Below are 41,681 nucleotides of genomic sequence, written 5' to 3' on the forward strand. Positions count from 1 at the left end.
CCCCGCCGCCCCGGCCACCACCCCACCGGATGATGATTTCGGCTTGGGCGCTCTGGACTTGCCCACCGCAGAGGCGGCCACTGCGCCCCCAGCGGTGACCGATGCCCTGCCAGACTTTGCCGCAGACTTTGGCCTGGATGGCTTGGATCTGGACCTGCCCTCCAGCCCATCGACCGAGGCCGAGACCACCGACAGCAACGACCCCCTCAACACCAAACTCGATCTGGCCCAAGAGTTCTCCATGATTGGCGACTCTGAAGGCGCGCGCACCCTCATCGAAGAAGTGCTGAGTGAGGCCCAAGGCACCTTGAAAACCCGGGCCCAAAAAATGCTCAACGAGCTTGAATAATGACTACCCTTCTCCCTGCTCTGCAAGGCCTACTATGCGCATCGCCTTAGGGGTCAGCTACAACGGCAGCCGCTACCAGGGCTGGCAAAGCCAGCCCAGCGGCAACACCGTACAAGACCAACTCGAAGCGGCCCTGGGCCGCTTTGCTGCTGAAAAAATCAGCACAACCTGTGCGGGCCGCACCGATGCTGGGGTTCACGGCCTGATGCAGGTGGTGCATTTCGACACCCGATTGCAGCGCTCGCCCAACTCCTGGGTGCGCGGCACCAATGCCTTTTTACCCCGTGACATTGCCGTACACTGGGCCCGCGAAATGCCCAACAGCGCCGACGGCCGCCCCAGCTTTCACTGCCGCGCCCATGCAACGGCCCGCCGCTATGCCTATGTGCTGCTGCAATCGCCCGTGCGCCCCAGCATTGAGGCCGAACGCGTTGGCTGGGTCTTTTTGCCACTGCAGGCGCACGCCATGCAGCAAGCGGCGCAAGCCCTGCTGGGGGAGCATGATTTCTCCTCCTTTCGGGCCTCGGGGTGCCAGGCCAAAACCCCCATCAAAACCCTGCACCGCATTGACATCTCCTTCACCCCAGCCGGCCACGCGGCAATGCGCGAAGACCACGCCATGCCCTGCGGTTACTGGCGGTTTGAATTTGAGGGCAGCGCTTTTTTGCACCACATGATCCGCAACATCATGGGCTGCCTGATCTACATCGGCCAAGGCAAGCAACCGGCGGCTTGGATGCAGCAGGTGCTGCAGGCCCGCTCACGCGATGCGGCCGCCCCCACCTTCAGCCCCGATGGGCTGTACTTCCTCGGCCCGGTGTACGACGCGCATTGGAATCTGCCCAGCAGCACCCCCGCTTTTGCCTGGTTGCCGGGCAGCCCCTTATGAAGAATGGTTCTGAGCCCATGCCACCCCGCACCCGTATCAAAATTTGTGGACTGACGCGCGAGGAAGATGTCGATGCCGCCGTCGCCGCCGGGGTCGATGCCCTGGGTTTTGTGCTCTACGCGCCCAGCCCACGTGCCGTCACCGCCCTGCGGGCCGCCCAATTGGCACGGCGCTTGCCGCCCTTTGTCACGCCGGTATTGCTGTTTGTCAATGCAAGCCCTTTAGATGTTATAGCTGCTTGCGCTTTGGTGCCGGGCGCTACAGCACAATTCCATGGCGATGAGTCCCCTGAGCAATGCTGGGCAGCTAGCGATTTTGGAAGAATCCCCTATCTGCGCGCCGCCCGCATTCCGCTGGGCCCCAACGCCCGTGCGTTTGACCTCGTAGAATACGCATCTCGTTACTCTCAAGCCCAAGCCATCTTGCTCGATGCCCACGTAGAGGGCTACGGCGGCGGCGGGCACGCTTTCAATTGGTCACTGCTACCACCAAACGTCGCTGCTCACCTCGTTTTATCTGGTGGACTCACACCTGCAAACGTGACCGATGGCGTGCGCTTGCTGCGCCCGCGCTGCCGCTCGCTGGCCGTTGATGTCAGCTCCGGCGTGGAAGCCTCCGCGCCCAATGGCAGCCCTCTTAAAGGCATCAAAGATGCCGCCAAAATGAAGCAATTTATCGCCGCCGTACGGGCGGCCGATGTCCCCCTTTAGAGTACTGATCGCATGTTTAACTACCACTACCCCGACGCTGCCGGCCACTTTGGCCCCTACGGCGGCAGCTTTGCCAGCGAAACCCTGACCTTTGCCCTCCAAGAGCTGCGCGATGCCTGGGCCCGTTACCAGAACGATCCCGAATTTCAGGCCGAATACCAGCGCGAGCTGGCGCATTTTGTCGGCCGCCCCTCCCCCGTGTACCACGCCCAACGCCTGAGCGAAGAAATCGGCGGCGCACAAATCTTCTTGAAGCGCGAAGACCTCAACCACACCGGCGCGCACAAGATCAACAACGTCATCGGCCAGGCCATGCTGGCACGGCGCATGGGCAAGCCGCGCATCATTGCCGAAACCGGCGCTGGCCAGCACGGCGTGGCCACGGCCACCATCTGCGCGCGCTACGGGCTGGAATGCATCGTGTACATGGGTGCTGAAGATGTGAAGCGCCAAAGCCCCAACGTCTTTCGCATGAAGCTGCTGGGCGCCACCGTGGTACCCGTCGAATCGGGCAGCAAAACCCTGAAAGACGCGCTCAACGAAGCCATGCGCGACTGGGTGGCGAATGTGGACAACACCTTCTACATCATCGGCACCGTGGCGGGCCCTGCCCCCTACCCAGCCATGGTGCGCGACTTTCAGCGCGTAATTGGCGAAGAGTGCCTGACGCAAATGCCCGAGCTGCTGCGCAGCCTGCAGCTGGCGGGCGAACAGCCCGATGCCGTGGTCGCCTGCGTGGGCGGCGGCAGCAACGCCATGGGCATCTTCCACCCCTACATCCCCCTGGAAAAAACCCGCCTGATTGGCGTAGAAGCGGCGGGCGAGGGGCTGGATACCGACAAGCACGCCGCCTCGCTGCAAAAAGGCACGCGCGGGGTGCTGCACGGCAACCGCACGCTGATCCTGCAAGACCAAGACGGCCAGATCACCGAAACGCACAGCATCAGCGCCGGCCTGGATTACCCCGGTGTCGGCCCCGAGCACGCCTGGCTGCAAGAGCTGGGCCGCGCCCAGTACGTGGGCTGCACCGACAGCGACGCGCTGGCCGCCTTCCACCGCCTGTGCCGCACCGAAGGCATCATCCCCGCGCTGGAATCGAGCCACGCCGTGGCCTATGCCATCCAACTGGCCCAAACGATGCGCCCCGATCAATCCATCCTGGTCAATCTCTCGGGCCGGGGTGACAAAGACATTGGCACCGTGGCCGACTTCTCGGGCGAAGATTTTTACGACCGCCCCTCCATGCGGGGACTGAAGGTCAAAGGAAGCGACAAACTATGAGCAACCGCCGCATCACTGCAACATTCGACAAACTGCGCAGCGAAGGCCGCCAGGCGCTGATCCCGTTTGTCACCGCCGGCTACCCCTTTGCCGCCATCACCCCGGGGTTGATGCACGGCATGGTCGAGGCAGGCGTGGACATCATCGAGCTGGGCGTGCCCTTCTCCGACCCCATGGCCGATGGCCCCGTCATCCAAAAAGCGGGAGAACGCGCCATTGCCAACGGCGTGAATCTGGCCAAAGTGCTGGGCTACGTGCGCGAGTTCCGTCAGAAAAACCAGCACACCCCCGTGGTGCTGATGGGCTACGCCAACCCCGTCGAGCGCTACGACCTGCAGCATGGCGAGGGGGCCTTTGTGCGCGATGCCGCAGCTGCCGGCCTGGATGGCATGCTGGTGGTCGATTACCCGCCCGAAGAATGCCAAGACTTTGCCGCCGCCCTCAAAGCCCACGGCATGGACATGATCTTTCTGCTGGCACCCACCAGCAGCGACGCACGCATCCAGGAAATTGCCCAAATCGCCAGCGGTTACGTTTACTACGTCTCGCTCAAAGGCGTGACCGGCTCGGCCGCGCTGGATACCGACGATGTCGCCCGCATGCTGGCGCGCATCCAACAACACGTCCACATCCCTGTGGGCGTGGGCTTTGGCATCCGCGATGGCCAAACTGCCCACACCGTGGCCCAAATGGCCGATGCGGTCATCATTGGCAGCCGCATCATCCAGCTGCTGGAAGACCAGCCGCACGAAAAAGTCATCCCCCTGGCGATCGACTTTCTGCGTGGCATCCGCAAAGCAATGGACGCATAATGCCGCCCTTGGCCAGCACCAGAACTGTTCTGGGCGCTGGCCACTCTCGCTAGATTGAAGGAGGAGCCATGTCCTGGCTTGAAAAGCTGCTGCCCACCAAGGCCCAAGCAACCGAACCCAAGGAACGCCACCAGCAAATTCCTGAAGGCCTGTGGGTGAAATGTCCCTGCTGCGAAGCGGTGCTGTACAAAACCGATTTGCAAAAAAATCAGAACGTCTGCCCCACCTGCAGTCACCACCACCGCATCAACGCCCGCGATCGCCTGAACCACTTCATGGACGGCGAAGGCCGCTACGAAATCGGCCAAGAAGTCATCCCCGTCGATGCCCTCAAATTCAAAGACAGCCGCAAATACCCCGAGCGCCTCAAAGAAGCGCTGGAAAACACCGGCGAAACCGATGCCCTGGTCGTCATGGGTGGCACCGTCAAAGGCATCGAGCTGGTCGCCGCGTGCTTTGAGTTCGACTTCATGGGCGGCTCCATGGGCTCCGTGGTGGGCGAGCGCTTTTGCCGGGGCGTGGAAACCGCCATCGAGCAAAAAGTCCCCTTCATCTGCTTTACCGCCACCGGCGGCGCACGCATGCAAGAAGGCCTGCTCTCGCTCATGCAAATGGCCAAAACCAACGCTGCACTCACGCGCCTGGCACAAAAAGGCCTGCCCTACATCAGCGTGCTTACCGACCCCACCATGGGCGGTGTCTCGGCCGGTTTTGCCTTTGTGGGCGACATCGTCATGGCCGAACCCAACGCCCTGATCGGCTTTGCCGGCCCGCGCGTGATTGAAACCACCGTGCGCGTCAAACTGCCCGAAGGCTTTCAGCGTGCTGAATTCCTGCAAGAAAAAGGCGCCGTGGACATGATCGTCGATCGCCGCGAACTACGCGAGCGCATCGCCAGCAGCCTGGCCATGCTGCAGCGCCTGCCCGCTGACGCCATCATCTGATTATTTTCATAGCTACCAGCGCCCGCCAGGCCTAGCTTTGCGGGCGTTTTTTTATATTTTTCACACCGCTGCCCGCCTATGTCCGACCGCCTTGCTGTTTTGCCCCAATACCTGCTGCCCAAACAGGCACTTACCCAACTCATGGGCAAACTCGCCGGCCTGGAAGGCGGCAGCGCCACCACCGCCGTCATCCGCTGGTTCATCCAGCGCTACAAGGTCAATATGAGCGAAGCGCTGGAGGCCGACCCCGCCGCCTACAAAAGCTTCAACCAATTCTTCACCCGGCCCCTGCGCCCCGGCGTGCGCCCCCTGGCCGATGCAGACTGGGTCTGCCCCGTCGATGGCGCCATCAGCCAGCTGGGCCGCATCACCGGCGCTGCGGGCGACCAGATTTTTCAGGCCAAAGGCCACCACTACAGCACCCAGGCCCTGGTCGGCGGCAATGCCGCCCTGGCCGCGCAATTTGCCCACGGGCACTTTGCCACCATCTACTTAAGCCCGCGCGACTACCACCGCATCCACATGCCCTGCGCCGGGCGGCTGCTGCGCATGATTTACGTGCCCGGTGAGCTGTTTTCGGTCAATCCCACCACCGCCCGGGGCGTTCCCGGCCTGTTCGCCCGCAACGAGCGCGTAGTCTGCGTGTTTGAGGGCGAATTTGGCCCCTTTGTGCTGGTGCTGGTCGGTGCCACTATCGTCGGCAGCATGGCCACCGTCTGGCACGGCGTGGTCAATCCCCCGCGCCCCGGCACCTTGCGCGACTGGGATTACCAGGCGCAAAACATCCACCTCCACCGTGGCGATGAAATGGGCCGCTTTCTGCTGGGCTCCACCGTCGTACTGCTCATGCCCCAAGGCGATTTGCACTTCACTGCCGACTGGCAGGCCACCCGCCCCGTGCGCCTGGGCGAAGCCATGGCGCAGCAGGGCTAGCGCCCCTGCTGCAGCGCACGCGCAGATTTCCAACCCCAAGTGCCGCCCAGCCCACGCTGCGGCGGCACTTTTTATGCCTTGGACAGGCTCTCGACACAACGTGTCGCTGCGGCTGCTTACATTGGCTTGCACGGCCCGGCGCTCAGCGCCAAGCCCACCCCCCAAGCCAACAACGGAAAGAAGCCCATGTCCTCTTTTTGCTCTCAATGCGGCAAACCCTACCCTGAACACGACCCATCCTGCCTGGTACATCGGCTCGCGCAGCAAGCTTTGCCACCCCTGGCGAAAAAAACGCCCTTTTCCAATGCCGCCCCAAAGCCAGCGAATAACGAACCCCATGCGGCCCAACCATGCACACCCGTGAACAAAGCGGCCCCGCATGCTTTCGGCCCTCTGAATAAATTTATTTGGATATTGGCCTTTGCGCCGCTCATTGGCATGGTGCTTGAATACGCTATTGCCCATATTTTTTACAGCAGCAGTTACGCCGCCAATGCCGCTGTGGGTAATGGATATTTTTTCTGGGTCACGCTCTTATTGAATATTGGACTGTGTACGCTGGATGAAAAACATTTAAGAAACCACAGCATTAACACCCAACCCATTGGGGCAGCTTGGCTGGTGCCGGTGTATATCTTTAAAAGAAGCAAACACCTGCAAGACGGCCCGGTGTATTTTTACCTCTGGATCGGCACTTTGGTAACTGCCGCTATTTTCAGCATTTAATCGAACGGAGATTCAAAATGTCGCACCTCTTTTGCACCCACTGCGGCCAACAGATTGCCGCCACCGACCGGCATTGCCCCCACTGCGGCACCATGCAAACTGCCGTCATCCCCCCTCTTGCTGTGCCTGGGAAAAAAGCCGTACCAGACGGCATTCGTGGCTGGTCTTGGGGGGCGTTTCTGCTCAGTTGGGTCTGGGCCATTGGCAACAAAACCTGGATTGGCCTGCTCGCCCTCATTCCCTACGTTGGTCTGATCATGGCCATCATCCTGGGCATCAAAGGCCGGGAATGGGCCTGGCAAAACAAAGAATGGGACAGCATCGAACACTTCCAGCGCGTGCAAAAACAATGGAACCGCTGGGCCTTCATCATCGTAGGTGCCCTGCTGGTCATCGGCCTGCTCGCCGGCATCGGCATCGCAATGTACGAAGAACATGCCCCATCCACCCACACCTCCCAAGCGCAAGACATCCCACCCCCAGCACCCACTGCAGCCAGTGCCCCAGCAAGCACCCCATTTGCGCAGGCATTCGATGAACCCCTAACGCACTCGGCCAGTGCGCAGAAATATGAGCCTGTTTTTCTCTCTGAGAATGATGACGGGCATCTGTTCAAAATATCCAGCTACCCCAAAAAAATCATCTACAAGAATACCAATCTTCTGGATTATTTATTTGAAGATACTGACATGATCGGTTATCTGGCATTTGAAAAAACTTACCAATTTGGCGAAAACTATATTTTCATCATATCTACCGGAGAGAATGGAAACTCCTGCCCCGCCACCACTTACGCCTTTCAGGTAGATACAGCCGCCAACCGCATCTCTGACAAGCACGAAATCGACGGCTGCTCAGAAAACGTAGAAACTTTTTCCGAAGGCAACACGCTGATGGTCAAAAAAGAAGGCAATGCCAGCATTTTCTACAACGGCGAAGTTCAGTAATCTGATCATCCGATCATCCGATCATCCGGTCATCCCCCAAAATTCAGAAAGCCCCACCATGAGTTTTTGCCGAGGCTGCGGCACCGCGCTGCACGAAACTGCCCCCACCTGCCCGCACTGCGGTGCGCCCCAAAACCTACCGTCGGCCGAGCCCCCCGGCACGCTCTGGCTGCCCGTACCGGCGCTGATCGTGGGCATCCTGGCGCTGCTGGCGGCCATCGGTTTGGCCGACTCCGCACTGATCGACCCAGATGAATACGTGGGCACCCTGCTGTTCGCCGGCATCGCCATCATCCTGGGGGCCATTGGCACCTACCAGCAGAAAAAAGGCCGGGGCCTGTCTATTGCGGGATTGGTACTGGGCGGCCTGGCCTTGCTCATCAGCCTAGGTGTTTAAAACAAGAGCTTATAGCGCTTATTTTTAATAGCTTTTTATGGTTTAAAGCCAATAAATCCATTAAACACAAGCGCCACAAGCTTCTTTTTTTGCGCTAACTCCTGGCATAGGCATGCAGCCGCTGGTATCGCAAAACACCGCAATAAGTGCGGCAGAATGCATCTAACAAATATTTACATCAAGGCGGAAAAATTACTCAGCATGCGGCACACCCTGTCGCACCCCATTTTTACAGTACGCCACACTGCGGCCCCTTGTTATGGACGGACCCTGACCATGCCCAACCACGCCCTTGTCACTGCAACGACTGCCGATACCAAAAGCGAAAAACTCGCACAACGTCTGTCGCGCATCATTGCCCGTCTGCACCAGGGCGAGCACATCGACAAACACCAGCTGGCGGCTGAATTTGGCACCACCATCCGCACCATCGAGCGCGACCTGCACCAGCGCCTGCACGGCATCGCCGAGCGCAACGCCCAAGGTCAATGGCAACTGACCCTGACCGCCCGCAGCACCATCCCGGCGCGACACCTGCACGGCTACGCCCGCATGGCCGGCACCGAGCGCCTATTCCCCGATGCCAGCCTGCCCTACCTGCTGGGCCAGCTCAACACCCCCGAACCGCACCGCGCCACCCACGTGCAGCCCGTACCGCACGAAGACCTGGGCGGAGGCACCCGCACCTTCGCGGCGCTGCAAGCGGCCATCGAGCAGCAGCACACCTGCCACTTCACCTACAAAACCAAACCGCGCCACGCCCACCCCTACCGCCTGATCCACAAAAACGGTGTCTGGTACCTGGCCGCCGAAGAAGCAGGCCGCCTGAAAAACTTCAGCGTCGCACTCATCGAACAACTGCAGGTGGACAGCAGCGCCCCCTTCACCCCCAAACGCACGCACCTGGACTACATCGCCAACAAAGACGACGTGTGGTTTACCGAACAAACCACCGAAGTGCTACTGCGCATCGCCCCCGACATCGCCCACTACTTCGCCCGCCGCCAGCTGCTGCCCCAACAGCAACACCGCCAAGACAGCGATGGCTCTTTGCTGGTCACCACCCAGATCAACCACATCAACCAGCTACTACCCGTGGTACGCTATTGGCTACCGCATGTGCGGATTATTCAGCCAACAGATTGGAGAAAGCGATTGATTCAAGATCTTAAGGAGGGAATTAATTTATTAAAAATATAAAGACTTTAAAATTAATTAAATTATCTTTTATAAAAGATATAATTTTCAAACAAATTAAACAGGGGTTAATTAATGAAAAAAATCTACATCAAAAATCCAGAAAAATTTTTACCTACTGGTGACACAAATTGCAATTTATTTTGCTGGTAAATAAGTTTACAAATATGAAAAGAATAAGTTTCCAAAATAGTCATCAATTCTCTTTGATTGATTTTGTTTGCAACGTTAACATACCATGCTCATGAAAAAAATTACCTTTCTAAAACAATCAACTCCATCTTCCATTGATTTCTTCTGCAATTCAAATTTCACTAGCTGCAGCGGTTAAACAAAATTAAATAAATTTATTAAAAGAGAGTCCTCCTCTCTTTTAATACAAATAATATGACATCAATATATAAAATACCATACTGGGTAACAAAAACAAAAACAAAAAATCAATTGTTTTTGTTTAATTGGAAAAACAATAAATCAGTAATTATTTATGATGAAAATCATCCAGCAAACACTCTAAGCGAGCAAAAAATAATTCAGAGAGAAAATTTTTACTCGGAAGAGTATTTATCAGATATAGACTGGCTAATTGAGAGCTCATTCTTACAACTAGAATCTGAGAAAAAAGAAGAAAATTTCACGCCAAAGAAAAAAATTAGCCAACAAGAACTACATCTAATCATTCTTCCCGCAGGAGAAGCTTGCAACTTAAATTGTGTTTATTGCTACGAAAATCATAACTACAAGAAACGAATGAATGACTCTGACTCAGACAGGTTAATTTCATTTATAAAAAAACAAGGCTCAGAACTAGTAAATATTGAGTATTTTGGCGGTGAACCGATGCTAAACATGAAATTCATTGAGGATTTCTCCAAAAAGCTCACTAAAAATAAAATAAAATATCATGCCGGCATTACTACAAACGGCACATTACTATCAAAACAAAATTTAGAAAAACTCCACAAATCTGGCGTAAAATCTTTCCAAATAACTATTGATGGAGCCCGGAATTTACACAATAAACTAAGAATTTCAAATAGCAAAAATCTTAACTCTTATGAGTCTGTATGCAATGCATTAAAAAATATTCAACAATCCTGCCATTCAGATATAAATTGCGTTGTTAGAATAAATTCAAACAAAGAAACGATACAAAAAGAAAATCTCTCAACTTTCATCAAAGATATAAAAAATATCATACCACCAGATGACCATAGATTTCTTATTTTTCCAAAGCCTATAGGCGATTATCTCAGCGCAAACTTGAAGGATAATTCAAAAGCACAAAGTACATATTGTGATAAATCTAGCGCGAACGAGGTCACAGAAATCTTAGAGAAAGCCTTTTTCAACCAAGGTTACTTATTGGCAGATCCTATTATGCTGACAAAAAATAAAGGATATGCCTGCTATGCAGGAAATGAAAATAGCTTTATCATAAACCCTGATTTTTATATTTACAAATGCACTGTAGCTCTCGACGACCCAATTAATAATGTCGGAAAAATTCTAGAAGATGGAAGTTTATCAATAAATGAAAATTTTCATTTATGGACAAAAGACTATTCAAATGAATCTTGCGGAGATTGCTTTGCAAATAAAACATGCACCGGAAATTCTTGTCCGTTAATCAATATAAAACTTAATGAAAAAAAATGCCCTCCATTTAAAAACCAAATAGACAGTACTACATTTAAATTAGTCAAATTTTACGAAAGAGTATCAAATGCCTAAATTTTCCCAATCAATCAACCTGTCAAACCAAATAACCATAGTATTAAATGGCGATTTTTCACTAAAAATAAGTCCTTCCCCAGACAACTCCGATCATATAAATTTAATCAATTACAAAAAAGACAACTTCTCTAGAAAAATAACCTCAGACCTAATAGAAATCAACGTATCAGAAGTAGAGTTGGAAGGTCAAAAACACTTTGATAAGTTTAATTCTTCCATAGAAAAAAAACAGGGCGTATTATCCAGCATCAGTTCTTTTATATCAGATGCTATTGAATACAAAAATTTTGTAGAGGAGAAAAAAAATAATATTGTATTAGAAATTTTATTAAATAAAAAAAATGAAAAAGAAATATTAATAATATCAAAAAATCTTTCTGTAACATTCGGAGAAATTCATACAGAATCAATAAAAATTAAATCTGGAAATCTTAACTTCCAACATGGGAAACTAATCTCAAGATCTATTGAAATAAATTCCGGGAATATTAAAGGTATGACTATATTCAATCCAGGAAACAAAAATATAAAAATTACCTCCTCTAATGGAAGTTTGACAGTAAATAAAAATCCCGAATTCAATGGACTGATTGAATATTATGGAAATAATCTAAAAACAATTAATGCCCCAAAAAATGGAGATATAAATTCTGGGCATTTTTATACAAAACTAAATAATGGAAAAATAATTTTCAATGAAAATTAATTCAAGGCATAGTACACACCAATACTATCCCCTGAAATAAAAATAAATATGCACTGCTTAATCAATCGCATTACCAACTGCTTTGTAGTAAATTGATTTATTAGGTATTAGGCTTCGAGTGCACTAATTAATCATACGAAACAATCGTGCAATCACCTCTTGAAAGAAGTAAAAAACTCCACATCGACTCCGTTCGCTTACTTATAAAAATAAAAACGTTACAGAGATATAGGTAGTGCAATTTTTTTATTCCAATGGCTCCACCGAAATCACTAAATACTTTTTTGACAATGTAATTTCATAATGGACTAAACCATGCCCATCCCCCCACCCCCACGCCAATACCACTGCCCTGCCTGCCACTGGAGTAAGACCGTCGCCCCGCGAAGCGATGTACTGATGCCGGGCCACGACACCTTTCATAGCTGCCCCAAGTGTGGGCACGCACCGCTGGATTCCCAAGCGGCGGATGGCTGGGCAGCGGGTGTGGGGCAGGCGCTGGACGTATTGACCCAATGGCTCAAACGCTGAACTGACCATGAACACCAAAGCCACCCCAATTGCCCCCACCCCTACGCTGGCCACCCTCAGCGCCCGCCACCAAGCCCAAATTGCCCAGCAGCGCACGCCTTTCACCCTGCGCATACACCGTGCCTTGAGCTGGCTTAAGCGGGCTGAGGCGGCAGGGGAAGATGACGATGTGGCCTTTATCTGCCTGTGGATTGGCTTCAATGCGGCTTATGCACAGGATTTGGGTGAAGGTGGCGGTACGGCGGCCTCTGAGCGGCAGACGTTTCGCAACTTCATGGCCGATTTGTGTGCGCTGGATGGCGACAAGGCACTGGCCAAGCTGGTGTGGCAAGTGTTCCCCGGCCCAATCCGCGTGCTGCTGAACAATCAATATGTGTTTCAGCCGTTTTGGGATGCGCACAGCAACCCGCGCAGCGATGGCAGCATTCCCGACCATTGGCGCGAGGCGTTTGATGAGGCGCGCCAGCGCGTGCATCGGGCGTTGGCGCAGGAGGATACCGAGCGGGTGCTGTACGAGGTGTTTGTGCGCCTGTACACGCTGCGCAACCAGCTGATGCACGGCGGCGCGACGTGGAACAGCACCGTGAACCGCGCCCAGGTACGCGATGGCCGGGCGCTGCTGGCGCGGGTGTTGCCCGCCATGCTGGGCGTGATGATGAACCACCCCGCGCGCTTTGAGGGCCGGCCGTTTTATCCGGTGGTGCCAGACGCACCCTCTCCCACCAAACGCAGCCCCCTGCAATCACCCCCTTTCAAAAGCACTGCCGCAGACCGCTGAGGCCGCCTTTGTCACCTTAAATGCTAATATTTTTACTTTTAAAAGTAAAAAATGACAAAATATTAGCACTATGGCCAAAAAAACCGCTCCTCTGCTGCCGACCACCAACAAGCTCCTTGTCGAGTTTGGGGAGCGGCTCAAGCTTGCGCGGCTGCGCAGAAAGCTGACAGCCAAGCAGGTTGCCGAGCGTGCAGGCATGTCTGCCATGACACTGCGCTCGTTGGAGGCCGGTGGGGCCGGCGTAACAATGGGGGCCTACCTTTCTGTCATGCAGGTACTTGGGCTGGCAAATGATCTGGCCAAGCTAGCCACTGAGGACGAGCTTGGACGCCAGCTCCAAGATGCACGGCTGAGAAAAAACGCAACAACACCCCCTGTATTAGCCCGGCAAACGGGTGACACCCAGGTGAAGAGCGTGCCGCGCAATCTACCGCCCGTAGATATGGGGATGGCGGACAGCTCCAGCGCGGGACGCGCTTTGGATGACGCAAAAAGCACATCGGCTCTGAGTGCGTTGCTCAAAAAGCCCCAACGCAAGGGGAGCGCCGAATCATGAGCAAGATTGCCGTCTATGCGGACTGGGAAGGGCTGCACGGGCCACAGCGGCTTGGTTTTCTGCACAGAAGGACTCGCGCGAGCGAACTGTTTGACACAGCAGCGCGTGCTCTTTTGCCTGGCGTGACCATGCTGCGCTGTGGTTCAGCCTGGGCGCGGGTGTTGCCCGCCATGCCGGGCGTGATGATGAACCACCCCGCGCGCTTTGAGGGGCGGACGTTTTATCCGGTGGTGCCAGACGGGGGGCGACGCTGACAGAACGTATCCGTGGGCACCGAGAACTGAATATTCTTAAAAAGTGGGCCAAAGAACTACGAATGCACGCTACGCAGCGATGTGATTCGCATCATCTCGGCCCGCAAGGCCAATCAACGGGAGATTCAGCGCCATGAAAACAGTACGCCACAAGATTGATTTGCCCCGTCCCGCAACGGTACCTGCGGGGCGCGTGGATATAGCCCGTGTGGATGCCACGACAGAGGCGGACATCGCTCGGCATATTGCCGAGGACGAGGCCCAGTCAAGGCAGGATGCCGCCCTTTTTGCGCAACGGGTGCGCAAGCGCCTGGGGTTGAGCCAGGCGGAGTTCTCTGCCCGCATCCACGTTTCGCTGGACACCATTCGCAATTGGGAGCAAGGCAAGCCCGCCCCCACCGGGGCGGCCAAGGCGTTGCTGCGGATTCTGGACAAAGCACCCGAAATGGCTCTGGCGGTGTTGTAAGAGCGTGTTCAGCGCACCCCCCTACTCCCCCAAATACGCCGCGCGCACTTTGGGGTCGTGCAGCAGGTCGCGGGCGGGGCCTTGCAGGGTGAGTTCGCCCGATTCGAGCACGTAGCCGCGCTGGCTCACTTCCAGGGCGAGGCGGGCGTTTTGCTCGATGAGCAAGATCGTCACGCCTTGCTGGGCGATGTCTTCGATGACTTCAAAGATTTTGTCCACCATGATGGGGGCCAGGCCCATGGTGGGCTCGTCCAGCAGCAGCAGTTTGGGCTTGGACAAAATCGCCCGGCCCATGGCCAGCAGTTGCTGTTCGCCGCCGGACAAGGTGCCCGCCGTTTGCAGGCGGCGCTCGGCCAGGCGCGGAAAGCGCTGGTACACCTGTTGCAGCTCTTGGGCAAAGTTGATTTTGTCTTGGCGGCTGTACGCGCCCATGTGCAGGTTTTCTTCAATGGTCAGCTGCGGGAAAATGCCGCGCCCCTCGGGCACCATGACCAGGCCCTGGCGCACCATGGCGTGTACGGGTTGGCCCGCCAGGCTGCGGCCCTGGTAGTCGATGCTGCCAGCGGCCAGGGGCACCAGGCCGCAGATGGCCCGCAGCGTGGTGCTTTTGCCGGCACCGTTGGCCCCGATCAGCGCCACCCGCTCGCCGGGGTGGACGTGCAGGTTGAGCTGGCGCACGGCGCGGATGCCGCCATAGGCCACGTCCATGTTGCGGATGTCCAGCAAGGGCGTAGAAGCGGTGGGATGGCTCATGGTTGGGCGCTTTCTGCTGCAGAAGGATTGGACAAATTATTAGGAGCACTATCCGCTTGCTGTGCAAGGTCTTGCGCAGCTCCTTTACCTAAATATGCTTCAATCACGCGCGGGTCACGCTGCACTTCTTGAGGCAGACCATAGGACAGCACCTGGCCGTATTCAAGCACCAGCACGCGGTCGCACATGTTCATGACCAGTTTCATGTCATGCTCAATCAGCAGCACGGTGATGCCGTCGGCGCGGATTTTTTCAATCAGGGCGCGCAGCACCACCGTCTCGGACGGGTTCATGCCAGCGGCCGGTTCGTCCAGCGCCAGCAGGGCCGGGCTGGTGGCCAGGGCGCGGGCAATTTCCAGGCGGCGCTGGTCACCATAAGACAGGGACGAGGCCACCTCGTTGGCCACATGGCCGATGCCCACGTAGTCAAGCAGCTCCAGCGCCCGCGCTTGCACGCGGGCCTCTTCGTCGCGGGTGGCTTTGTTGCGCACCACCGCGCCCCACAGGCCCGCCTTGGTGCGCAGGTGCTGGCCGATCATGACGTTCTCCAGCGCCGTCAGCGCGGAGAACAGGCGAATGTTTTGAAATGTTCGCGCCAGGCCTTTATCGGCAATCTGGTGGGGTTTGAGCCGGGTCAGCTCCACGCCCTGAAAGTTGCAGCTGCCCGATTCGGGGATGTACAGCGCGGTCATGACGTTGAACAGCGTGGTTTTGCCCGCACCGTTGGGGCCGATCAGGCCGAAGATTTCGCCTTTGCGGATCTCAAAGCTCACGTCTTTCAAAGCCTGCAGGCCGCCAAAGCGCTTGCTCAGGCCCTGGGCCACCAACAGCGGCTCGCCGGTTTGGAGGGAGGATGCGGGGGCGCTCATGCGGGCTGCTCCTTACCACGGTTGAGTTCGCGCTTGCGCACTTGCGAGGGCCACAGCCCCTCGGGCCGGAAGATCATGATGGCCACCATGGCCACGCCAAACAGCAGCATGCGGATGCCGTCGGGGTCAATCACCACTTCGCCAAACAGCGTTTCTTGCAGCGGCACGACGATGCTGCGCAGCACCTCCGGAAAGATCGAGAGCAAGATGGCCCCGGCCACCACGCCCGGCACATGGCCCATGCCGCCCAGCACCACCATGCACAGGATGGCGATGGATTCGGTCAGGCCAAAGCTTTCGGGGCTGACAAAGCCTTGCATCGAGGCAAACAAACACCCCGCCACGCCGCCAAAGCTGGCCCCCATGCCAAAGGCCATCAGCTTGATGCTGCGGGTGTTGATGCCCATGGCCTTGGCGGCCACTTCGTCCTCGCGCACGGCTTCCCAGGCGCGGCCCACGCGCGAGTTTTGCAGGCGAATGCAGACAAAGATGATGAGGATGACCAGCGCCAGCAGCAGGTAGTAGTACTTTTCTGGGCCGGTGATGCGAAAGCCCAAAATCGTCTCAGGGCGGCCCAGCGCCCATTCACCGATTTTGAAGGTATCGACCCGATTGATGCCCTGGGGGCCGTTGGTGATGTTCACCGGCGCATCCAGGTTGTTCATGAAGATGCGGATGATCTCGCCAAAGCCCAGCGTCACAATCGCCAGGTAATCGCCGCGCAGCTTGAGCACCGGAAAGCCCAGCGCAATCCCCGCCGCCGCCGCCAGCGCCACACCGATGGGCAGCACCATCCAAAACGGCAGGTGCAGATCAAAATGCGGCGAAGCCAGCAGCGCCCAGGCATAGGCCCCCACGGCATAAAAGGCGATGTAACCCAAATCCAGCAGCCCGGCAAAGCCAACCACAATGTTCAGCCCCAGAGCCAGCATCACGTACAGCAGGGCAAAGTTCAGGATGCGAATCCAGCCCTGCCCGGCCGTGGCCCCCAGCAAAAAGGGCAGCACCAACAGCACCGCGCCAATGGCAAAGGCCCCCAGCCAAACTTTGGCCGGTGTGCGGTCTTGGGAAGTGGAAAGTGTGTGCTTCATGCGCGGTCTCCCGAACGTTCACCCAGCAGGCCCGAGGGGCGAAAAATCAACACCACCACCAGCACGATGAAGCTAAACACGTCTTGGTAATGGCTGCCAAACACGCCATTGGTCAGGTTGCCGACATAGCCCGAGCCCAGCGCCTCGATCAGCCCCAGCAGCAAGCCGCCCAGCATGGCACCGCCCAGGTTGCCAATGCCGCCCAGCACGGCAGCGGTAAAGGCTTTCAGGCCCAGCATGAAGCCCATGGTGTACTGGGCCACGCCGTAGTAGCTGGTAATCATCACCCCGGCCACCGCGGCCAGGGCCGAGCCAATCAAAAACGCTGCCGAAATCACGGTGTTGATGTTCACCCCCATCAGCCCGGCCACTTCGCGGTTTTGCGCTGTGGCGCGCATGGCCATGCCCAGGCGGGTTTTGTGAACCAGCAGCAGCAAGGCGGCCATGATCAGCGCCGAGCCCAGCATGATCACAATCTGCAGCAGGCTCAGGCGGGCATCGCCCAGCTGGAACACGCTGGGCTGCGCCAGCTGGGGAAAGTTCAAGTAGTTGCGGCCCCAGAACATCATGGCCACGTTCTGAATGATGATGGACACGCCAATGGCCGTAATCAGCGCCGCCAGCCGGGGCGCACGGCGCAGGGGACGGTAGGCGATGCGCTCGGCCGTCCAGCCCAGCGCCATGCACACGGGAATCGACACCACCAGCGCTGCGCCAATGGCCACAATGGCCGACACATCGCCGTAGTGGCCCACCAGCGCCAGCACGATGCTGGTGGCCACCATCGCACCCACCATCACCACGTCGCCGTGGGCAAAGTTGATCAGCCCGATGATGCCGTACACCATGGTGTAGCCCAGCGCCACCAGCGCGTACACGCTGCCGGCGGTCAGGCCATTAATAATTTGTTGGAGAAAAATATCCATGACAGTCGCGCCGCACGGCGGGGTCAGGCCAAGGGAAACAGGCTGGGGGTGAGAGCCACAACAGCACACCCACCCCCAGCCCGAAGAACCTGCGGCAGCGTCAGCACCGCAGGCAAATGTCAAGGGGAATTACTTGGCCGAATCGACGATGGTTTTCACCTCTTCCCACTTGCCACCTTTCACGGTGTAGATGGTTACGGCCACTTCGTTCAAATCACCGTTTTTGTCGTAGGCGATGTGGGCACTGGTGGCACCGCTGCGCTTGAGGTTGGCCAGCTTGGGCAGGTATTTGTCCGCCTTGGCCGAACCGGCCTGCTCCATGGCAGCGATCATGTTCCACGCGCCGTCATAAGCGTAGGGGGCATACACGCCGGGATCGACCTTGAAACGGGCTTTGTAGGCGGCGGCAAACTGCTCGCCCTGGGCCATGGTTTTCAGTGGCACACCGGCCAGCGAGGCGTAGGTGCCGTTGGCCGCTTCACCGGCCAGTTTCAAGAAGGTGTCGCTGCGCGTCATCTCGCCCGACACCAGCGGCTGGGTAATGCCCAGGGTCTGCATCTGGCGGCGCATGGGGCCGGACTGCGCATCCAGGCCGCCAAAGAAAATCGCCTCAGCGCCCTTGGCCTTGATGCTGGTCAGGATGGCGGTGAAGTCGGTCGCTTTGTCGGTGGTGTACTCGCGCGCCACAATCTCGCCACCGGCGCGTTTCACGGCGGCAATCACCTGGTCGGTCAGGCCCTGGCCGTAGGCGGTGCGGTCGTCAATCACGGCCACTTTCTTGGCTTTCAAGTCTTTCACAATGAACACCCCCACGGCCGCGCCCTGCTGGGTGTCGCTGGTCATCATGCGGAAGGTGGTGTCATAGCCTTGCAAGGTGTACTCCGGCGAGGTGGCCATGGCGATTTGGGGGATGCCCGCATCGTTGTACACGCGCGAGGCGGGAATGGTGGTGCCCGAGTTGAAGTGCCCCAGCATGCCATGGACCTTGGCGTCGGCAATCTGCTGCGCCACCTGCACGGCGGTGCGCGGGTCGGCCTGGTCGTCCTTGGAGACCAGCACAAACTTGGCCGTATCGCCATCGAGCTTGATGCCCTTGGCGTTGGCCTCTTCCAGCGCCAGGGTCAGGCCGTTGCGCATGTCTTCACCGTAGTGGGCCTGGGGGCCGGTCAGCGGCGCAGCAAACCCTAAGCGCACGGTGGTTTCGGCCTGGGCGGTGCCCACCAGGCCCGCACAGGCCAGCGCGGCGCTGACGGCCAGAGTCTTGATCTTGAAAGCGGAAGAAGGGGTCATGCTGCGTTGCTCCTTGGTTGAAAAGATGCGCGATTGTAGGGAGGTGCAACCGAATGAAACACTAGGGTTTTCCTGGTTTTTGCAAAACAGGCACAACCCTAAAAACCAAAGGTGCAACCCTACAGCAGCCATGGTTTTACCATTTAAGTAATAGCTATAGCCGCTTGATATTTCAATGTTTTATTGTGTTTTTAATAAAAAAATCAATAACTGCAAGCGCAAACAGCTCTTATTTTAGGAAGGCATAAAAAAACCCGCGCCAGCCGGGAAGGCGTGCGCGGGAAGGAGTTTGCAAGAAAAATCAGTGGACTGGCAGCCGCTTAGAACTCGTAGGTGCCCGACACCCACAGGCGGCGGCCTTCCTGTGGATTGCGGTAGCGGTTGCTGTAGGCAACGGTAGCGCCGTTTTGGTAGGCGGCGTAATCCACAAAGTTTTTGTTGAACAGGTTGTAGATAGCCCCGTTCAGCACAAATTTAGGCGTTACCCGGTAGCTGCCGCCAATGTGGAACTGGGCATAGGCCTTGTAGTTGCCCAATGCCTGGGTGGCTGCATCGGTGGCCGGGTTGCCACGGTAGCGTTCGCTGCGGTATTCCGCACGGGCCCAGGCGCTCCATTGGGCGCTGGGTTTCCAATCGACGCGCAGGTTCACGGCGTGCTTGGGCGTGTCGGTCAAGGGCAGGCCGGCGCTGGCACCGCTTTTTTGCTCGCTCTTGGTGTAGGTGTAGTTGGCGCTGGTGCTCCACTGCTTGTTGAAGGCATAGCGGCCATTGAGCTCCACACCGCGCGTGACGGCGCTGTCGATGTTGATCGACTGGCCAAATTCCGCAATCCCAGGCCAGTTGCCCACGTCCACGCAACCGGGCTGGTTGGGGCTGGCGGCCCAGGAGCAGTTGGCCACCGGCTCGCCCGTGGCGATCTTGTCCTTGAATTTGTTGTTGAACAGGGTCACGCCCCCGGCAAAACCGCTGTGCTGCGCATCGTCAAAGTGAACGCCCAGCTCGGTGCTGCGGCTGGTTTCAGGCTTCAGGCCCGGGCTACCGATCAGCGGCAACTGCCCTTGGCGGCCAAAGCCGTTGATGCCCGGCGTGAGTTGCTCCACACGCGGGGTTTTGTAGCCATTGCTCACGCCGCCCTTCACCGTCCACTGCGGTGCCAGGCTCCACACCCCGTACACCCGGGGGCTGACTTTGCTGCCAAAGGCGCTGTGGCGGTCATAGCGTGCGCCCAGGGTGAGTTTGAAGGTGTCGGCCAGGCTCCATTCGTCTTCGGCAAACAGGGCTTTTTGCGTAAAGTCAAATTGCACCGGCGCCACGCCATCTTGCATCTGGGCCTGCCAATACTGGCCGCCGAGGGTGGTCAGGTGGTTGCCCCAGGGCATGACCAGCTTGGTATCCAGCACCTTGCTGGTGGTTTCCAGTGTGCGCGGGGTGCCGGCCCCAGGCACGCCGGGGGGAATCAAGCGGCCAATGGTTTCGGTGGTGCTCTGCATGTAGCTGGTGTCCCACACACCAAAGCTGTAGCGCCCGGTGTGCGCCAGGCTCCACTGGTCACGCGTGTACTTTTGCTCCGGGGCGTAGCCGCCGGTGCCCAGTGTGCCCAGCTGGCCGCGTGCGTTGTCGTAGGTCTGGCGGCCTGTCTCCACGTCCAAAATGATGTCGTGCTGGCGGTTGGGCGTGAGCGACAGGCGGGCACCAAAGGTGTTGATTTTGGATTTCACCGGGTTGGAGCCCATGGTAGGCACCACCAAACCACCTCCATTGTTCACATAGGTGATGTCTGCGGCCTCACGGTGCGCCGTGCTGCCGCGCAGGGCCAGGCCCAGCAGGTCTTGCTTAATCGGGCCGCTCAGGTAGAACTTGCCGCCGTAGGTGTCGCCAAAGGCCGATTCTTCTTGCAAGCTGCCATCCACGGTGATGGAGCCGCCCCAGGTCTTGCCCACTTTGCGGGTGATGATGTTGATCACCCCGCCCATGGCATCCGAGCCGTACAGGGTGGACATGGGGCCGCGAATCACTTCAATGCGCTCGATGGCCGACACCGGGGGAATAAAGCTGGTCTGCGTGCCACCAAAGTCGTTCGGGGCCACATTGCCGGCCGAGTTTTGGCGGCGACCATCAATCAAAATCAGCGTGTAATCGCTGGGCATGCCGCGAATGCTGATGTTGGGGCCGCCGGTTTTATCGGTGCCTGCGCCCACGTCCACGCCTTCCACATCTTCCAGCGCTTGCGCCAGATTGCTCACCCGCTTTTCTTGCAATTGCTCGCGTGAAATCACGGTGATGGAAGCGGGCGCTTCTTTGATGTCCTGCTCAAACCCCGCAGCCGACACCACCACTTCCGACAAGGTGGTGGCCGTGGCCGTCGTCGCCGCCTCTTGTGCCCCCACCGAGGCGCACACCAGTGCAGCAGCCAAGGCCACCCAGGTGCGCTGGCACTGAGCGGCGGGCCGCCCTCCCTGTCCTTGCAAGATTCCCATTGCCATATAAAAAACTTTCTCAGCCCAACAGCTGGTTTTGAAATGAAAAAATCTGAAAAAACCCAACAAAAGCCCCCGGCTTCTTGTGGGCCCGTCGTGCAATAGGGCGTGATTATTACGATAAATAATGCGAATCGTTCTTATTTTGTTTGCGAAGCATGCAGAATGTTTCTTATTTGCAACAAATTTCTATGACGCGTGCTTTCTTTTGACCCACGGCAAGCTTGTGCCCCCTGGCTGCCACACCCTGGGTAAAACCCTCCCCATAATGCGGGCCCATGTTTGAGTGCCTGCGCCGCCGTCACCGCCACCTCCGTACTTGGGTACTGGGGCTGTTTGCGGCGTTGTGGCTGGTGGCCCTGTCCTCGGCGGCCCCCACCCGCATGGCGCTGCCCCTGCTGGCCAATGGGGGACAGGCCAGCTTCAGCATGGCCGAGATGGGGTTTTGCGGCATGCCCCCGCAGGCCGACGAATGGGCCGCCTGGCTGGGGGAAGACCCCGGTGCCGACCCATCCAGCACCCCCAGCGCCCACTCCCCGGCCTGTTTGCTGTGCATTGCCATGGCGGCACCCGGGCCGCTGCGCCTGCCCCTGTACCGCCCGCCGCTGCTCGGGGCGCTGCCCCTGCTGGGCAACCCCGATGCCCCGCTGCACGGCTGGCTGGCCCAGGCCCCTCTGCCCGCACGCGGGCCCCCTCTCCTGCACGGTTGAAACGCGGGCGCTCACGCGCTCAGGCCGCAGGCAAATCTTGCAGGTGGGCACGCAGCTGCCTTCGCAGCGCCCCTGCACCCGCACTGCCAGCGGCCCTTCTTGTTCAACACACAACGCTCCCCCGCAATGCCCGTACAGCGCGGCAGGCTGGAGCGTGGAGAGACTTGGTCATGCAAAAAACTACGGCACACACAACCGTTTTCGTCCCGGCAGCACGCGCTGTTCGGCCCTTGTTGGCATCCCCTTTGGCCCTGGCGTGCGCCGCCCTGTTCGCCCCGCTGGCCCAAGCCCAAGACAGTGCCCCCACCCATACGCTGGATGAAGTGCTGGTCACCGCCGTCCACGACCACTCGGCCGTCCAAGTGGTCACCGATCCGAAAATCCCGCGCCAGCCCATTCCGGCCAGCGATGCCGCCGATTACCTCAAAACCATCCCCGGCTTTGCCGCCGTGCGCAATGGCGGCAGCAATGGCGACCCGGTGTTTCGCGGGCAGTTTGGTTCACGCCTGGCACTGCTGACCAATGGCACCCAAATGCTGGGGGCCTGCCCCGGACGGATGGACGCACCCAGCGCCTACATTGCGCCCGAGACGTTCGACGTACTCACCCTCATCAAAGGCCCGCAAACCGTGCTGTGGGGGCCGGGGGCCTCGGCCGGGGTGGTGCGCTTTGAGCGCGAGCGCCCCGACTTCAGCAGCGGCCCGGTGAATTTCACCGCCAGCGCTCTGGGCGGCAGCGCCGGGCGCAACGACCAAAATGCCGATCTGGCCGTAGGCAACAGCCAGTACTACGCCCGCCTGAGCGCCAACCATTCGCACGGCCAGGACTATGAGGATGGCAACGGTCAAACCATCCCCTCGGCCTGGGACAAATGGAACGCCGACCTGGCCCTGGGCTGGACACCCGATGCCGACACCCTGGTAGAGCTGAGCGCCGGTGCCGGTGACGGCTGGGCCCGCTACGCCGCCCGGGGCATGGACGGCACGCAGTTTCGCCGCGACAGCGTCGGCCTGCGGCTGCAAAAGAAAAACCTTACGCCCTGGCTGACCAAGGTCGAAGCCCAGTTGTATCGCAACACGGCCGACCATTTGATGGACAACTTCCAGCGCCGCACCACCCCTGCGGGCAAGATGGCCATGGCCAGCAACGTCAAGCGCGTCGTCACCGGGGGCCGCATCGCGGCGACCTTGCAACCGACCCCGGCGCTGACCGCCGACATCGGCCTGGACCTGCAGCGCAACACGCACGAAGGGCGCAGCGGCATGGGCATGAGCTACCTGAACAAGCCGTGGGTGCGCGATGCCAAGTTTGCCAACCTGGGCCTGTTTACCGAGCTGCGCTGGCAAGCCGCGCCCAGCACCCTGTGGGTGGGTGGCCTGCGCCTGGACCGGGCCGAGACCTGGGATTACCGCAATCCAGCCCTGACGGGGCAGCGCAAGGAAAGCGCCCTGCCCAGCGGCTTTGCCCGCTGGGAGCACACCCTGGCCAGCGGGGCCACCACCTACATCGGCCTGGGGCATGTGCAGCGCTTTCCCGATTACTGGGAGCTGATCTCCCCGGGCAACAGCACCCCGGCCGCCGGCAACGCCTTTGCCACGCTGGAGCCAGAAAAAACCACCCAGCTGGATGTGGGTGTCAACTGGAAGGGGCAGAACTGGCAGTTCTGGACCTCGGCCTACGCCGGCATGGTGCGTGACTTCATCCTGTTCGACTACACGGGCGGGGCCAGCAAGGTGCGCAACGTCGATGCCCGCACCGCCGGTTTCGAGCTGGGCGGCAGCTACAAGCTGGCACCGGCCTGGACGGCGCAGGCCACTCTGGCCTACAGCTGGGGACGCAACAGCAGCGATGGCACGGCCCTGCCGCAAATGCCGCCGCTGGAAGCGCGCCTGGGCCTGGACTACGCCCAGGGCCCATGGACGGCCGGGGCACTGTGGCGCCTGGTGGCTGCGCAGCACCGTTACGCACTGAACCAAGGCAACGTGGTCGGCCGCGACTTTGGCGCCAGCAGCGGCTTTGGCACCCTGGCCTTGCACGCCAGCTACCGTGTGCAACGCAATATGAAAGTCACGGTCGGGGTGGACAACCTGCTGGACAAAGCCTATGCCGAGCACCTGAACCGCGCTGGCGATGCCGGTTTCGGCTTTCCGGGCAACACCCGGGTGAATGAGCCCGGACGCACCCTGTGGCTGCGGGCGGATATGCAGTTTTAAGCCCTAGCTTTTCAGCATAAAAAGAGCTGGTAGCGCTTATTTAACAAGCACTACCAGCTCTCTTTTTTGAAAAGGGCAATTAAAAGGGCAATTAAAACCGTGGCAAATCCGGGTGGCTGAGCTTGCCGCCGCGCACCAGCATCTTGCCGTACTCGGCACAGCGGTTGAGCGTAGGAATGAGCTTGCCGGGGTTGAGCAGCCCGGCCGGGTCAAACGCCGCTTTCAGGGCGAACATCTGCGCGTTCTCTTCTGCGGTGAACTGGGCGCACATGCTGTTGAGCTTTTCCACGCCCACGCCATGCTCGCCGGTGATGGTGCCGCCCATGGCCACGCTGGTTTCCAGAATGTCCGCGCCAAACAGCTCGCAGCGGCGCAGCTCATCGGCGTTGTTGGCATCAAACAAAATCAGCGGGTGCAGGTTGCCATCGCCCGCGTGGAACACGTTCACGCAGCGCAGCTGGTATTTTTTTTCCATCGCTTGAATGGCCAGCAAGATGTCGGCCAGGCGCTTGCGCGGAATGGTCGAATCCATGCACATGTAGTCGGCGCTGATGCGGCCACTGGCCGGAAAGGCGTTTTTGCGCCCACTCCAAAAGCGCAGGCGCTCTTCCTCGTTGTTGCTCACGGTAATGGCCGTGGCCCCCGCGCCGCGCAGCACGTCGCTCATGCGAGCGATTTCTTCTTCCACCTCTTCGGGCGTGCCGTCGCTTTCGCACAGCAAAATGGCCTCGGCGCTCAGGTCGTAGCCGGCGTGGACAAAGTCCTCGACGGCAGCGGTCATGGGCTTGTCCATCATTTCCAGCCCGGCGGGAATGATGCCCTGGGCAATGACGGCGGCCACGGCATCGCCGGCTTTGCGCACATCGTCAAAGCTGGCCATGATGCAGCGGGCCAGTTTGGGCTGGGGAATGAGTTTGACGGTCACCTCGGTCACCACGGCCAGCATGCCCTCGCTGCCCATCATCACCGCCAGCAGGTCGTAGCCGGGCACATCCAGCGCCTCGCTGCCAAACTCAATCGGCTCGCCCGCCACGGTAAAACCGCTAACTTTCAAGATGTTGTGCACGGTCAGGCCGTACTTCAGGCAGTGCACGCCGCCGGAGTTTTCCGCCACGTTGCCGCCGATGGTGCAGGCAATCTGGCTGCTGGGGTCGGGCGCGTAGTACAGGCCGTGGGGCGCAGCCGCCTCGCTGATGGCCAGGTTGCGCACCCCGCACTGCACCCGTGCGGTGCGGCTGAGCGGGTTCACATCCAAAATTTTGTTGAATTTGGCCAGCGACAGCGTCACCCCCATGGCATGCGGCATGGCCCCACCCGACAGGCCCGTGCCCGCGCCCCGGGCCACTACCGGCACCTGCAGGCGGTGGCACACCTGCAGCACGGCTTGCACCTGGGCATAGGTCTCGGGCAGCGCCACGACCAGCGGGCGCTGGCGGTAGGCGGTCAGGCCGTCGCATTCGTAGGGGGTGGTCTCTTCGCTTTGCCACAGCAAGGTGTGGCCGGGCAGGTGCTGGCTCAAGGCCTGCACCACTTCGGTCTGGCGGGCCAAGCGCTCAGACGCAGTGGGGGTTTCGGTGGCAGTCATCATGGCGTGACTGTAGACGATGCGCCCGGCAGGCTGGTGTGAACTTTCTTGCAACCCGCTGTGAAAGTGCATGCATTAAAAAAAGGAGCTTTTTGCGCTGATAAATAAACGATTTAAGATGCTTTTCCATCTAAAAATCAATAAATTCAAGCGCAACAAGCTCCTTTTTTAAAGAGGCGTTTAATTCACCACCTTGACCAACCACTCGGCAAACGCATTGCACTCCCAGCGGTCCATGGTGCCGGTGCGCCAGCACAGGTAATGGGCATTGACGCTGGGCACATCCAAATCGAACAAACGCACCAAGGTGCCGTTGTCCAGCCAGGGTGCGCCCAGCTTCAGGCGCACTGGCGCAATGCCCAGGCCGCCCGCAGCGGCATCGCACAGCAGGCCGACATCGTTGAACTGCGAGCCCTCGGCCGGCTCGGCCCAGTCCAGGCCGGCCGCCCTGAACCACGGCTGCCAGGGCTCCAGCGGGCTGCGCAGCAAGGGCAGTTCGCTTAAATCCTCAGGGGCATCAATCGGGCCATGCTGGCGCAAAAAGGCGGGCGAGGCCAGCGGGGTGTACACATCGCGGGCAATTTCCATGTACTCGACATCGGCGTAGTGGCCGGTGCCGTAGCGCACGATCAGATCGGCATCTTCAGCCACCACATCCAGCAGGGGAATGGCCACTTGCAAGGCAATATCAATCTCGGGATAGGCCACCATGAATTGCGAGAGCTTAGGAATCAACAAGCACCGCGCAAAAGTGGGCGTGACCGCAATCTTCAGCCGCTTGCGCCCGGACGATAAGGGCAGGTTGGGAAAGCGCTGCAGCGCCCCCAGCCCTTCGCGCACCTGCTGCAAATAATTGGTGCCCTCGGTGGTGAGCGAAAAATCCGAGCGGCCAAACAGCTGGGTGCCCAGCACCTCTTCCAACTGGCGCACCCGGTGGCTGACCGCGCTGGGCGTGACGCTTAATTCATCGGCCGTCAGCGTCACGCTGCGCAGCCGCGCCAGGGCTTCAAACGTGAGCAGGCACTGAATGGGCGGAATGCGCCGCGCTGCACGGCTATCAAAACTGGGGCGGCCGGCGCGGGGCGTAGTCATTAGCGGAACACCACGGTTTTATGGCCGTTCAAAATCACCCGGCGCTCGCTGTGCCACTGCACGGCACGGGCCAGCACCTGGCTTTCGGTGTCCTGGCCACGGGCGGTGAGGTCATCGACCGTGTCGGTGTGGTCGGCGCGGGCCACGTCCTGCTCGATGATGGGGCCTTCGTCCAAATCGGCGGTGACGTAGTGCGCCGTGGCCCCGATCAGCTTCACGCCCCGGTCATGGGCCTGGTAATAGGGCTTGGCCCCCTTGAAGCTGGGCAAAAAGCTGTGGTGGATGTTGATGGCGCGGCCTTGCAGTTTTTCGCACAGGTTGTTGGACAGCACCTGCATGTAACGGGCCAGCACGACCAGTTCTGCGCCCTCTTGTTCGATCACTTCCAATTGGCGTGCTTCGGCCTGCGCCTTGGTGGCGGCCGTGACGGGGATGTGGTGGAAGGGAATGTTGTAGCTGGCCGCCAGCTGGTAAAAATCGCGGTGGTTGCTGATGATGGCGCGAATATCGACCGGCAACAGCCCGGACTTGAAGCGAAACAGCAGGTCGTTCAGGCAATGGCCTTGGCGGCTGACCATGATGACGGTCTTCATGCGCTCGGCCCGGGGGTGGATGCTCCAGCGCATTTGCAGCGGCTCGGCCAAGGCGGCAAACGCTGCTTTCAAGCTGGCCAGATCGTGGGCCGCGCAGGCAAATTGCACACGCATAAAAAACAGGCCGGTGGCCTGGTCGTTGTATTGCGCGGCTTCTTCAATATTGGCGCTTTGCTCCAGCAAGAAGCCAGAAACCGTGTGCACCAGGCCCAAGCGGTCAGGGCAGGAAAGGGTCAGGATGTAGGCGTGTTCAGTCATAACCGGCGAATTGTCGCAGCTAATAGCGGGGCTTGCGCCCCGACGCTGCAGGTGTTGCGCTGCTTTAGTGGATCAACACCGGATTTTGCGCCAGGCTGGCGTAGCGCTCGAGGGTGGCTTCTACCTCTTCCTCCGAGGGGGATTCGATTTGCCAAGCGCGAATCTGGCGCTGGAACAGCTCCGCCCACTCGCCATCCAGGTACACCTCTTTGCCCGTGCGCTTATCGACAATCTCAAAGCCATGGCGTGGCAGCGCGGGGGTTTCGGTTTTGCCATCGGAGAGCAAAATCTTCTCTGGCTGCCCCAAATCGGGCTGCATGTGCAGCACTACGAAAGTGTCTGAGTCGTACAGCATTTGCATGGTGGGCCCTCCTCTCATCGTGTTACAGCTAGGAATCACCATCACTTGCGAAGTTCCTCTGGGACAGTTTGCAGCTGCAAATCCAGGCTGTCATTCGCGCTTTCCTGCATGCGAATGCGCACTGGCAAATAACCCCACTGCGGTGCCACCCACAAGGCCGAATGGCTGGCGTGCGCCCCGGCCTGCGCGTTATCGGCATCCAGGTGCAGCAATTTCAGCGCCTTGATCCCCCCAGCGGGCAGCTGCAGGTTTTCTTGCCGATCCACCACAAACACCCAGGGCTTGACGCTTTTATTGCTGGCCGCCTGCACGGCAATGCGTGTGCCCTGGGGATAATCCTGCGGGGCTGCCGCCAGCATCCCCGCCACTTGGAAAAACACGCTCACCCGGTCTTGGGTCAGCGCCTGCCACTGCGCCGCCGGGCTGCCCCGGCTGAAAGTAATTTGCCCGCTGGCCGCGTCAAAGCTGACGCTGTACTCCTTGCGCGCGCGGTCCATGAACACTTCGGGCTGCAGGCCCTGCGCCGTCAGCTGCCCGGTACTGACTTGGCGGCGCCCGCCCAGCAGCGGCATCTGCACCTCTTGCGCAGCCTCGTAGCGGCCCGCTTGCACTTGCCAGCGCAATTGGGCTTGGGCTTTGAAATGAAACCCCTTGGCCACCCCCGACACTGCAAACGGCAACACCGCATTGGGGGGCGCTTGCCAGGTCACAGGCGCATGGCGCAGGCTGCCTTGCGCATTGGTCACTTCAATGGCCGCCGCCTGCACCGATCCGACCAGCCAGGGCGCAAGCAGACACAGCCCGCACCACGCTTTTATTGTGTTCATGGCTACCGTTTCCTTGTGTTGCAGAAAAAAGAAAAGCACCCTGCGGGTGCTGGATGGCACAGCGCAGCGCGGCTTATGCCTGCCCCGCGTCTTGCCCAGCCTCTTCCTCACTGCGCAGACGCACCCGCATCCAAAACCCGCGTGCTTCGCCCTTGAGCACCAGTTTGGAGCGCACCTGCACTTTGTTGCTGGACAACGGCATGGGAATTTTGTAGTGCTTGGGCATGGCCATGATGGCACCAAAGGTGGGCATCTTCCAGTACTGGTCGTACCCGGCGTGGTAGGCCACTTCTTCGCACCAGCCCACGCGCTCAATGTCAGCGCGTTGTACGGTGTTGATTTCTTTGCCTTCACTTTGGCCCAGTCCCTCCACCCATAGCAGGGCTTGGGTGTTGGGGGGGATGTGCAGCCAGATCTCGGCCGCATCACCAAAACCTTCGGTGCGCACACCCGACTGGCTGGCAACGGCACCCCCTTCAGCCTCCGGACGCCCCATGTAGCGCCGGGGGCCGCTTCCCTCGGGCAGTTCGCTAGGATTGGGTACTTCGGTATTCACAGCAATGCTTTCTTGATAAAAAGTGATGGTTTTATTGGTATGGGGGCTATTGTGACAAATACTAGCGCAAGTGACGCAGAATAAAAACGAAGCGCACCAAGCCGCCAACCAACCCTCCCTGAAAAACCACTTCTACTCTATTTATTTCATTAACAAAAATTGACCATGCAAAAACTCCTTGGCTGCTGCACAGCACTTGTGTTGTTCACTTCCCCGGCCCAGGCCGACACCGTGGCCGCCGCCGTCGCAGCCAACTTCAGTGCCCCCATGCAAGCCATCGCGCCGCTGTTTGCCCAGGCGACGGGCCATGAAGCACAGCTGTCGTTTGGGGCCACGGGCAAGTTCTACGCTCAAATCAATAACGGAGCGCCGTTTGATGTGCTGCTTTCGGCCGACAGCAGCACCCCCAGCAAGCTGGCTGCCGAGAAAAAGGCCGTTGCCGCCAGCCAAATCACCTATGCCCAGGGCCAATTGCTGCTCTGGAGCGCCCAGCCTGGCTACGTCGATGGTGCCGGTGCCGTGCTGAAAACCGGCACTTGGAAGCACCTGGCACTGGCCAACCCCAAATTGGCCCCGTACGGCGCAGCCGGGCAAGAGGTGCTGCAACAGCTGGGCGTGGATGCCACGGGCCGCACCGTGCTGGGCGAGAACATTGCGCAGACTTACCAGTTTGTCGCCTCGGGGAATGCGCAGCTGGGCTTTGTGGCGGCCTCCCAGGTGATGAAAGATGGCCAACTGCAAAGCGGCTCGGCCTGGGTCATTCCGCAGGCGCTGTACAGCCCGATTCGGCAAGATGCCATCGTGCTGGAGCACGGTCGCAACAACCCCGCCGCCCAGGCCCTGCTGGACTATCTGCAGACCCCTGCGGCACGGGCCATCATGCAGGCCTACGGCTACCGCTAACTGCGCCAGCGGCTGACAACCGGCACGGCCCCGCTCACAAACACCGCCCCAGCACCGCCATACTGGCCGGGTCATCGGCCATGGACACGGGCAGGCGCAGCATGGTCGATGCCTGCTGGTTGGCCGAAAACAGCACCCCCGGCGCCAGCAGTACGCCCTGGGCGGCGGCTTTGCGGGCCAGCACTTCGGTGTCCTGCTGGGCATCCACCCAAACGAACATGCCCGCCAAAGGCTCCTGGCGCACCTGCAAGCCCAAGTGCTCAACCAGCTTCAGGCAGCGCTGACGGGTGGTGTCCAAGCGCTCGCGCAGGCGCTGCACATGCTTGCGGTACTGCCCTTGGGCCAGGATGCGGTGGACCACACGCTCGCCCAGCTCGGGGCTGGTCAGGCCGCTGAGCAGTTTGGCATCGGTCAGGGCGCAGATGCGTTCAGGTTGGGCGGCGATGTAGCCCACGCGCAGGCTGCCGGCCAGGGTTTTGGAAAAGCCCCCCACCAGCACCACCCTGCGCAGGCGGTCCAGCGTGGCCAGCCGCATGGGCGGCTGGGGGGCGAAATCGGCGTAGGTATCGTCCTCCAGAATCAAAAAATCATGCTGCTCGGCCAGGCGCAGCACGTCGTACGCCACGGGCAGGCTCAGGCCAAAGCCGGTCGGGTTGTGTACCACGGTGTTGGTGATGAACAGCTTGGGCCGGTGCGCGGCGGCCAGGCGCTGCAAACTGTCCACATCCGGCCCATCGCGCAGGCGTGGCACGGCCAGCACCTGCACGCCCAAGGCCCGCAGCAGGCCAAACACCAGGAACCAGGCCGGGTCTTCGACCAGCACCGTATCGCCGGGGCGCAACAGGCTGCGCAGCACCAGGTCCATGCCCTGGGTCACGCCGCTGACGGTCATCAATTCCTGCTCCGGATCCACCGCCAGCCCCTGCGCCAGCAGGTAGGCGGCCAGTTGCTGGCGCAGCGGCGCATAGCCTTGCGGCGCACCATAGCCCAGCAGTTGCAGGCCGGCGCTGCGCCCCACGCTGCGCACGGCCGTGTTGAGCATGTCGTGGTCCAGCCAGCTGGCGGGCAGGATGCCGGTGCTGCCGTCAAACTGCGTGCCCTGGGTGGGACGGAACATGCTGCGCAGTAAAAATGAAGTATCGAAAGCAGCATCCGCAGACAGGCCGGGCATTTGCGGTGCTTTTGCATCCACATTGTTGCTATACAAGCGCTGAGCGCTCACAAAAAAACCAGCACCGGGGCGGGAATGGGCCACGCCCTGGGCCACCAACCGGTCATAGGCCTGCACCACGGTGTCGCGGCTGACACCGGCGCTGTCGGCCAGTTGGCGCACCGAAGGCAGGCGGGTGCCAGCGCGCAGGCTGTGGCCCGCCAGCAATTGCAGGCAGTGCTGCACCAATTGCTCGACCAGGGGCGGCATGCCCGGCGCGCGCTGGGGCTGCCAGCCCAGGGCATTGCTGGCGGCCGCATGGACTGTGGGGGTGGTTTGATCCATACAGTAGGTAAATTGATTCGATAAAGTGTACGGCAACTGTACCGCTCAAAACCTCTAGGATGCCAGCATTGTTGTTACCGGAGCGCCGCTGTATGCCGCTGAATTTTGACCTCGCCCTCCTGCCCTCCAGCTCGGTGCTGCTGCCGCTGGCGGCGTTTATCTTTGTCAGCTCGATCACGCCGGGGCCCAACAATGTGATGCTGACCGCCTCGGGCGCAAACTTTGGCTACCAGCGCAGCGTGCCGCACATGCTGGGGATTTCGGTGGGGGCCACGCTCATGCTGTTGGTGGTGGGCGCGGGCTTGGGCGCCGTGTTTGCACGCTGGCCCCAGCTCTACACCCTGCTGCAATGGGTGGGCGCGGCTTACTTGGTGTGGCTGGCCTGGAAGATTGCCACCGCTGGCCGCGTGCAGACCGGGCAGGCCAAGCCCCAGCCGTTGAATTTTTGGCAGGCCGCAGCGTTTCAGTGGGTCAATCCCAAGGCCTGGCTGATGTCGGTGGGCGTGGTGGCGGCCTATACCTCGCCCACCGCCTACTGGGCCAGTCTGGCGCTGGGGGCAGGGGTGATGCTGGTGGTGAACTACCCCTGCATCAGCGTGTGGACGCTGTTTGGCAGCGTGATTGGCCGCTGGCTGCAATCGCCCCGTGCGCTGCAGATGTTCAATGGGGCGATGGCTGTTTTGTTGTTGCTGTCGCTGTACCCTTTGCTGGCAGGCGGGGGGCACAGCGCCACGTAGCGAGGCGTTCTTGCCACGTAGCGAGGCATTTTTAGGCGGCTACAGACGGCTTGCCACGGTTGCGCAGCCAGTACACCAGCACTGCCGCAATCAGGGCCAGGCCCAAATACCCGAGCAGGGGGTACACGGTGCCGACCAGCTTGGTAAAGCCGGCAAAGCTCAGCAGCAGCCCCACCAGGCACGAGGCCAGCCCAATCAAGCGGAACTTCTTGGTGTTGGGCATGGCAAACCGGGCGGTAAAGGCAAAGAACATGCCCACGCCGGTGCTGTAAATCATGCAGAACACAGAAATCATCATCAGCACGCCAATCCAAGAGCCCACGCCTTTGGCCAAGAGCACGGTGGGCATTTGCGCATTCTGAATCTGGTCAATGTTGAAAAACAGGCCGATGTTGAGCAAAAAGATCAGCGCCCCCAGCCCCAGACCGCCATAAATGCCGCCCCAGGTGGTGTTGCGCAGGTTCGTTTCGCTGCCAGCGAGCACGGCCAGCAGCGGAAAGCCCACCGCAATATTGAACGAGGCGTACAACAAGCCACTCAAGGCCCAATTGCCAGCGGCTTTCTCGCCCTGCACGGCGACGGCTTCCAGGGCGGCGGTATCGGCACCGCTGTTATTGAACAGGGCGTAGCTGACGACGATCACCACCATGACGATCAAAAACGGGGTCACCGCGCTGATCAAATCCACGATGCGGTGCAAATTCAGGCACAAGGTAGCGGCAATCACCACCGTCATGGCCACAGCCCCCACCACGGACGGCAAGCCCAAATGCTCTTGGAACAGCGAGCCCGAGCCCGCCAGCATGGCCACCCCCACCCCAAACAGGAAAAAGATCAAGGCCAAATCGACCAGCAAACTCAGTTGTTTGCCAAAAATAGCCTGCAGCACTTCTTTGTGCGAATCCACTTTGAGCTGGGTGCCGATGCGGGCAATCTGCATGCCCAAAAACGCAAACAGCACGCCGGAGATGACCGTGCCAGCGACACCCATCCAGCCAAAGTTGGTGAAAAACTGCAGTACCTCTTGGCCGGAGGCAAAGCCGCCGCCAATGATGACGCTCATGTAGGCCGAAGCGATTTGAAAAATTTTCCGATTCATGGGATCTCTCTGCTCTGTAAACAGTGTGGTATGTGAATAAATAGTTTGTAGTTACTCACACGCATGGCGTTCACCAATCAGTGCCGCCAGCGAAAGGGCGCAATGATAGAGAGATTCATTCGCTGTTTTTTGGGTAAAACCTAGTGTTTACCCTAGATATTGGGGCGTTTTCTTTGTCGTTAGCCATACTTTCTGCGGCACCGGCCCCACCCCACAGCGCAGGAGCGCTGCTCTCTGATGCGCACCAAACAACACCATCTGCTGCTGTTTTTCCTAGGGCAAACCCGCAATAGTTCCTCTTTTCACATTCCAGACGTGCCAGGGCGCACGTCGATGTCTGCCTAAGAGGTTCTGCATGACCACCCCCCCAAAAAAACCTGGATGCAATGGCCACCTGGAAAAGCCCGGCCTCTCCAGTGCCACCAAACCACCCCCGCCGCTGTTCGAGGCCCGCCAGAAAATCCAGCCCCGCACCATCGACGGCCTGTTTGCCCGCTGGCGCTGGGCCATGGTGTGGGCCACGCAATTGTTCTTTTACGGCGTGCCCTGGCTGCAGTGGGGCGATCGGCAAAGCCTGCTGTTCGATCTGCAGACCATGCGCTTTTACCTGTTCGGGCTGGTGCTGTACCCGCAAGACTTTATCTACCTGGCGGTGCTGCTCATCGTCTGCGCCCTGGCGCTGTTCTTGTTCACCACCGTGGCAGGGCGGCTGTGGTGCGGCTTTAGCTGCCCGCAAACCGTCTATACCGAAATCTTCCTGTGGCTGGAGCGCATCACCGAAGGCGACCGCAGTGCCCGCCTGCGCCTGGACCACAGCGGCTGGACGCTGGAGAAAATCCTCAAACGCAGCGCCAAGCACGGCAGCTGGCTGCTGCTGTCGCTGTGGACGGGGTTTACCTTTGTCGGCTACTTTGTGCCAATTCGCACTCTGGCGGTGGAAGTCATGGCGCTGCAAGGGCCCTGGCAGATCTTCTGGATTGGCTTTTACGGCCTGGCCACCTACGGCAACGCCGGTTTCCTGCGCGAGCAGGTGTGCAAACACATGTGCCCGTATGCCCGCTTCCAGAGCGCCATGCTGGACAAGGACACGCTGATCGTCACCTACGACAGCCAGCGCGGCGAACCGCGCGGCATGCGCAGCAAAGGCCAGAGCAGCGCCACCACCGCGCCGCTGGGCGATTGCATCGACTGCACCCTGTGCGTGCAGGTCTGCCCCGTGGGCATCGACATTCGCAACGGCCTGCAGTACGAGTGCATTGGCTGCGGCCTGTGCGTAGATGCTTGCGACAGTGTGATGGACAAGGTACACCTGCCCCGAGGGCTGATCCGCTTTGCCACGCAAAACGGCATGGAAAACCGCTGGAATCAGGCCCAAATGCTGCGCCGGGTGCTGCGCCCGCAGGTGCTCATCTACACCGCCATCACCCTGGCCTTCTGCGTGGGCCTGGCCATGAGTTTGGCCCAGCGCACGCCCCTGAAGGTCAATGTCATCCGCGACCGTGCCTCTCTGGCCCGCATTGTGCCGGGCGGCCAGTTGGAGAACCTTTACCGCCTGCAGGTCATGAATGCGACAGAAGCGCCCCAGCATTACCACATCAGCGCCACGGGGCTGGAAGGTCTGACGGTGGCAAAGGAGGACCGCCAGCTTGCCCTCGCCCCAACCCAGTCCCAGTGGATAACCGTCCGCGCCCGCATTCCCTATGGCAGCGCTGCACCAGGCGCCCATACGATGGCATTTGTCGTCAGCGCCGAAGGGCAAGAGCCGATCGCGGTGCGAGAGCCATCGGTGTTTCAGGTGCCCAATGAACGCTAGCCACCCCCACACAGGGTATGGGCCAGTTGTCCCAGGGTGGCCAGTGCCTGCTCGGTGCGGGCATTCCATTCCTGGCCGTAGTTCAGCCGCAGGCAATGGGAAAAATTGCGTGAAGCAGAAAAAATCGGCCCCGGCGCAATGCTGATGCCCTGCTGCAGTGCCCAGCGGTGCAGCACCAGGGTGTCGCAACCCACAGGCAGCTCCACCCAGATGAAATAGCCGCCTTCAGGCTGGGTGGCACGGGTGCCGGGCGGAAAGTGGCGGCCCACGGCCTCGATCATCCGCGCCTTGCGCGTGGCCAGGGTCTGGCGCAGGCGGCGCAAGTGCTTGTCGTAGCCACCCCGGCGCAGGTAGTCGGCCAAGGCCAGTTGCACCGGGGCCGATGCCCCCAGGGTGGTGGTCAGCTTCTGCCGCGCTACGGCCTGGGTGAAGCGCCCCGGCGCGGCCCAGCCCAAGCGGTAGCCGGGGGCCAGGCATTTGGAAAAAGAGCTGCAATGCAGCACCAAGCCCTGTTGGTCAAACGCCTTGGCGGGCAGGGGCCGTTTGTCGCCGAAATACAGCTCGGCGTACACATCGTCCTCGATCAGCGGCAACCCGTGGCGGGCCAATAGGGCGACTAAATCACGCTTTTTGGCCTCGGGCATCAGGCTGCCCAGGGGGTTCTGGAAAGTGGTCATCAGCCAGCACGCCTTGGGGCCGTGGCGCACGATGGCATGCTCCAGCGCCCCCAGGTCAATGCCTTCGCGCGGATGGGTGGGCACTTCGATGGCGTGCAGGCCCAGGCGCTCCAGCGCCTGCAAGGCGGCGTAAAACGTGGGCGCTTCCACCACCACGGCATCACCGGGGCGGGTGACGGCGCTCAGGCACAGGTTCAGCGCCTCCAGTGCGCCGTGGGTGATAACGATCTCCTCGCCCGGCACCTGCAAACCATCGGCCAGATAACGCAGGGCAATCTGGCGGCGCAAGTCCGGGTTGCCCTGGGAGAGATCGTCCACCGTGCTCCAGGGGTCGAGCGCCTGGGCCGTGGCCGCCACCGACTGGCCCAGCCGCGCCAGCGGAAACAGCAAAGGGCTGGGAAAGGCCGACCCCAGCGCCACCACCTCGCGCGTGGTGCTGGCCTGCAGCACCTCGAACACCAGCTCGCTCACATCCACGGGGATGCTGGCATCGGCCGGCTGGGAAGCGTGTTCTGGCTGGGGCAACCGCTGGGCCGCACCATCGCTGACGTAGTAGCCCGAGCGCTCCCGCGCCCGCACCAGGCCCTGCGCTTCCAACTGGTAGTAGGCCTGGAACACGGTGGAGGCGCTCACCCCCCGGCTCTGGCAGCTATGGCGCACCGAGGGCAGGCGGTCGCCCGGCTGCAACACCCCGGTGCGGATGGAGCGTTCGATGTCCGCCGCCAGGGCCTGATAACGCTTCATGCAAAAGGAGGGGCTAGGGATGCTCTGCACGAATCGAGCGGCAAGCCTGCGCTGCGGATCGGGATGGGCTGCAAGGCGCAAACCGCAGCGATAGCCGTAGCTATCGCGAGGATTTGCAACGCCGCAGACTGCCCGAGACCGCAGATGCAGGCGGCGCGGCGATTTGTGCAGAGCATCCCTAACGCCCCAGCCGCGCTTGCAACGCTGCCAGCACAGTGGGCGACACCAGTTGGCCCACGTCGCCGCCCAAAGTAGCGATTTCGCGCACCAGGGTGCTGCTGATGCACTGCAGCTGCGGCGCGGGGGTGAGAAAGGCGGTGTCCACCTGCGGGCGCAGGTGGCGGTTCATGCTGGCCAGTTGCAGTTCGTAATCAAAATCGGTGCCCGAGCGCAGGCCGCGCACCATCACCTGGGCGTGGTGGGCCACGGCAAATTCAGTCACCAGCCCCTCGAACGGCTCCACGCGCACCTTGGGCATGTCGGCCAGCGCCTGGCGGGTGATGCTCAGGCGCTCGTCCAGGGTGAACAGTGTTTTTTTGTGGTGGGCCATGGCCACGGCCACGATGACTTCGCCAAACAGGGCGCAGGCACGGCGCAGCATGTCCTCGTGGCCCAGGGTGATGGGGTCGAAAGTGCCGGGAAAGACAGCGCGAACAAGGGTGGGCATGGCAAATCCTTACGGTGTTTTTTGCAGCAAATGGGCGTGGACGGCCCCGGCCTTCAGGTGGCGGTAGCGCACCAGCCCCAGGGGGGCCAGTTGCGCGTCGTCCCACGCCTGCGGGGCTTCCAGATAAATAAAGCCATCGTGCGCCAGCACCTGCGCCGCTGCGGTCAAGGCGGGCACAAACAGGTTGCCAAGATCAAAGGGCGGGTCAATAAAAATTGCATGCCAATGGCCCGGGGCGCTAGCGTTGAGCGCGGCAATGCCATCGCCCCGCTGCACTTGAATCACCGCCTGCGCCCCCAGCTGGGTGCTGATGCGCTCCAGCTGCAAGGTCAGGCCGCCATCTTGCTCCACCAGCCGCACTTGCTGGGCCCCGCGCGAAGCAGCTTCAAAGCCCAAGGCCCCCGTGCCCGCAAAAGCATCCAGGCAGCGCCAGCCAGTCAAATCCTGCCCCAGCCAGTTGAACAAGGTTTCGCGCACGCGGTCGGGCGTGGGGCGCAGGCCGGGGCGCTGGGCCACACTGAGCTTGGTGCGCCGCCATTGGCCGCCGATGATGCGCACCTCGCCTGCACCATTTTTGCTAGCGCTTTGCGCTGATGGATTGGCGGCTTTATGGCTTTTTAACTCTTTAGCGTTAGCAATATCAGCCAGTTGGCGCTCTTGTATTTTTTTGAAGCGGGCCTCCATGGCCAAGGCTTCTTCGAGGGTGCGGACGCGGTTGCGGCTCATGGTTGTTTCTCTTGTTCAGTGGCAGAGGGGGCGGATGGCGTCGATGGGGCCTGTGCACCCAGCACCACGGTGACCAGCCGATCGGGCTGCCAGTGGCGCTGCAAGGCGCTGCGCACATCGGCCACGGTGAGGGCTTGCAGGCGATGCGTCCAATGGTCTAAATAATCCAGCGGCAAATCATTCCAGGCAATGTTGGCCACGTTGCCCAGCAGCTTGCGGTTGCTGTCCAGGCGCAGGGCAAAGCCGCCGATCAGGTTGTCTTTGGCGGCTTGCAGTTCGGCCTCGGTCGGGCCGTGGGCGATGAAATCGGCCAGCACCTGGCGCGTCAGGGCCAGCGCCTGCTCGGCCTGGTCGGGGCGGGTTTTCAGGCCAATGGTGAACGCCCCGGCGTGCAGGCCCGGGGCCATGCTGCTGGAGATGCCATAGGTCAGGCCGCGCTTTTCGCGCACCTCTTCCATCAAGCGCGAGGTAAAACCGCCCCCGCCCAGAATGTGGTCACCCAGCAGCAGGGCCAGAAAATCGGGGTCGCTGCGCCGAATGCCCGGCTGGCCAACGATGATTTGCGCCTGCGCGGCGGCAAAGGGGATGCGAATGTCCTGCGCTTGGGTCAGCGGCGGCACCTCGGCCACGGCGGGCAAGGCCGGGCAGGTGCCCGACTGGGGCAGGCGCTGCAGCAGCTGCGTGACCAGGGCATCGGTCTGGGCCTTGTCCAGCGCCCCCACCACGCTCACCTTGGCGCGGCAAGGCTGCACGGTTTGGCGGTAGAAGGCTTGCATGGCCGGGATGTCAATCTGGGCCAGCGTCTGCGCCGTGGTAAAGCGGCCATAAGGGTGGCCGCCATACACCGCCTGGGCAAAGGCTTTGCCGGCCACGGTGCCGGGGCGGGTATCGGCCTCGGCCAGGTCCGCCGTCCAGCGCTGGCGCTCGCGCTGCCACACCTTGCCATCCCACAGCGGCTGGGCGATTTGGCGGCTGGCCAAGGCCGTCACCTGGGCCAGCAAAGCGGGCTGGGTCAGGCTGCGCAGGCTAAAGCTAAAGCTGTCGTTGCCCGCACTGGCCTCCAGGCTGGCCCCCAAATCGGCCCAGGCTTGGCCCAGGGCGTTTTCATCCAACGGTTTTTGCCCCTGCGCCGCTTGAATGCCTTTGCCCATCATCAGCGCGGTGGCATTGGCCAGCCCCTCTTGCCCCACAGGATCGCGGCGGCTGCCGCCATCAAACTGCAGTTGCACATCCACCATGGGAATGCTGGGGCTGTGCACCAGCCAGACCTGGGCACCGCTGGGCTGCTGCCAATGCTCAATCGGCAAAATAGCCCAGGCAGAATTTACATAAAAAGTGGCAATAACGCTTACCAAACCTGCGCGAATAGCTATCTTTTTCATTATTTCACCTCGTGGCTGACAGGGCTTGGCACCCCGGCGGCTGCGCCGTGCGCACCAGCGCGGGGTTGCGGGATGAGGGTGGCCACCGTCAGCCCATCTTCCCCAAAAAAGCGCCGCGCCACCGACTGCACATCGGCCGCCGTCACGCTTTGCACCTGCTCCAGCAACAGATCATCGGCCTGCACGGGCAAGCCCAGCACCCAGTTGCTGCCCGCGTTTTGCGCCTGCCCCATGATGGAATCGCGGGCGTACACCTGCCCGGCCTGCCACTGGGTTTTTACGCGCTGCAGCTCGGCGGCATCCACCCCGTCGCGGGCAATGCGCTCAATCTCAGCGCGCAAGCCGGCCTCCAGCGCGGCGGGCGTTTGGCCTTTGGCGGGCGTGCCAATCAGCAAAAAAGCCCCTGGCCCACGCCCCAGCACATCGGCCCCGCTGCCGGCGCTATCAGCCAAGCGGGTTTGCACCAGGTGGCGCTCTAAGCGGGCACCGTCATAGCCATCGAGCACCGCCGAGAGCACCAGCAAAGCCAGCGCATCTTTGTCGTCTGCCGTCATGTCGGTCACCCGGCGCAGCGCCGGCACCTTCCAGGCCAAGGCCACATAGGCTTGCTCGGCCGGTTGCTTAACGCTGATGCGCTTGATGCCCAGCTGCTGCGGCTCGGTGCGCGGCTTGCGCTCGGGCAGCGCCCGGGCGGCCATGGGGCCGTAGTACTGCTGGGCCCAGGTTTTGACCTGCTGCGCATCGACATCGCCCGCCACCACCACGGCGGCATTGTTCGGCGCATACCAGTCGCGGTAAAAGCTGCGGGCATCGTCGGGGCGCATGGCTTGCAAATCACTCATCCAGCCCACAATCGGGCGGCGGTAAGGGTGGGCGCTGAACATGGTGGCGTACAGCTGCTCCATCAGCATGGCGCGGGGGTTGTCCTCGGTGCGCATGCGCCGCTCTTCCTTCACCACCTCCAGCTCTTTGACAAATTCCTCATCCGGCCATTGGTTGTGGGCAAAGCGCTCGGCCTCCAGCTGCATCACCTCGGGCAGACGGTGGGCCGGCACTTGCTGGTAATACCCGGTGTAGTCGCGGCTGGTGAAGGCATTTTCCTGTCCGCCCAAAGCTGCCACCCGGCGCGAAAACTCGCCCGGCGGCAAGGCTTTGGAGCCTTTGAACAGCATGTGCTCCAGCATGTGCGCCAAACCGCTGCGGCCATCGACCTCGTCCATGGCCCCGGTGCGCAGCCACAGCATGTGTACCGCCGTTGGTGCGCGGCGGTCGGGCAAAACCAGCACTTGCAGCCCGTTATCCAGCGTAAATTGCTCTACTTTTTGAGAAGTTGCCCCCCCATCAACCGAGGGCGCAGGCGAGGTGTCAGCAGCCCCAGCATGCAAACTGAAGGCCAAACAAAATAGGGGTAGGAAGTGTTTCATAGAATCGGCTGATTCTAAGAAGTGCGCAATGTTCAGTTTCCTTAAAAAAAAATCTCCCCCACCCGCCCCTGTGGCTGACGATCCATCGGCCACGGCTGCGGCCCCTGCCGCCCCGCCTGCAGCCGCCCCCAGCGGAGCCATAGGCAAGCTGCGCTCCATGTTTGGCCTGGGCGACAAAACCCCAGTGGTGCCCCCTGAGC

The 41,681-nt window shown here is 60.0% G+C and carries 42 protein-coding genes and 1 pseudogene; 24 read left to right on the forward strand and 19 right to left on the reverse strand.

From position 1 onward, the window contains the following. The 19 genes and pseudogenes from J1777_RS10765 to J1777_RS10850 form a co-directional block, all read left to right on the forward strand. The coding region (locus tag J1777_RS10765) for a FimV/HubP family polar landmark protein (RefSeq protein ID WP_278253535.1) at positions 1-349 on the forward strand (349 nt) is incomplete at its 5' end. Positions 350-383: 34 nt separating this feature from the next. After that, positions 384-1,238, forward strand: a complete 855-nt coding sequence (truA, locus tag J1777_RS10770) for a tRNA pseudouridine(38-40) synthase TruA (RefSeq protein WP_207575698.1) — start codon at positions 384-386, stop codon at positions 1,236-1,238. Positions 1,239-1,255: 17 nt separating this feature from the next. Continuing rightward, the gene (locus J1777_RS10775) at positions 1,256-1,948 is read left to right on the forward strand and encodes a phosphoribosylanthranilate isomerase (RefSeq protein WP_242700500.1); all 693 of its coding nucleotides are present in this window, start codon (positions 1,256-1,258) and stop codon (positions 1,946-1,948) included. A 12-nt stretch (positions 1,949-1,960) separates the two neighbouring features. Further along, positions 1,961-3,229, forward strand: a complete 1,269-nt coding sequence (trpB, locus tag J1777_RS10780; protein WP_207575700.1) for a tryptophan synthase subunit beta — start codon at positions 1,961-1,963, stop codon at positions 3,227-3,229. After that, entirely contained in the window at positions 3,226-4,041 is an 816-nt protein-coding gene (gene trpA, locus J1777_RS10785; protein WP_207575701.1) for a tryptophan synthase subunit alpha, read from the forward strand. Before trpB ends, trpA begins: the two co-directional genes overlap by 4 nt. Before the next feature lie 68 nt (positions 4,042-4,109). Continuing rightward, positions 4,110-4,985, forward strand: a complete 876-nt coding sequence (gene accD / locus J1777_RS10790) for an acetyl-CoA carboxylase, carboxyltransferase subunit beta (RefSeq protein WP_207575702.1) — start codon at positions 4,110-4,112, stop codon at positions 4,983-4,985. Between the two features lie 78 nt (positions 4,986-5,063). Continuing rightward, positions 5,064-5,918 carry an archaetidylserine decarboxylase gene (gene asd, locus J1777_RS10795; RefSeq protein WP_207575703.1) on the forward strand — a complete coding sequence of 285 codons (855 nt, stop codon included), beginning with the start codon at positions 5,064-5,066 and terminating at the stop codon, positions 5,916-5,918. Positions 5,919-6,104: 186 nt separating this feature from the next. Beyond that, positions 6,105-6,644 (forward strand): hypothetical protein, encoded by a 540-nt coding sequence (locus tag J1777_RS10800; RefSeq protein ID WP_207575704.1) that lies wholly within the window; start codon positions 6,105-6,107, stop codon positions 6,642-6,644. Between the two features lie 17 nt (positions 6,645-6,661). Then, positions 6,662-6,733 (forward strand): annotated as a pseudogene (locus tag J1777_RS14585) (zinc-ribbon domain-containing protein); the annotation flags it as partial. Between the two features lie 3 nt (positions 6,734-6,736). Next, the gene (locus tag J1777_RS10805) at positions 6,737-7,591 is read left to right on the forward strand and encodes a hypothetical protein (protein ID WP_242700501.1); all 855 of its coding nucleotides are present in this window, start codon (positions 6,737-6,739) and stop codon (positions 7,589-7,591) included. A gap of 58 nt (positions 7,592-7,649) precedes the next feature. Then, positions 7,650-7,988, forward strand: a complete 339-nt coding sequence (locus J1777_RS14360; protein WP_242700502.1) for a hypothetical protein — start codon at positions 7,650-7,652, stop codon at positions 7,986-7,988. Positions 7,989-8,264: 276 nt separating this feature from the next. Then, a complete protein-coding gene (locus J1777_RS10815) occupies positions 8,265-9,188 on the forward strand; it encodes a helix-turn-helix transcriptional regulator (protein WP_207575706.1) in 924 nt (307 codons plus the stop codon). A 384-nt stretch (positions 9,189-9,572) separates the two neighbouring features. After that, the gene (locus J1777_RS10820; protein ID WP_207575707.1) at positions 9,573-10,919 is read left to right on the forward strand and encodes a radical SAM/SPASM domain-containing protein; all 1,347 of its coding nucleotides are present in this window, start codon (positions 9,573-9,575) and stop codon (positions 10,917-10,919) included. Then, positions 10,912-11,628, forward strand: coding sequence for a hypothetical protein (locus J1777_RS10825; protein ID WP_207575708.1), 717 nt, complete (start codon positions 10,912-10,914; stop codon positions 11,626-11,628). Before J1777_RS10820 ends, J1777_RS10825 begins: the two co-directional genes overlap by 8 nt. Before the next feature lie 315 nt (positions 11,629-11,943). After that, positions 11,944-12,159 (forward strand): hypothetical protein, encoded by a 216-nt coding sequence (locus J1777_RS10830; protein ID WP_207575709.1) that lies wholly within the window; start codon positions 11,944-11,946, stop codon positions 12,157-12,159. 7 nt (positions 12,160-12,166) lie between these two features. Beyond that, positions 12,167-12,937 (forward strand): HEPN domain-containing protein, encoded by a 771-nt coding sequence (locus J1777_RS10835; RefSeq protein WP_207575710.1) that lies wholly within the window; start codon positions 12,167-12,169, stop codon positions 12,935-12,937. A gap of 70 nt (positions 12,938-13,007) precedes the next feature. After that, on the forward strand, positions 13,008-13,493 hold the full coding sequence (locus J1777_RS10840) for a helix-turn-helix domain-containing protein (protein WP_207575711.1): 486 nt from the start codon (positions 13,008-13,010) through the stop codon (positions 13,491-13,493). Beyond that, positions 13,490-13,747, forward strand: a complete 258-nt coding sequence (locus J1777_RS10845) for a hypothetical protein (protein ID WP_207575712.1) — start codon at positions 13,490-13,492, stop codon at positions 13,745-13,747. Before J1777_RS10840 ends, J1777_RS10845 begins: the two co-directional genes overlap by 4 nt. 133 nt (positions 13,748-13,880) lie before the next feature. After that, entirely contained in the window at positions 13,881-14,213 is a 333-nt protein-coding gene (locus J1777_RS10850) for a helix-turn-helix domain-containing protein (protein ID WP_242700503.1), read from the forward strand. 21 nt (positions 14,214-14,234) lie between these two features. On the opposite strand, the gene J1777_RS10855 is transcribed toward J1777_RS10850, so the two are convergent. The 6 genes from J1777_RS10855 to J1777_RS10880 all read right to left on the reverse strand — a co-directional run bounded on the left by J1777_RS10855 (position 14,235) and on the right by J1777_RS10880 (position 21,619). Continuing rightward, complete coding sequence (locus J1777_RS10855; protein WP_207575713.1) at positions 14,235-14,966, reverse strand: ABC transporter ATP-binding protein; 732 nt, start codon at positions 14,964-14,966, stop codon at positions 14,235-14,237. Continuing rightward, entirely contained in the window at positions 14,963-15,835 is an 873-nt protein-coding gene (locus J1777_RS10860) for an ABC transporter ATP-binding protein (RefSeq protein WP_207575714.1), read from the reverse strand. The genes J1777_RS10855 and J1777_RS10860 overlap by 4 nt, the downstream gene beginning before the upstream one ends. Continuing rightward, entirely contained in the window at positions 15,832-16,926 is a 1,095-nt protein-coding gene (locus J1777_RS10865) for an ABC transporter permease subunit (RefSeq protein ID WP_207575715.1), read from the reverse strand. The genes J1777_RS10860 and J1777_RS10865 overlap by 4 nt, the downstream gene beginning before the upstream one ends. Beyond that, positions 16,923-17,852 (reverse strand): branched-chain amino acid ABC transporter permease, encoded by a 930-nt coding sequence (locus J1777_RS10870; RefSeq protein ID WP_207575716.1) that lies wholly within the window; start codon positions 17,850-17,852, stop codon positions 16,923-16,925. Before J1777_RS10870 ends, J1777_RS10865 begins: the two co-directional genes overlap by 4 nt. A gap of 129 nt (positions 17,853-17,981) precedes the next feature. Then, positions 17,982-19,142 (reverse strand): branched-chain amino acid ABC transporter substrate-binding protein, encoded by a 1,161-nt coding sequence (locus J1777_RS10875; RefSeq protein ID WP_207575717.1) that lies wholly within the window; start codon positions 19,140-19,142, stop codon positions 17,982-17,984. 320 nt (positions 19,143-19,462) lie between these two features. Next, on the reverse strand, positions 19,463-21,619 hold the full coding sequence (locus J1777_RS10880; RefSeq protein WP_207575736.1) for a TonB-dependent receptor domain-containing protein: 2,157 nt from the start codon (positions 21,617-21,619) through the stop codon (positions 19,463-19,465). A 278-nt stretch (positions 21,620-21,897) separates the two neighbouring features. On the opposite strand from J1777_RS10880, the gene J1777_RS10885 reads away from it, so the two are divergent. Then, a complete protein-coding gene (locus J1777_RS10885) occupies positions 21,898-22,329 on the forward strand; it encodes a hypothetical protein (protein ID WP_207575718.1) in 432 nt (143 codons plus the stop codon). 170 nt (positions 22,330-22,499) lie between these two features. Further along, entirely contained in the window at positions 22,500-24,542 is a 2,043-nt protein-coding gene (locus J1777_RS10890; RefSeq protein WP_207575719.1) for a TonB-dependent copper receptor, read from the forward strand. A gap of 91 nt (positions 24,543-24,633) precedes the next feature. Here J1777_RS10890 and J1777_RS10895 read toward each other — a convergent pair whose 3' ends face one another. The 6 genes from J1777_RS10895 to J1777_RS10920 form a co-directional block, all read right to left on the reverse strand. Beyond that, positions 24,634-26,130 carry an FAD-linked oxidase C-terminal domain-containing protein gene (locus J1777_RS10895; protein WP_423220543.1) on the reverse strand — a complete coding sequence of 499 codons (1,497 nt, stop codon included), beginning with the start codon at positions 26,128-26,130 and terminating at the stop codon, positions 24,634-24,636. Positions 26,131-26,307: 177 nt separating this feature from the next. Beyond that, the gene (locus tag J1777_RS10900; RefSeq protein ID WP_207575720.1) at positions 26,308-27,219 is read right to left on the reverse strand and encodes a LysR substrate-binding domain-containing protein; all 912 of its coding nucleotides are present in this window, start codon (positions 27,217-27,219) and stop codon (positions 26,308-26,310) included. Then, on the reverse strand, positions 27,219-28,070 hold the full coding sequence (purU, locus tag J1777_RS10905) for a formyltetrahydrofolate deformylase (protein WP_207575721.1): 852 nt from the start codon (positions 28,068-28,070) through the stop codon (positions 27,219-27,221). Before purU ends, J1777_RS10900 begins: the two co-directional genes overlap by 1 nt. Before the next feature lie 64 nt (positions 28,071-28,134). Then, positions 28,135-28,431: a BTH_I0359 family protein gene (locus J1777_RS10910; RefSeq protein ID WP_207575722.1), complete on the reverse strand. Its 297-nt coding sequence runs from the start codon at positions 28,429-28,431 to the stop codon at positions 28,135-28,137. 41 nt (positions 28,432-28,472) lie between these two features. Beyond that, positions 28,473-29,258, reverse strand: coding sequence for a DUF3108 domain-containing protein (locus J1777_RS10915; RefSeq protein WP_207575723.1), 786 nt, complete (start codon positions 29,256-29,258; stop codon positions 28,473-28,475). A gap of 73 nt (positions 29,259-29,331) precedes the next feature. Then, positions 29,332-29,814, reverse strand: a complete 483-nt coding sequence (locus tag J1777_RS10920; protein WP_207575724.1) for a hypothetical protein — start codon at positions 29,812-29,814, stop codon at positions 29,332-29,334. Positions 29,815-29,979: 165 nt separating this feature from the next. On the opposite strand from J1777_RS10920, the gene modA reads away from it, so the two are divergent. Continuing rightward, positions 29,980-30,717, forward strand: coding sequence for a molybdate ABC transporter substrate-binding protein (gene modA / locus J1777_RS10925; protein ID WP_207575725.1), 738 nt, complete (start codon positions 29,980-29,982; stop codon positions 30,715-30,717). 34 nt (positions 30,718-30,751) lie between these two features. On the opposite strand, the gene J1777_RS10930 is transcribed toward modA, so the two are convergent. Then, entirely contained in the window at positions 30,752-32,212 is a 1,461-nt protein-coding gene (locus tag J1777_RS10930) for an aminotransferase-like domain-containing protein (protein WP_207575726.1), read from the reverse strand. Positions 32,213-32,304: 92 nt separating this feature from the next. Between J1777_RS10930 and J1777_RS10935 the strand changes: the two genes are divergently transcribed. Then, positions 32,305-32,949: a LysE family translocator gene (locus tag J1777_RS10935; protein ID WP_207575727.1), complete on the forward strand. Its 645-nt coding sequence runs from the start codon at positions 32,305-32,307 to the stop codon at positions 32,947-32,949. A 31-nt stretch (positions 32,950-32,980) separates the two neighbouring features. Here the strand turns inward: J1777_RS10935 and J1777_RS10940 are convergent, their stop codons facing one another. Beyond that, complete coding sequence (locus tag J1777_RS10940; RefSeq protein ID WP_207575728.1) at positions 32,981-34,048, reverse strand: YkvI family membrane protein; 1,068 nt, start codon at positions 34,046-34,048, stop codon at positions 32,981-32,983. Between the two features lie 355 nt (positions 34,049-34,403). On the opposite strand from J1777_RS10940, the gene ccoG reads away from it, so the two are divergent. Further along, entirely contained in the window at positions 34,404-35,861 is a 1,458-nt protein-coding gene (ccoG, locus tag J1777_RS10945) for a cytochrome c oxidase accessory protein CcoG (protein WP_207575729.1), read from the forward strand. On the opposite strand, the gene J1777_RS10950 is transcribed toward ccoG, so the two are convergent. The 5 genes from J1777_RS10950 to J1777_RS10970 form a co-directional block, all read right to left on the reverse strand. Beyond that, complete coding sequence (locus J1777_RS10950; protein WP_207575730.1) at positions 35,858-37,282, reverse strand: aminotransferase-like domain-containing protein; 1,425 nt, start codon at positions 37,280-37,282, stop codon at positions 35,858-35,860. The genes ccoG and J1777_RS10950 overlap by 4 nt on opposite strands. A gap of 178 nt (positions 37,283-37,460) precedes the next feature. After that, the gene (gene coaD, locus J1777_RS10955) at positions 37,461-37,949 is read right to left on the reverse strand and encodes a pantetheine-phosphate adenylyltransferase (protein ID WP_207575731.1); all 489 of its coding nucleotides are present in this window, start codon (positions 37,947-37,949) and stop codon (positions 37,461-37,463) included. 9 nt (positions 37,950-37,958) lie between these two features. Further along, positions 37,959-38,675: a 16S rRNA (guanine(966)-N(2))-methyltransferase RsmD gene (gene rsmD / locus J1777_RS10960; protein ID WP_207575732.1), complete on the reverse strand. Its 717-nt coding sequence runs from the start codon at positions 38,673-38,675 to the stop codon at positions 37,959-37,961. Continuing rightward, positions 38,672-40,057, reverse strand: a complete 1,386-nt coding sequence (locus tag J1777_RS10965; RefSeq protein ID WP_207575733.1) for a M16 family metallopeptidase — start codon at positions 40,055-40,057, stop codon at positions 38,672-38,674. Before J1777_RS10965 ends, rsmD begins: the two co-directional genes overlap by 4 nt. Further along, on the reverse strand, positions 40,057-41,481 hold the full coding sequence (locus J1777_RS10970) for a M16 family metallopeptidase (protein ID WP_207575734.1): 1,425 nt from the start codon (positions 41,479-41,481) through the stop codon (positions 40,057-40,059). Before J1777_RS10970 ends, J1777_RS10965 begins: the two co-directional genes overlap by 1 nt. Positions 41,482-41,681: the final 200 nt, after the last annotated feature.

Origin of the sequence: Comamonas denitrificans, from assembly GCF_017368815.1 — a bacterium.
In the GTDB taxonomy this organism is placed as follows: domain Bacteria; phylum Pseudomonadota; class Gammaproteobacteria; order Burkholderiales; family Burkholderiaceae_C; genus Comamonas; species Comamonas denitrificans.

Coding starts and splice junctions, on each gene's coding strand:
- trpB (WP_207575700.1), top strand. CDS start 1,961: ATGTTTAACTACCACTACCCCGACGCTGCCGGCCACTTTGGCCCCTAC.
- J1777_RS10890 (WP_207575719.1), top strand. CDS start 22,500: ATGCAAAAAACTACGGCACACACAACCGTTTTCGTCCCGGCAGCACGC.
- J1777_RS10860 (WP_207575714.1), bottom strand. CDS start 15,835: ATGAGCGCCCCCGCATCCTCCCTCCAAACCGGCGAGCCGCTGTTGGTG.
- truA (WP_207575698.1), top strand. CDS start 384: ATGCGCATCGCCTTAGGGGTCAGCTACAACGGCAGCCGCTACCAGGGC.
- J1777_RS10865 (WP_207575715.1), bottom strand. CDS start 16,926: ATGAAGCACACACTTTCCACTTCCCAAGACCGCACACCGGCCAAAGTT.
- trpA (WP_207575701.1), top strand. CDS start 3,226: ATGAGCAACCGCCGCATCACTGCAACATTCGACAAACTGCGCAGCGAA.
- modA (WP_207575725.1), top strand. CDS start 29,980: ATGCAAAAACTCCTTGGCTGCTGCACAGCACTTGTGTTGTTCACTTCC.
- J1777_RS10940 (WP_207575728.1), bottom strand. CDS start 34,048: ATGAATCGGAAAATTTTTCAAATCGCTTCGGCCTACATGAGCGTCATC.
- J1777_RS10970 (WP_207575734.1), bottom strand. CDS start 41,481: ATGAAACACTTCCTACCCCTATTTTGTTTGGCCTTCAGTTTGCATGCT.
- J1777_RS10850 (WP_242700503.1), top strand. CDS start 13,881: ATGAAAACAGTACGCCACAAGATTGATTTGCCCCGTCCCGCAACGGTA.
- J1777_RS10950 (WP_207575730.1), bottom strand. CDS start 37,282: ATGAAGCGTTATCAGGCCCTGGCGGCGGACATCGAACGCTCCATCCGC.
- J1777_RS10830 (WP_207575709.1), top strand. CDS start 11,944: ATGCCCATCCCCCCACCCCCACGCCAATACCACTGCCCTGCCTGCCAC.
- J1777_RS10845 (WP_207575712.1), top strand. CDS start 13,490: ATGAGCAAGATTGCCGTCTATGCGGACTGGGAAGGGCTGCACGGGCCA.
- J1777_RS10835 (WP_207575710.1), top strand. CDS start 12,167: ATGAACACCAAAGCCACCCCAATTGCCCCCACCCCTACGCTGGCCACC.
- J1777_RS14360 (WP_242700502.1), top strand. CDS start 7,650: ATGAGTTTTTGCCGAGGCTGCGGCACCGCGCTGCACGAAACTGCCCCC.
- J1777_RS10820 (WP_207575707.1), top strand. CDS start 9,573: ATGACATCAATATATAAAATACCATACTGGGTAACAAAAACAAAAACA.
- coaD (WP_207575731.1), bottom strand. CDS start 37,949: ATGCCCACCCTTGTTCGCGCTGTCTTTCCCGGCACTTTCGACCCCATC.
- purU (WP_207575721.1), bottom strand. CDS start 28,070: ATGACTGAACACGCCTACATCCTGACCCTTTCCTGCCCTGACCGCTTG.
- J1777_RS10815 (WP_207575706.1), top strand. CDS start 8,265: ATGCCCAACCACGCCCTTGTCACTGCAACGACTGCCGATACCAAAAGC.
- J1777_RS10915 (WP_207575723.1), bottom strand. CDS start 29,258: ATGAACACAATAAAAGCGTGGTGCGGGCTGTGTCTGCTTGCGCCCTGG.
- J1777_RS10930 (WP_207575726.1), bottom strand. CDS start 32,212: ATGGATCAAACCACCCCCACAGTCCATGCGGCCGCCAGCAATGCCCTG.
- J1777_RS10935 (WP_207575727.1), top strand. CDS start 32,305: ATGCCGCTGAATTTTGACCTCGCCCTCCTGCCCTCCAGCTCGGTGCTG.
- J1777_RS10885 (WP_207575718.1), top strand. CDS start 21,898: ATGTTTGAGTGCCTGCGCCGCCGTCACCGCCACCTCCGTACTTGGGTA.
- J1777_RS10900 (WP_207575720.1), bottom strand. CDS start 27,219: ATGACTACGCCCCGCGCCGGCCGCCCCAGTTTTGATAGCCGTGCAGCG.
- J1777_RS10805 (WP_242700501.1), top strand. CDS start 6,737: ATGCAAACTGCCGTCATCCCCCCTCTTGCTGTGCCTGGGAAAAAAGCC.
- J1777_RS10855 (WP_207575713.1), bottom strand. CDS start 14,966: ATGAGCCATCCCACCGCTTCTACGCCCTTGCTGGACATCCGCAACATG.
- J1777_RS10775 (WP_242700500.1), top strand. CDS start 1,256: ATGCCACCCCGCACCCGTATCAAAATTTGTGGACTGACGCGCGAGGAA.
- J1777_RS10800 (WP_207575704.1), top strand. CDS start 6,105: ATGTCCTCTTTTTGCTCTCAATGCGGCAAACCCTACCCTGAACACGAC.
- J1777_RS10825 (WP_207575708.1), top strand. CDS start 10,912: ATGCCTAAATTTTCCCAATCAATCAACCTGTCAAACCAAATAACCATA.
- J1777_RS10895 (WP_423220543.1), bottom strand. CDS start 26,130: ATGATGACTGCCACCGAAACCCCCACTGCGTCTGAGCGCTTGGCCCGC.
- J1777_RS10840 (WP_207575711.1), top strand. CDS start 13,008: ATGGCCAAAAAAACCGCTCCTCTGCTGCCGACCACCAACAAGCTCCTT.
- J1777_RS10965 (WP_207575733.1), bottom strand. CDS start 40,057: ATGAAAAAGATAGCTATTCGCGCAGGTTTGGTAAGCGTTATTGCCACT.
- J1777_RS10875 (WP_207575717.1), bottom strand. CDS start 19,142: ATGACCCCTTCTTCCGCTTTCAAGATCAAGACTCTGGCCGTCAGCGCC.
- J1777_RS10870 (WP_207575716.1), bottom strand. CDS start 17,852: ATGGATATTTTTCTCCAACAAATTATTAATGGCCTGACCGCCGGCAGC.
- accD (WP_207575702.1), top strand. CDS start 4,110: ATGTCCTGGCTTGAAAAGCTGCTGCCCACCAAGGCCCAAGCAACCGAA.
- J1777_RS10880 (WP_207575736.1), bottom strand. CDS start 21,619: ATGGGAATCTTGCAAGGACAGGGAGGGCGGCCCGCCGCTCAGTGCCAG.
- asd (WP_207575703.1), top strand. CDS start 5,064: ATGTCCGACCGCCTTGCTGTTTTGCCCCAATACCTGCTGCCCAAACAG.
- ccoG (WP_207575729.1), top strand. CDS start 34,404: ATGACCACCCCCCCAAAAAAACCTGGATGCAATGGCCACCTGGAAAAG.
- J1777_RS10910 (WP_207575722.1), bottom strand. CDS start 28,431: ATGCAAATGCTGTACGACTCAGACACTTTCGTAGTGCTGCACATGCAG.
- rsmD (WP_207575732.1), bottom strand. CDS start 38,675: ATGAGCCGCAACCGCGTCCGCACCCTCGAAGAAGCCTTGGCCATGGAG.